At 71.1% G+C, this 57,671-nt stretch carries 39 protein-coding genes, 1 pseudogene and 3 riboswitches (2 of these 43 running past the window's edge); of the genes and pseudogenes, 15 read left to right on the top strand and 25 right to left on the bottom strand.

Going from position 1 to position 57,671, the window contains the following annotated elements; translation table 11 throughout:
* Both WJ16_RS08410 and WJ16_RS08405 read right to left on the bottom strand, forming a co-directional pair.
* A protein-coding gene (locus tag WJ16_RS08410; RefSeq protein ID WP_069256669.1) for a bifunctional cobalt-precorrin-7 (C(5))-methyltransferase/cobalt-precorrin-6B (C(15))-methyltransferase crosses the window boundary here: on the bottom strand, window positions 1-1,082 show its 5' portion. It extends 181 nt beyond the left edge of the window; only the first 1,082 of its 1,263 coding nucleotides appear in the window; it begins with the start codon at window positions 1,080-1,082; its stop codon lies beyond the left edge, outside the window.
* Window positions 1,083-1,205: 123 nt separating this feature from the next.
* Entirely contained in the window at window positions 1,206-1,505 is a 300-nt protein-coding gene (locus tag WJ16_RS08405; protein ID WP_157126744.1) for a hypothetical protein, read from the bottom strand.
* Window positions 1,506-1,646: 141 nt separating this feature from the next.
* A riboswitch (cobalamin riboswitch) is annotated at window positions 1,647-1,835 on the top strand.
* Window positions 1,836-1,903: 68 nt separating this feature from the next.
* Between WJ16_RS08405 and cobG the strand changes: the two genes are divergently transcribed.
* The 4 genes from cobG to cobJ are packed head-to-tail and all read left to right on the top strand — an operon-like array spanning window position 1,904 to window position 6,381.
* Complete coding sequence (cobG, locus tag WJ16_RS08400) at window positions 1,904-3,307, top strand: precorrin-3B synthase (RefSeq protein WP_069256667.1); 1,404 nt, start codon at window positions 1,904-1,906, stop codon at window positions 3,305-3,307.
* Window positions 3,300-3,926: a precorrin-8X methylmutase gene (locus WJ16_RS08395; protein ID WP_069256666.1), complete on the top strand. Its 627-nt coding sequence runs from the start codon at window positions 3,300-3,302 to the stop codon at window positions 3,924-3,926. The genes cobG and WJ16_RS08395 overlap by 8 nt, the downstream gene beginning before the upstream one ends.
* Window positions 3,923-4,657, top strand: coding sequence for a precorrin-2 C(20)-methyltransferase (locus WJ16_RS08390; RefSeq protein ID WP_069256665.1), 735 nt, complete (start codon window positions 3,923-3,925; stop codon window positions 4,655-4,657). Before WJ16_RS08395 ends, WJ16_RS08390 begins: the two co-directional genes overlap by 4 nt.
* Window positions 4,654-6,381, top strand: coding sequence for a precorrin-3B C(17)-methyltransferase (cobJ, locus tag WJ16_RS08385; protein ID WP_069256664.1), 1,728 nt, complete (start codon window positions 4,654-4,656; stop codon window positions 6,379-6,381). The genes WJ16_RS08390 and cobJ overlap by 4 nt, the downstream gene beginning before the upstream one ends.
* Window positions 6,382-6,387: 6 nt before the next feature.
* Here the strand turns inward: cobJ and WJ16_RS08380 are convergent, their stop codons facing one another.
* A complete protein-coding gene (locus tag WJ16_RS08380) occupies window positions 6,388-7,596 on the bottom strand; it encodes an MFS transporter (protein WP_069256663.1) in 1,209 nt (402 codons plus the stop codon).
* A gap of 94 nt (window positions 7,597-7,690) precedes the next feature.
* On the opposite strand from WJ16_RS08380, the gene WJ16_RS08375 reads away from it, so the two are divergent.
* Window positions 7,691-8,593, top strand: coding sequence for a LysR substrate-binding domain-containing protein (locus WJ16_RS08375; RefSeq protein ID WP_069256662.1), 903 nt, complete (start codon window positions 7,691-7,693; stop codon window positions 8,591-8,593).
* A 258-nt stretch (window positions 8,594-8,851) separates the two neighbouring features.
* Window positions 8,852-10,207 (top strand): chitinase, encoded by a 1,356-nt coding sequence (locus WJ16_RS08370; RefSeq protein WP_069256661.1) that lies wholly within the window; start codon window positions 8,852-8,854, stop codon window positions 10,205-10,207.
* Window positions 10,208-10,326: 119 nt separating this feature from the next.
* Here WJ16_RS08370 and WJ16_RS08365 read toward each other — a convergent pair whose 3' ends face one another.
* From WJ16_RS08365 to WJ16_RS08350, 4 genes are all read right to left on the bottom strand, one after another.
* Window positions 10,327-11,070, bottom strand: coding sequence for an IclR family transcriptional regulator (locus WJ16_RS08365; RefSeq protein WP_069256660.1), 744 nt, complete (start codon window positions 11,068-11,070; stop codon window positions 10,327-10,329).
* Window positions 11,071-11,130: 60 nt separating this feature from the next.
* A complete protein-coding gene (locus tag WJ16_RS08360; protein ID WP_069256659.1) occupies window positions 11,131-12,297 on the bottom strand; it encodes an acyl-CoA dehydrogenase family protein in 1,167 nt (388 codons plus the stop codon).
* A gap of 142 nt (window positions 12,298-12,439) precedes the next feature.
* Window positions 12,440-13,741 carry a CitMHS family transporter gene (locus tag WJ16_RS08355; protein WP_069256658.1) on the bottom strand — a complete coding sequence of 434 codons (1,302 nt, stop codon included), beginning with the start codon at window positions 13,739-13,741 and terminating at the stop codon, window positions 12,440-12,442.
* Window positions 13,742-13,865: 124 nt separating this feature from the next.
* Complete coding sequence (locus tag WJ16_RS08350) at window positions 13,866-15,038, bottom strand: CaiB/BaiF CoA transferase family protein (RefSeq protein ID WP_069256657.1); 1,173 nt, start codon at window positions 15,036-15,038, stop codon at window positions 13,866-13,868.
* A 279-nt stretch (window positions 15,039-15,317) separates the two neighbouring features.
* Between WJ16_RS08350 and WJ16_RS08345 the strand changes: the two genes are divergently transcribed.
* Together WJ16_RS08345 and WJ16_RS08340 are read left to right on the top strand one after the other, a co-directional pair.
* Window positions 15,318-15,566, top strand: a complete 249-nt coding sequence (locus WJ16_RS08345) for a hypothetical protein (RefSeq protein ID WP_069256656.1) — start codon at window positions 15,318-15,320, stop codon at window positions 15,564-15,566.
* Window positions 15,567-15,717: 151 nt separating this feature from the next.
* Window positions 15,718-16,140, top strand: a complete 423-nt coding sequence (locus WJ16_RS08340; protein WP_069256655.1) for an NUDIX hydrolase — start codon at window positions 15,718-15,720, stop codon at window positions 16,138-16,140.
* Between the two features lie 21 nt (window positions 16,141-16,161).
* On the opposite strand, the gene WJ16_RS08335 is transcribed toward WJ16_RS08340, so the two are convergent.
* The 7 genes from WJ16_RS08335 to cobW form a co-directional block, all read right to left on the bottom strand.
* Window positions 16,162-16,488 (bottom strand): low molecular weight protein tyrosine phosphatase family protein, encoded by a 327-nt coding sequence (locus tag WJ16_RS08335; RefSeq protein WP_069256654.1) that lies wholly within the window; start codon window positions 16,486-16,488, stop codon window positions 16,162-16,164.
* A 31-nt stretch (window positions 16,489-16,519) separates the two neighbouring features.
* A complete protein-coding gene (locus WJ16_RS08330) occupies window positions 16,520-17,092 on the bottom strand; it encodes a DUF1993 domain-containing protein (protein WP_069256653.1) in 573 nt (190 codons plus the stop codon).
* Window positions 17,093-17,236: 144 nt separating this feature from the next.
* Entirely contained in the window at window positions 17,237-17,689 is a 453-nt protein-coding gene (locus WJ16_RS08325) for a YaiI/YqxD family protein (RefSeq protein WP_011351963.1), read from the bottom strand.
* Window positions 17,690-17,759: 70 nt separating this feature from the next.
* Complete coding sequence (locus WJ16_RS08320; RefSeq protein ID WP_069256652.1) at window positions 17,760-18,368, bottom strand: vWA domain-containing protein; 609 nt, start codon at window positions 18,366-18,368, stop codon at window positions 17,760-17,762.
* 68 nt (window positions 18,369-18,436) lie between these two features.
* Entirely contained in the window at window positions 18,437-19,513 is a 1,077-nt protein-coding gene (locus tag WJ16_RS08315) for a magnesium chelatase ATPase subunit I (protein ID WP_069256651.1), read from the bottom strand.
* Window positions 19,510-23,319: a cobaltochelatase subunit CobN gene (cobN, locus tag WJ16_RS08310; RefSeq protein WP_069256650.1), complete on the bottom strand. Its 3,810-nt coding sequence runs from the start codon at window positions 23,317-23,319 to the stop codon at window positions 19,510-19,512. The genes WJ16_RS08315 and cobN overlap by 4 nt, the downstream gene beginning before the upstream one ends.
* A gap of 6 nt (window positions 23,320-23,325) precedes the next feature.
* The gene (cobW, locus tag WJ16_RS08305; RefSeq protein ID WP_069256649.1) at window positions 23,326-24,414 is read right to left on the bottom strand and encodes a cobalamin biosynthesis protein CobW; all 1,089 of its coding nucleotides are present in this window, start codon (window positions 24,412-24,414) and stop codon (window positions 23,326-23,328) included.
* Between the two features lie 320 nt (window positions 24,415-24,734).
* Window positions 24,735-24,999: riboswitch (cobalamin riboswitch) on the bottom strand.
* Window positions 25,000-25,112: 113 nt separating this feature from the next.
* Window positions 25,113-25,350, top strand: a riboswitch (cobalamin riboswitch).
* Window positions 25,351-25,520: 170 nt separating this feature from the next.
* Here cobW and cobA point away from each other — a divergent pair.
* Genes cobA through WJ16_RS08285 form a run of 4 tightly spaced genes read left to right on the top strand, consistent with a single transcriptional unit; the run spans window position 25,521 to window position 28,591 of the window.
* Entirely contained in the window at window positions 25,521-26,270 is a 750-nt protein-coding gene (cobA, locus tag WJ16_RS08300) for a uroporphyrinogen-III C-methyltransferase (RefSeq protein ID WP_069258005.1), read from the top strand.
* A complete protein-coding gene (locus WJ16_RS08295; RefSeq protein WP_069256648.1) occupies window positions 26,267-26,644 on the top strand; it encodes a cobalamin biosynthesis protein in 378 nt (125 codons plus the stop codon). The genes cobA and WJ16_RS08295 overlap by 4 nt, the downstream gene beginning before the upstream one ends.
* A 37-nt stretch (window positions 26,645-26,681) precedes the next feature.
* Window positions 26,682-27,284, top strand: a complete 603-nt coding sequence (gene cobO / locus WJ16_RS08290; protein ID WP_069256647.1) for a cob(I)yrinic acid a,c-diamide adenosyltransferase — start codon at window positions 26,682-26,684, stop codon at window positions 27,282-27,284.
* Between the two features lie 2 nt (window positions 27,285-27,286).
* Window positions 27,287-28,591: a cobyrinate a,c-diamide synthase gene (locus WJ16_RS08285; protein WP_069256646.1), complete on the top strand. Its 1,305-nt coding sequence runs from the start codon at window positions 27,287-27,289 to the stop codon at window positions 28,589-28,591.
* Between the two features lie 120 nt (window positions 28,592-28,711).
* Here WJ16_RS08285 and WJ16_RS08280 read toward each other — a convergent pair whose 3' ends face one another.
* Window positions 28,712-29,875, bottom strand: a complete 1,164-nt coding sequence (locus tag WJ16_RS08280; RefSeq protein WP_069256645.1) for a M20 aminoacylase family protein — start codon at window positions 29,873-29,875, stop codon at window positions 28,712-28,714.
* A 351-nt stretch (window positions 29,876-30,226) separates the two neighbouring features.
* Between WJ16_RS08280 and WJ16_RS08275 the strand changes: the two genes are divergently transcribed.
* Together WJ16_RS08275 and WJ16_RS08270 are read left to right on the top strand one after the other, a co-directional pair.
* Window positions 30,227-31,300: a type IV toxin-antitoxin system AbiEi family antitoxin gene (locus WJ16_RS08275; protein WP_069256644.1), complete on the top strand. Its 1,074-nt coding sequence runs from the start codon at window positions 30,227-30,229 to the stop codon at window positions 31,298-31,300.
* Window positions 31,269-32,172, top strand: a pseudogene (locus WJ16_RS08270) (nucleotidyl transferase AbiEii/AbiGii toxin family protein). Before WJ16_RS08275 ends, WJ16_RS08270 begins: the two are co-directional and overlap by 32 nt.
* A 48-nt stretch (window positions 32,173-32,220) precedes the next feature.
* Here the strand turns inward: WJ16_RS08270 and vapB are convergent.
* The 8 genes from vapB to WJ16_RS08230 all read right to left on the bottom strand — a co-directional run bounded on the left by vapB (window position 32,221) and on the right by WJ16_RS08230 (window position 54,045).
* Window positions 32,221-32,469, bottom strand: coding sequence for a type II toxin-antitoxin system VapB family antitoxin (vapB, locus tag WJ16_RS08265; RefSeq protein WP_069256643.1), 249 nt, complete (start codon window positions 32,467-32,469; stop codon window positions 32,221-32,223).
* Between the two features lie 250 nt (window positions 32,470-32,719).
* Entirely contained in the window at window positions 32,720-33,733 is a 1,014-nt protein-coding gene (locus tag WJ16_RS08260; protein ID WP_069256642.1) for a GNAT family N-acetyltransferase, read from the bottom strand.
* Entirely contained in the window at window positions 33,733-34,575 is an 843-nt protein-coding gene (locus WJ16_RS08255) for a formyltransferase family protein (protein WP_069256641.1), read from the bottom strand. The genes WJ16_RS08260 and WJ16_RS08255 overlap by 1 nt, the downstream gene beginning before the upstream one ends.
* A gap of 86 nt (window positions 34,576-34,661) precedes the next feature.
* Entirely contained in the window at window positions 34,662-36,887 is a 2,226-nt protein-coding gene (locus WJ16_RS08250) for a TonB-dependent siderophore receptor (protein WP_472297413.1), read from the bottom strand.
* Between the two features lie 46 nt (window positions 36,888-36,933).
* Window positions 36,934-38,310, bottom strand: a complete 1,377-nt coding sequence (locus WJ16_RS08245; protein ID WP_069256639.1) for a lysine N(6)-hydroxylase/L-ornithine N(5)-oxygenase family protein — start codon at window positions 38,308-38,310, stop codon at window positions 36,934-36,936.
* A gap of 32 nt (window positions 38,311-38,342) precedes the next feature.
* Window positions 38,343-39,377, bottom strand: coding sequence for a GNAT family N-acetyltransferase (locus WJ16_RS08240; protein ID WP_069256638.1), 1,035 nt, complete (start codon window positions 39,375-39,377; stop codon window positions 38,343-38,345).
* Complete coding sequence (locus WJ16_RS08235) at window positions 39,367-44,346, bottom strand: non-ribosomal peptide synthetase (RefSeq protein WP_069256637.1); 4,980 nt, start codon at window positions 44,344-44,346, stop codon at window positions 39,367-39,369. Before WJ16_RS08235 ends, WJ16_RS08240 begins: the two co-directional genes overlap by 11 nt.
* Before the next feature lie 9 nt (window positions 44,347-44,355).
* Window positions 44,356-54,045 (bottom strand): non-ribosomal peptide synthetase, encoded by a 9,690-nt coding sequence (locus WJ16_RS08230; RefSeq protein ID WP_069258004.1) that lies wholly within the window; start codon window positions 54,043-54,045, stop codon window positions 44,356-44,358.
* A gap of 271 nt (window positions 54,046-54,316) precedes the next feature.
* Here WJ16_RS08230 and WJ16_RS08225 point away from each other — a divergent pair, with 271 nt between their 5' ends.
* On the top strand, window positions 54,317-56,062 hold the full coding sequence (locus WJ16_RS08225; RefSeq protein WP_069256636.1) for a cyclic peptide export ABC transporter: 1,746 nt from the start codon (window positions 54,317-54,319) through the stop codon (window positions 56,060-56,062).
* 208 nt (window positions 56,063-56,270) lie between these two features.
* On the opposite strand, the gene WJ16_RS08220 is transcribed toward WJ16_RS08225, so the two are convergent.
* Window positions 56,271-57,293 carry an ABC transporter substrate-binding protein gene (locus WJ16_RS08220; protein WP_069256635.1) on the bottom strand — a complete coding sequence of 341 codons (1,023 nt, stop codon included), beginning with the start codon at window positions 57,291-57,293 and terminating at the stop codon, window positions 56,271-56,273.
* A protein-coding gene (fhuF, locus tag WJ16_RS08215) for a siderophore-iron reductase FhuF (RefSeq protein ID WP_069256634.1) crosses the window boundary here: on the bottom strand, window positions 57,290-57,671 show its final stretch. 419 nt of this gene lie beyond the right edge of the window; the window shows 382 of its 801 coding nt (coding positions 420-801); its start codon lies beyond the right edge, outside the window — the gene reads right to left on this strand; it ends in the stop codon at window positions 57,290-57,292. The genes WJ16_RS08220 and fhuF overlap by 4 nt, the downstream gene beginning before the upstream one ends.

Raw genomic sequence — 57,671 nt, 5'->3', positions numbered from 1 at the left:
CATGCGGCGAGCGCGATCTCGCCTTGCAGCGTGACCGCGTTCGCGACCAGCCGGCCGCCGGGTTTCAGCGACGCCCAGCAGGTGTCGAGCACGCCGGGTGCGGTCGCTCCGCCGCCGATGAAGACCGCATCGGGCGCGGCGAGCCCCGCGAGCGCATCGGGCGCGCGGCCGGCGACGAGTTGCAGGCCCGGCACGCCGAGCGCGTCGCGGTTGTGCTCGATGAAGCGCTGGCGCTCCGCGTGCGCTTCGATCGCGATCGCCTGGCACGACGGATGCGCGCGCATCCATTCGATGCCGATCGAGCCGCTGCCGGCGCCGACGTCCCACAGCAGTTCGCCGGGCGCGGGCGCGAGGCGGCCGAGCGTCATCGCACGCAGGTCGCGTTTGGTGAGCTGGCCGTCGTGACGGTACGCATCGTCGGGCAGGCCGGGCGTGAGCGCGCGGCGCGGTGCGTCGGGGCCGGCCCGGCAGTCGAGCGCGACGAGATTGAGCGCCGCCGTCTCGTCGATGCGCCAGTCCTGCGCGAGACCGTCGAGACGCCGCTCGAGCGGGCCGCCCAGGTGTTCGAATACGCTGATGCGCGTCGGCCCGAAGCCGCGTGCGACGAGTTCGGCCGCGACGGCGGCCGGCGTGCGGCCGTCGGCGCTCAGCACGAACAGGCGTCGGCCGGGCAGCAGGTGACGCGCGAGCGTCGCCAGCGGGCGGCCGACGAGCGAGACCGCGCCGACGTCCTGCAGCGCCCAGCCGAGACGCGCGGCCGCGAGCGACAGCGACGACGGCGCGGGCAGCACGCGCCATTCGTCGGGGGCCAGTGTGCGCGCGAGCGTGGCGCCGACGCCGAACAGCATCGGGTCGCCGCTCGCGAGCACGCACACGGGCGCCGCGCGCCGCGCGAGCACGCCGGCGAGGTCGAACGGCGACGGCCACGTTTCGCGTGCGGCCGGCAGCCGCGCGGGCAGCATGTCGAGATGCCGCTTCGCGCCGACGACGAGCGTCGCGTCGAGCAGCGCGCGGCGCGCGCTGCGGCCGAGCCCCGCGTAACCGTCGTCGCCGATGCCCACTATCGTCAGCCACGCCGTCATGCACCCTTCCCCATCGTTCGATTTCATCCAGTTTGTTGCGATGCGCGGCGATCGTGCCGCCGCGCGTTGATCCGTCGATTGCCGTCGGCGCGGCCCGTCCGGACGCGGAGCGTGGCAGCGAGGTCAGCCGAGCGGTATGCCCACGATATGAGTCAGCAAGATCGAATACACGCCGACGACCGATGCGACCAGCAGCCAGCCGAGCAGCAGCCATGCCAGCGGTTGTCCGCCGCCTCGCCTGAACAGCCAGGTTCCGCCCGCCACGATCGGCACGCCGAGGCTGGCAAGCGCGACATGCGTGGGCCACGCTGCGGACGGCGCAAACGGGATCAGCAGGCTTTCGAGCACCTCCGATGCAGCGATGCCCGACATGGCCAAAGCGATCCCCATGCCAAACAGCTCCGTCCTGCCGAGTTTCATCATCGCGGATATCGGCTCGCGCCGAGCGTACGTCGAGCCGACAATCGTACCATTCGCGCGACCGCGCGCAGCGCGCCACAGCCATGCTGCGACACGGTTGCAGCGCAATCGCCGATGTCGGAGCGGTGCCGAAATCGGGTATCCTACGGCCGTTCGTTCGCCGGTGCCCTTCGGGGCCGAAGAGGGAACACAGGGCGCGCCGCGCGCCGCTGTGGCTGCCCCCGCAACTGTAGACAGCGAGCCGATCCCCCTCACGCCACTGGTTCGACCGGGAAGGCCGGGAGCCGGCGCCGACCTGTCAGCCAGGAGACCTGCCGGCCAGAAAGTGCGTGCGTGCCAGTCGGCGTCGGGCGGGGTGTACCGGTGCGTTGGCCGCGGCGCGACACTGCCCCGGTATCCCGTTGAGTTCCGCCCCCGTTTCGATTCCTGCGTCGCCCGCCGCACGCCCGTCGGCCTGCCCGGGGCTCGTGCGCGTGGTCGCGGCCGCCGACGGCGGGCTGTGCCGGATCAAGCTGCCGGGCGGCCGGCTCGATGTACGCCAGGCGCGCGCGATCGCCGCCGCCGCGCGCGCATTCGGCTCCGGCGCGATCGACGCGACCAATCGCGCGAATCTCCAGTTGCGCGGTATCCGCGACGGCGCGGCCGACGCGCTCGCGCGCGCGCTCGTCGACGCAGGGCTCGGCCCGCGCATCGACGCCACCGGGCATCCAGCGGCCGATGCGGCCGCCGTCGCCCTGAGCGACGACGTCCGCAACGTGATGCTCAGCCCGCTCGCCGGCCACGATCCCGCCGCGCTCGTCGACAGCCGTGCGCTCGCCGCGCCGCTGTTCGACATGCTGGCGCGCGAGCCGCGCCGCGGCGAGCTGTCGCCGAAATTCTCGATCCAGCTCGACGGCGGCGAATCGGTCGCGGCGCTCGATCATCCGCACGACATCTGGCTGGCCGCGTGGCGTCGCGGCGACGGCGCGGTGCGCGTCGCGGCGGGGCTCGCCGGCTGCCCGCCGGTCGCGCGCGACGATCGACCCGCGTCGGTCGATGTCGCGCCCGATCAAGTCGTCGCGCTCGCGCGCGCGTGGCTGCTCGCGTTCGTCGATCTCGCGCCGGCGGACGTCACGCGCATGCGCGCGCTGCTCGCCACCCGCGGCGAGCGCGCGTTGTTCGAACGCGCGCAGCACCATCTGCCCTTCCCGCTCGCGGCCGATCCGGCGCTCGCCGGCTGGCGTCGCGCCCGCACCGACCCGGCGCTGCGTTTCGGCGCGCATCCTTCGCGCGATGCGGTGCGCTGCAACGTCGGCGCGCAATTCGTGCTCGGCCGGCTCGACGCAACGCAACTGGAACGGCTGGCCGCGCTGGCCGAAACCGACGGCGACGGCACGCTGTCGATGACGCCGTGGCAAGGCGTGTTTCTGCACGGCGTGCCGAACGAACGCGCTTCGGCCACGCTCGATGCGCTCGCGTCGCTCGGCCTCGTCTGCGTGCCGTCGGACCCGCTCGCGTCGCTCGTCGCGTGCGCCGGCAGCGCAGGCTGCGCGAAGGCGCGCGCCGACACGAAACACGATGCGCTCGCGCTCGCCGCGCGCCTCGGCCATGCGGCCGACGTCCACCTGAGCGGCTGCGAGCGCCACTGTGCGCTGCCGCATCCCGCGACGCACACGCTCGTCGCGATCGCGCCCGCGCACTACGACCTTTACCGGCGCGACGCGGCCGCGGGCCTCGGCGCCCCGCTCGCGCGCCATCTGACGATAGACCAGGCCGCGGCCCGACTGACGGGCGCACGGCACAGCCAGGACACCACCGATGCTTGACTACATTCGCGACGGGCAGGAAATCTACCGCCGGTCGTTCGCGACGATCCGCGCCGAGGCCGACCTGTCACGGGTTCCGCCCGACCTCGAAAAACTCGCGGTGCGCGTGATCCACGCGTGCGGGATGGTCGACGTCGTCGGCGACCTGCGCTTCTCCGTCGGCGCCGGCACCGCGGGCCGCACGGCGCTCGCGGCCGGCGCGCCGATCCTGTGCGACGCGCGGATGGTCGCCGAAGGCATCACGCGGGCGCGGCTGCCGGCCGGCAATCGCGTGATCTGCACGCTCGGCGAGCCCGAGGTGCCCGATCTCGCGCGGCATCTCGGCAATACGCGTTCGGCCGCCGCGCTCGAACTGTGGCGTCCGCACCTCGGCGGCAGCGTCGTCGTGATCGGCAATGCGCCGACCGCGCTGTTCCACCTGCTCGACATGATCGACGCCGGCGCGCCGCGCCCCGCGCTGATCCTCGGTTTCCCGGTCGGCTTCATCGGCGCGGCCGAATCGAAGGCGCTGCTCGACGCCGACAGCCGCGGCGTGCCGTACGTCGCGCTGCTCGGCCGGCGCGGCGGCAGCGCGATGGCGGCCGCGGCGGTCAATGCGCTCGCGACGGAGGTCGAATGACGACCGCACGTGGACGCCTGTTCGGGGTCGGCGTCGGCCCCGGCGATCCCGAACTGATGACGATCAAGGCGCTGCGCGTGCTGCAGGCCGCGCCCGTGGTCGCGTATTTCGTCGCGAAGGGCAAGAAAGGCAATGCGTACGGCATCGTCGAAGCGCACCTGCACGACACGCAAACGCAACTGCCGCTCGTCTACCCGGTGACGACCGAGGCGCTGCCGCCGCCGCTCTGCTACGAGACGGTGATCGCCGATTTCTACGATACGGCCGCCGAGATCGTCGCCGCCCACCTCGATGCGGGGCGCGACGTCGCGGTGATCTGCGAAGGCGACCCGTTCTTCTACGGCTCGTACATGTACCTGCACGACCGCCTCGCGCCGCGCTACGACACCGAGGTGATTCCCGGCGTGTGCGCGATGCTCGGCGGCACGGCCGTGCTCGGCCAGCCGCTCGTCTATCGCAACCAGAGCCTGTCGGTGCTGTCGGGCGTGCTGCCCGAGCATGAATTGCGCACGCGGCTCGCGCAGGCCGACGCGGCCGTCGTGATGAAGCTCGGCCGCAATTTCGACAAGGTGCGGCGCGTGCTCGACGAACTGGGCCTCGCGAAGCGCGCGCTATACGTCGAACGCGCGACGATGGCGAGCCAGCGCATCGTGCCGCTCGACGAAGTCGATCCGATGGCGTCGCCGTACTTCTCGCTGCTCGTCGTGCCGGGGGAAAAATGGCAAGGATGACGACGCCGCCCGCGATCGTGATTCTCGGCGCGGGCGCGCTGGACACCGCACGGCGCATCCAGGCGCGCTATCCGGGCGCGCGCGTGCACGGCCTCGCGTCGCGCGTCGAGGCCGACGTGCCGTTCGACGAACTCGGCGCGCACCTGCGCGAACTCTATGGCCGCGGTTTGCCGATCGTCGCGCTGTGCGCGGCCGGCATCGTGATCCGCTGCATCGCGGCCGCGCTCGCCGACAAGGGCGTCGAGCCGCCCGTGCTCGCGGTGGCGGAGGACGGGTCGGCGGTCGTGCCGCTGCTCGGCGGGCTGACGGGCGTCAACGCGATGGCGCGCGAAATCGCCGCATGCGTCGGCGTTGCGCCGGCGATCACGACGAGCGGCGAGCTGCGCTTCGGCGCGTGCGTGCTCAATCCGCCGGAAGGCTATGCGCTCGCCGATCTCGCACAGGGCAAGCGTTTCGTGTCCGATCTGCTCGCGGGCGCGTCGACGCGCATCGACGGCGCGGCGCCGTGGCTCGACGATGTCGCGCTGCCGCGCGACGATACCGCCGCGCATGCGATCCGCGTGAGCCCCGACGCATGGCGCGGCGCGCGCGACGAACTCGTGATTCATCCGCGCAGCGTGGTGATCGGCGTCGATGCGCACGCGCTTCACGCGGATGGCGCGCTTGCCGCACGTATCGATGCCGCACTCGATGCGCAAGGTCTCGCGCAGCTCGCGCTCGCGGCCATCGTCGCGCCCGCGTCGGCAATCGGCGACGCGGTGCTGGAGGACGCGGCGCAAACGCTCGACGTGCCGCTGCGTTTCGTCGATACCGATGTCGATGCTGACGGCAATGATGAAGCAACCGCCGATGCCGCCGCGCTGCTCGGCCGCGCGTTGCGGGTCGCGCACACGCTGCGCGCAACGACGAACGGCATCGCCTGCGCGGTCGCGTCGCACCCGGTCGATCCCGCCGCGCTCGGCCGCGCGCGCGGCCGCCTCACGGTGCTCGGGCTCGGCCCGGGCGCCGCCGCGTGGCTCACGCCGGCCGCGCGGGCCGCGCTCGCGCAAGCGACCGACATTCTCGGCTACACGACCTACGTGAACATGGCCGGCCCGTTCCGCGACGACCAGCACGTCCACGGCACCGACAATCGCGAGGAGATGCAGCGCGCGCGCCATGCGTTCGAACTCGCGGCCGAGGGCCGGCGCGTCGCGGTCGTGTCGTCGGGCGACCCGGGCGTGTTCGCGATGGCCGCGGCCGTGCTCGAAGCGCTCGACGAAGCGCGCGATCCGCGCTGGGCCGCGATCGACCTGCGCGTGGAACCCGGCATCTCGGCGTCGCTCGCAACGGCCGCGCAGGCCGGCGCGCCGCTCGGCCACGACTTCTGCGCGATCTCACTGTCGGACAACCTGAAGCCGTGGGATGTGATCGAGACGCGCCTGCGGCACGCGGCGCAGGCCGATCTGGTGATGGCGTTCTACAACCCGATCTCGCGCGCGCGGCCGTGGCAGCTCGATCGCGCGCTCGACGTCGTGCGCGCGCACCGCACGGCCGACACGGTGGTCGTGCTCGGCCGCGACATCGGCCGGCCGGGCGCGACGCTCGCGACGACGACGCTCGGCGCATTGCGCAGCGATCAGGTCGACATGCGCACGATGGTGATCGTCGGCTCGTCGACGACGCGCCGCTTCACGATCGGCGACGGCCGCGAATGGGTCTATACGCCGCGCTGGTATCGCTGAAGCCGGTCATCGCGTCGGCGTGACGCCGCGCGCGCCGGCAGGCGCGGTGCCGGCCGTGCCGCCGCCGCGCCAGAACCGGTACACGAGCACGCCGACGATGGCCTGGGCCGCGACCACGAACGCGACGCAGCCGGCCCATCCCCACCGGTGCCAGCCGGGCACCGGCAGGATCGAGCCGAGGCTGCCGCCGAAGTAATAGCAGGACAGGTAGATGCCGATCGCCGTCGAGCGCGCGCCCGACGCGGCCTGCGAAATGAACGTGTTGGCCGACGCCTGTTCGACGAACACGGCGGTCGAGCTGAGCGCGAGGCCGGCCAGGATCACCGGCACGTCGTCGGACAGCGTGAGCAGCGCCCCGCCGATCGCGAGCGCGGCCGCGGCGAGGCCCGGCGCGCGCGGGCCGCGATGCCGCGCGAGGCGCCCGGCCAGCGGCGTCACGACCACCGCCACCAGGAACACCGCATAGATCGCGCCGATCCCGACCGTGCCGAAGCCGAACGGCGCGCGGGCGAGGCGCAGGCCGACGAACGTGAACGTCGCGACCTGCGACGCGAGCACGCATGCGCCGATCGCGAACGACGCGAGCAGCGGGCCGCGCGTGACGATGTGCCACAACGGTCCGGCCCCGGCCTCTGCCGCGTGGTCCACGCGTCGCGCGATCGCGCCGGATGCCGGCAGGCTCGCGTAGATCGCGGCGCCCGTGACGACGCACAGCGCCGCGACGACGTCGAGCGCATGCCGCCAGCCCCACATCGACGTCATCAGGTTGGTCGCGAAGCGGCCGGCGAAACCGCCGAGCGTCGTGCCGGCGACGAACAGCGCGCTGATCTCGGCCGACGTGCCGCGATCGAAGCGCTCGGCGACGTACGCGATCGACAACGCGAAAACGAACGGCATCACGAGACCGGCCGCGAAGCGCGCGCCGAGAAACGACGCGAAGCTGCCCGCATGCGCGGACCACACGACCGGCAGCGCGACGGCCACCGCGGCCAGCGAGATCGCGACGCGCCGCTCGATGCGCGCGGCCAGCACGCCGACGAACGGCGCGATAATGGCGACGGCCGTCGTCGTGGCGCTCACGCCCTGCCCCGCGCGCTCCGCGCTGACGCCGAAGGTGGCCGCGAGTTCGTGCAGGATGCCCTGCGTCGAATACAGATTGAGAAACGCGGCGAAGCCGCAGAGAAAGAACGCGATGCGCGTGGTCCTGTCGTTCATCGGAGCTGCCCGGTCGTCGATGCCGACAGTCTGACGAGCGCGCCGTGTGCACGCCAATACCGTTTTCATCGCGATTGATACCGGAACGACAACAATGCTCGACCTGCGCCGCCTCCGCTATTTCGTGGTCGTCGCCGACGAACTGCACTTCGGCCGCGCGGCGTTGCGCCTGCGGGTCGCGCAGCCGCCGCTGACGCGCCATATCGCCGCGCTGGAAAGCGAGCTCGGCGTGCGGCTGTTCGAGCGCTCGACGCGCGCGGTGCGGCTGACGCCGGCAGGCACCGCGTTTCTCGAACACGCGCGCAACGTCGTGAGCGCGGCCGCCGAGGCCGAGGCGAGCGCGCGCAAGATCGCGCAAGGCGTCGCCGGGCGGATCGTGATCGGCTATGCGAGTTCGATCCCGATGTCCGACACGTTCCCGGACGTGATCCGCGTCGCGAGCCGCACGATGCCCGACGTCGAACTCGTGTTCCGCGAGGCGGCGACCGCCAGCCAGCGCCGGCAGATCGCGGACGGCACGATGGACATCGGCTTCGGCTGGGCGTGGGACGGTGCGCCTGGCGTGCCGGTGGCGTCGCTCGTCGTGTCGCGCGAACCGCTCGTCGCGGCCGTGCCGGCCGGAGACCCGCTCGCGGGCCGGGCGAGCGTCGACGTCGCGGAGCTTGCGAATACCACCTTCGTCACTTTTCCGCCGGGCTTCGGCTCGGCATTGACCGCGGCGCTGGACGACCTGTGCGCGCGCGCCGGCTTCGCGCCGCGCATCGGGGCGACCGCCGCGCAGATCACGACGCTCGTCTCGCTGGTGGCCGCCGAGCGCGGCATCGCGATCGTGCCGGGCTTCACGGCCACGCTGCAGCGTCCGGGTGTCGTGTACGTGCCGCTCGCCGGCACGCGCGCGGTCGAGCAGATCGTGTCGTGGAACGCGCCGTTCGCATCGGCATGCGTCGAGCGCTTCGTCGCGCTGGCGCGCACGCTGGCACAGCCGGCGCCGGCCTGAATCATCGCGAGCGATGCGCATCGGGCGGCGTCGGGCATCGCGCAATCGATCGGCAAAATCGCCCGTCACGCGTTGCGCAACCGTGTCGAATCGGCAAGATCGTTACGTATCGGGAATCAAATAACAAAAAGAACTCCTGACTATTCACTATTCGGCTCGAATCCTCCAAGATGAGCACGCCGTCGGCCGGGCACGCCCGGTCGCCCGACCGGCGGCGATACGCGGGCCAGCGTATCCCTCTTCCACTTGGAGAACACAATGAACAACAATGTGTTGCCGCGTTTCATCCCGCGCGCCCTCGCCGCGGGTTGTCTGCTCGCCGTGGCGAGCGTGTCCCAGGGCGCCGGCGTCTATGCGCCCTATGTCGACGTGACGCTTTATCCGACGCCGCTCGTCGACCAGATCGGCGTCCGGCAAGGCATCCAGCAGTTCACGCTCGCGTTCGTGGTCGCGGGCAGCGGCTGTACGCCGTCGTGGGGCGGCGTACAGCCGATCGGCAACGGCGCGAGCGGCGGCCTGCTGACCGCGCTGTCGACGTCGATCGCGAGCTATCGCGCGAAAGGCGGTGAAGTCGCCGTATCGTTCGGCGGCGCGAACGGCACGCCGCTGATGCAGGCGTGCTCGACGGTCCCCGCGCTCGCGAGCGCGTACCAGACCGTGATCGACACGTACGGCCTCACGCACGTCGACTTCGACATCGAGGGGGCGTCGCAGACGGACACGGCCGCGATCGCGCGCAACTTCCAGGCGGTCGCGCAGCTGCAGGCGAGCTATGCGGCGAAGGGCAAGCCGCTGCTCGTCACGCTGACGCTGCCGACGATGCCGACCGGGCTCACGCAGGACGGCCTGAACGTCGTCAACGCGGCGATCTCGAACCGGACCGTGTTCGACGCGGTGAACGTGATGGCGATGGACTACGGCCCCGCGAACATCGACATGGGCGCCGCGGCGATCAGCGCCGCGCAGGCGCTCTATTCTCAGCTCGATACGGCCTTCAAGTCGGCCGGTCAGCCGAAGACCGATGCGCAGCTCCGGCAGATGGTCGGCGTCACGCCGATGATCGGCGTGAACGACGTGCAAGGCGAAACCTTCACGCTCGCGAATGCGCAAAGCGTGCTGAACGCGGCGCTCGCCAACGGTTACGGCTTCTTCGGCAACTGGTCGGTCGGCCGCGACCAGGCGTGCCCGTCCGGCGGCGCCTATGCGTCGCCGACCTGCTCGGGCGTCGCGCAGCAGCCGTACGCGTTCGCGACGATCTTCAAGCAGCTCGGCGGCAAGTGGGGCGCGGGCGTCACGCAGGACCCGAACTACGGCGGCGGCTCGGACGGCGGCACGCCGCAGCCGGGTGCGCCCTGGGCGGCCGGCCAGGTCTATACGGCCGGCGCGACGGTCACCTACCAGGGCACGACGTATCAGGCGCAATGGTGGACGCAGGGCGACGTGCCCGGCCAGGCCGCCGTGTGGAAGCCGGTCGGCGGCGGCACGGCCACGTGGTCGGCGACCACCGCGTATTCCGGCGGCACCTGCGTGATGTACCAGGGCGCGAAATACTGCGCGAAATGGTGGACGCAGGGCGACAACCCGAGTGCGGGCGGTGTGTGGGTGAAGTCGTGATGCGGCACGGCCGTCGTTAGGCCCGCGCATCGGGGGCCGTTCACGGCGCTCGCTTGCCGAACGCCGGCGGACGGCCCCGTCGCGCGGCGGGCGCGGCCCGCTCGCCGTCAGCCACCGGCTCAGCCGCGCGCGTGCTCGGCCAGCAGCCGCGCCTTCGCGTCGACCAGCAGCGCCGCATGCGTATCGCGATGCTGGCGGATGCGCTCGGTCGGTCCGACCACCGACAACCCGTACCAGTCGCCGTCGAGCGTCAGCGCGACCGCGATCGCCGACAGCTCGGGCGCGCTCTCGCCGAAGTTCTCGGCCCAGCCGAGATCGCGAAACCGCGCGGTCTGTGCGACGAGCGCGGGAAGATCTGCCACCGTCGCGCCGGTGAGGCGCTCGAACGGCAACTGCGCGCCGAGCGCCTGCTGCGCGTCGCCCGCCAGTTCCGCGAAGATCGCCTTGCCGATCGAGTTCGCGTGCAGCGGGCGCAGTTCGCCCGGCGCGCGCGTATAGCGGATCGCCTGCTCCGATTCGACGACGTCGAGGTACGTGACCGACACGCCCTGGATCTTGCCGAGCACGGCCGTCTCGCGGCTCGCGTCGCGCAACGCGACGAGATGCGGATGGACGATGTCGACGACCGGGTCGGTCGCGTCGATCGCCGCGGCGATCGTTTGCAGGCGGCGCGTCGGGTAATAGCCGCCGCGCTTGCGCACTTCATACAGGTAGCCGCGGCTCACGAGCGTGCGCGCCATCGCGAGGCAACTCGACGCCGGCACATTGAGCAGGCGCGCGAGTTCGGTCAGCGGCAGCGGCCGCCGTTCGGCGGCGAACAGCTCGAACAGGTCGAGCGTGCGGGCAACGAGTTTGACGTCCATGACGAGCGCTTGAATCGGAACGGGAAACCGCGCACCGGGCCGGCGGCCGGGTCGATACGGTCAGTACGACTTCGGCAGCCCGAGCACCTTCTCCGCGATGTAGCAGAGGATCAGTTGCGGGCTCACGGGCGCGAGCCTCGGAATCATACACTCGCGCAGATAGCGCTCGACATGGTATTCCTTCGCATAGCCCATTCCGCCGTGCGTCGCGACCGCCGTCTGGCACGCGTGGAACGCGGCTTCCGCGCCGAGGTATTTCGCGGCGTTGGCCTCCGCGCCGCACGGCTGCCCCGCGTCGTAGCGGGTGGCCGCCTTCATCACCATCAGCCACGCGGCCTCGAGCTGCATCCACGCGAGCGCGAGCGGATGCTGGATCGACTGGTTCTGCCCGATCGGCCGGCCGAACACGACGCGCTCGCCCGCATACTGCGTCGCGCGGCGCAGCGCGGCCTGCCCGAGCCCGATCGCTTCCGCGGCGATCAGGATCCGTTCGGGATTCAGCCCGTGCAGCAGATAGCGAAAGCCGTCGCCTTCGTTACCGATCAGGTCGTCGCGCGACACGCGCAGGTTGTCGATGAACAGCATGTTCGAATCGACCGCCTTGCGGCCCATCTTCTCGATCTCGCGCACTTCGACGCGGGTGCGGTCGAGGTCGGTATAGAACAGGCTCAACCCGTCGGTCGGCTTCGCGACCTGGTCGAGCGGCGTCGTGCGCGCGATGATCAGCATCTTGTTCGCGACCTGCGCGGTCGAGATCCAGATCTTGCGCCCGCTCAGCACGTAGTGGCCGCCGTCGCGGCGCGCCTGCGTGGTCAGATGCGTGGTGTCGAGGCCCGCGTCGGGCTCCGTCACCGCGAAACACGCCTTGTCGCGCCCGGCGATCAGCGGCGGCAGGAAGCGCGCCTTCTGCGCGTCGTTGCCGAACACCTGCACCGGGTTCAGCCCGAAGATGTTCATATGGACGGCCGACGCGCCGGACAGGCCGGCGCCCGATGCGCTGATCGTGCGCATCATCAGCGCGGCCTCGGTCATTCCGAGCCCGGCGCCGCCGTGGGCCGGGTCCATCGCGATGCCGAGCCAGCCGGCCTCGGCGAGCGCCGCGTGGAAATCGGCCGGAAACCCGCCCGCGCGATCGCGTTCGAGCCAGTAGTCGTCGCCGAAGCGCGCGCAGATTTTCTCGATCGCGCTTTCGATCGCGCGCTGGTCATCGGTCAGGTCGAACTGCATGGATTGCTCTCCTGGAAAAACGCGAGCGGTCGCGCCGCTCTCAAGACAATGTCGGGCGGCGACAGGACGCTCGCCGCGAACGCCGTGCCGGTGCGAAACGATGTGCCCGGCACATCGAAACGAAGCGGTAGGTCGGCGGCGCTCACAACGGAAACACCCCGACGATCACCGCGGCGAACACCATCAGCACCGTCGCGGCGAACAGGAACGGAATCGTGAATTTCTGGTGCTCGGCCAGTTCGACGCCGGTCAGGCCGACGATCAGGAACGTCGCGGGTGTGAGCGGGCTCACCGGGAAGCCGGTCGTCATCTGGCCGAGCAGCGCGGCCTGCGCCATCTGGATCGGCGGCACGCCCAGCAGCTTCGCGCTTTCCGCGAGCACCGGCAGCACGCCGAAGTAGAACGAATCGGGGTCGAACAGCAGACTGAGCGGCATCGACAGCAGCCCGAGCACGAACGGCATGTGGCGCGCGTGCTCGACGGGCACGTGTGCGACGACCACTTCCGCCATCGCCTTCAGCATCCCGGTGCCGGACATGATGCCGGTGAACGCGCCGGCCGCGAGCAGCACGCTCGCCATCATCAGCGCGGCCTTCGCGTGCGCGTCGATCCGCTCGCGCTGGGCCTGCACATCCGGGTAATTGATCCCGAGCGCGGCGACCGTGCCGAGCATGAACATCACCATCGGGTCGACGATGCCCGACACGAGCGTGACGAGCACGACGAGCGTCAGCGCGACGTTGATCCGGAAGCGCTCCGGCCGGCGCAACGCGCGCTCGGCATCGGTCAGCGCGCGCGGCGCAATCGCGAGCGACGCCGCGCCGGCACGATCGAGCCCGAGCCGCTTCGCCTCGCGCGCGCCGAGCACGTACGCGGTGCCGAACACGAACACGAGGCCGACGATCTGCACCGGAATCATCGGCATGAAGATCGCGGAACCGGGAATGTGCAGCGCCGCCGACGCGCGCAGCATCGGCCCGACCCACGGCAGGAAGTTGACGCCGGCTGCCATCGACGCGACGCACGCGAGGATGCGGCGATCCATCCCGAGCCGCGTATAGAGCGGCATCATCGCGGGCAGCGTGACGAGAAACGTGACGGCGCCCGAGCCGTCGAGATGGATCAGCAGCGCGAGCAGCGCCGAGCCCATCACGATGCGCGGCGGATGACAGCCGATCACGCGCAGCACGCCCGCGATGATCGGGTCGAGCATCCCCGCATCGGTGAGGATTCCGAAAAAAAGAATCGCAAAAACGAACATCCCGGCGATCGGGCCGATGTTCTGTACGCCGTGCACGATGAACTTGCCGGTCTGCAATCCGAAACCGGCCGCGAGCGAGGCGGCCACCGGCACGACGATCAGCGCGACGAGCGGCGACAGCCGCTTCGTGATGATCAGGCCGAACAGCGCGACGATGGCGATCGCGCCGATCCATGCAAGCATGATGCGTCTCCTCTTGCGCCGGTGCGGCCGTGGGCGGCCCGGCGTGATGTTCGAATGGTCGTGCGGTATGCACGGCCGTGCGGCGGCGTCGGGCGCGCGGCACGGCCGGCGCCCGCGCTGGCGGTCAGCGCCGGTGCGGTTCGGTGTCGCGCTCGCCGCCGACCGCGTCGGCGAACACCTGCGCCGCGTGTTCGTTCAGCGCGGGCGGCGGCCGCCGGTACGTGGCCGGCGTGCGGCCGAGCTTGATCGGCGACGCGATCCCGCGATGCCGGCCCAGTTCCACCTTCATCCGCCGATGCGCGACATGCGGATGGTCGAGCGCCGCGTCGAGCCCGAGCACCGGCGCGCACGGCACGCCGCGACGCATCAGCTGCTCGGCGAGCGCGGCGCCGTCGTGGCCGGCCAGCGCCGTTTCGAGCCGTGCGCGCAGCGCGGCGCGGTTCGCGCTGCGCGCGCGGTTGTCGGCGAAGCGCGGATCGTCGAGCCAGTCGCGCGTGCCGAGCACGTCGCACAGCGCCGCGAACTGCCCGTTGTTGCCGACCGCGAGAAAGATGTCGACGCCCGCGGTCGGAAAGCTGTCGTACGGCGTGATGTTCGGATGCGCATTGCCGGTACGCACCGGCGCGCGACCCGAATGAAAGAAGTTCGGCGTATGCGGATGCAGGATCGACAGCGCGCAGTCGAACAGCGTCGATTCGACGAACTGGCCGCGGCCGCTCACGTCGCGCTCGCGCAACGCCATCAGCACGCCGAGCGCCGCGTTCAGCCCGGTGACGAGGTCGACGATCGGCACGCCGACCCGCAGCGGTGCGCCGCCGGCTTCGCCATTGACGCTCATCAGCCCCGCGAGCGCCTGCACGGCCGCGTCGTAACCGGGCAGCCCGCCGAGCGGGCCGTCCGCGCCGAAACCCGACACGCGGCAGTGGACGAGGCGCGGAAAGCGCGCATGCAGCGCGTCGAAGCCGAGCCCCCAGCGCTCCATCGTGCCGATCTTGAAGTTCTCGACGATCGCGTCCGCGTGTTCGAGCAGGCCGAGCAGCCGCTCCCGGTCGGCCGCCTGCGTCAGATCGAGCGCGATGCCGAGCTTGTTGCGGTTCACGCCGAGGAAGTACGACGCGGTATCGCCGTCGAACGGCGGCCCCCACGTGCGGGTTTCGTCGCCGGACGGCGGCTCGATCTTGATCACCTGCGCACCGTGGTCGGCCAGGATCTGCGTCGCGTACGGGCCGCCCAGCACCCGCGACAGATCGATGATGCGCAATCCCGCCAGCGCGCCCTGCTGCTCGTGTTCCGCCATGCGTCCCGCTCCTGGTTCCGGTTGATCGGACTGCCGGCTCCGGCGGCCGCGTGCTCCGCGGCGCGATCGTCCGGATTCGACGAATAATTCTTGTGCATGAATTTATATTCACACTCGGGAATTTCGTTGTCAACCCCGGCCGCACCCTGATCAGCCGGCGCGGACAATGCGGCCGTGCGCAAGTGGGGGCGACACCGAATACCGGCTGGTTGCGGTCGCGCCCCGCGTTTCGCTAAGCTGGCGGGCAATCTTCATCTCAAAAAATCGGGCGGATCATTCATGAAACGGATGTTGCTGGCAGTTTTCATCCTCGCGTCGACGCTGGGCACCGGACACGCACAAACGCAGACGTTCCATTTCGGCGAAGGACAGACGCAGATGCCCGGCGCAGCCGCGCCGACCGCACGGCCTGCCCCCGCGCGCCGGCACGCGACGCCGCCGGCGCGCCACCACCGGCGTGCCGTTCACAAGCGCCGCCAGCCGCGGCACGCGAAGCCGGCGCGCAGCGGGATCTATACGCACGCGTGACCCGGCGCCCGGCCCGCGACGCGGTTGCACGGAACTGTCACGAACGGCCGGTATGATCGCTGCGGCTGCCTGCACACCGTCGCGGCCCGCCGCCCGGCAGCGCGCCGCCGACGTGCATTTTCTCCACGATTGAGCACCTGTTTTGCCGAACATGAGTACCGGGCCGGACATTCTCGACGTCATCAAGGAACGCGCCACGATCGTGTGCCGTCAGCGCAGCAGCGTGCTGCTGGTCGCCCGCACCGCGTCGCGCTGGTCGCTGCCGGGCGGCACGATCCGGCGCGGCGAGACACCGCTCGATGCCGCGCTGCGGGAGCTTGCCGAGGAAACGCGGCTGGAGGGGCTCGCGCTCGACTACGCGGTGCAGTTCGGCGGGCTGACGAAGCTCCATCACGTGTTCGTGGCCGACGTGCCGGCGCACCTGACGCCGCGCGCGAGCAACGAGATCGCCCGCTGCAAGTGGTTCGCCGTCGACCGGCTCGACACGCTGCGTGCGAGCGTGCCGACGCGCAAGATCATCGAGTTGCTGCGGCTCGACTGCTTTTCGGCGATCGCGAACGGCCGGCTGCGCTGAGCCCGCTATCGCCCGCAACGGTCACGCGTGCAGATACGGGCCGACCTTGCGCTCGAGCAGCGTGACGAGTTCGGGCTGCATGTAGGTGTAACGGTCGGGAATGTCGAGGCACACGATCTTCTTGTGCCGCAGCTGCGCGCCGAACTGCGCCGCCAGCCGCGCCTTGTGCGCACGCTCCATCACGAACACGACGTCGGCCCAGTCGAGCTGCTCGGCGGACACGCGTGTATCCGCATCGGGGGCGAGGCCCGCCGAGTCGGCTTCGACGTCCGGCCACGCGGCGAATACCGCTTCGGCGGTCGGGCTGCGCAGCCGGTTGCGACTGCAGATGAAGAGCGCGCGCGTCATGTCGTTTCGACGTGGCCCGACACGGGCCTGCTCACCCTTGCGGAATCGTGCCCGGCCGGACGTACGCGAGCATGTGCGGCACGTAGTCGGCCTTGCCGAGTTCGACGCCGTGGTGGCGCAGGATCGCGTAAGCGGCGATCGCGTGGAAGTAGAACTGCGGCAGCGCCCAGTCGCGCGCGTACTGTTCGCCCGTCATGTCGAACGCGATCCCGTTCGGCAATTCGAGCGCGATCGGCAGCGCGACGCCGCCGTCGAGCGCATCCGGCGCGAGTTCGCCGAGAAAGGCGAGCGTGCCGGCGATGATCGCCTGCGCGTCGGCGAGCGTGCCGGGCTGCGCATCGGCATTCCATCCGGCCTCGCGCAACGCCAGCAGCGCGGCCGGTAACGGTTCGCCACGCAAACGGTGGACGGGCTCCATCGCCTGGAAGCACGAGAAGCGCACCTGTGCCGCGAGCGGATACATGTCGGGCGCGAGCTTCAGCGTCATCGCCGTGTCGGGCGTGTCGCCCGCGGCCTGCCGGTGCGCGGCCGCCTTGTCGAGCCACGCGGTCTGCGCGCGCAGCATCTGGGTGAAGGTCGGAACGAGAAGTTGGGTCGGTGACACGCGTGCGCTCCTGTGTTGTGGTTTGCGCCACGATAGCAGCGTCGGTACGAACCTGCATCCTCGCCGGGGCCATGCGCGCGATTCGATGCGGATCAGGCCGCGCGTGTCGCGAGATGCGCGGCGCGCGTCCGCGTCAACGCATCGTCAAGGCTTGCCGTGCCGAGCCAGAAACCGGTCGAGCTGCGACGCAAACGCCTTGCCGTCGCGCGCGCTGAACGGCGCCGGCCCGCCCGTGTCGATGCCCGCGCTGCGCAGCTGATCCATCATCGCGCGCGTCGACAGGCGTTCCTCGATGTTCTCGCGGCTGAACCAGTTGCCGCGCGGGTCGAGCGCATGCGCGCCCTTGTCGAGCACGGCGGCGGCCAGCGGAATGTCGGCGGTGATCACGAGGTCGCCCGCTTCCACCAGCTCGACGATGCGCGCGTCGGCCACGTCGAAGCCGGCCGGCACCTGCACCGCCTTGATGAACGGCGACGGCGGCGTACGCAGAAACTGGTTCGCGACCAGCGTCACGCAGATTTCGGCACGACGCGCGGCGCGAAACAGCATGTCCTTGATGACGGCGGGACACGCGTCGGCATCGACCAGTACTTGCATGGCGGGTTTTTCCAGTGGGTTGAAGCAGAAGCAGCAGAAGCCGCGATCATAGCGCACCGCCGGCCGGCGATCAGCCGGCGCGACCCGTGCACAGCGCGTCGGCCGTCACCCACTGCGCGCCCCACGCCGCGGCCAGCCGCGCGCCCTGCCCGATCCGCACGGCCGCGTCGTCGAAGTCGACGAACACGACGTGATCGGCCGCCGCGGGTTTCGCAGGCGTCTCGCGCGTGCGTCCGTCGGACAGCACCCACAGCCAGCGCTGCGCGCCGGGTTCGCGCCGTGCCGCGCGCGCGAGCAATTGCGCGGCGGCCGCGATGCCGTCCGCGAGCGGCGTGCCGCCGCCGCCTTCGACCGGTTCGAGCCAGCGCGCATTCCACCAGCGCGGCACGGCCGGGCCGAAGCGCCGCACAGCGCCGTTGCCGCCGAAGCAGATCAGCGCGGTTTCGACCCGGTCGCGCGCAGCCTGGTCGAAATACGCGACGATCAGCCCCTTCGCCAATGCGAGCCGCTCGTGCGACAGCATCGATGCCGAACAGTCGAGCACGAAGCAATGCAGCGCGTGCGGCGCGCCCGCGCGTTTCCGCAAGCGCAGATGATCGCGCTGCAGCGGGCCGCCGCGTTTCGCGGCGAGCGTCGCGGGCCACGCCACGGCCGTGCCCGCGCGTGCCGTCCCCGGCACGTGCGCGGCGGCGCCTGCTTGCCATCGAGGACCGCGAACGGCGTTCGCGGCGGCGCGGGCTCGATGGCTCAGCGTTTTTTTAGCGGCAGCGGCATCACGCCTTTCACGTCGCGTAGCCCGGCCGGCTCGGGCGGCAGGTAGCCCCAGTCGCCTTGCGGTGGCGTGGCATCGTTCTGCGCCGCGCCCGATGGCTCGCCGGGGCGCTCGCGCGCATCGGGCGAAGCGTGGCCGCCGCGTTCGTCGTCGGGTTGCGGCGCGCCGGACGACGGCGGCATGCCCGCATGGCGCCGGTGCCGCAGCACCGCGTCGGCCACCCGCTCCACGTGCGACACCGCCACTGCGTCGGCCTGTTCCAGCGCGGCCAGTGCGCGCGCCGCGCGCAGCATCACGAGATCGGCGCGCAACCCGTCGACGGCCGCGTCGATGCACAGCGCGCTGACGCGCGCATGAACCGCATCGTCGAAATCGAGCGCCGCGAGCCGTGCGCGCGCTGCGTGAATCCGGTCGCCGAGTGCGCGCTGCGCGGCGGCATGACGCGCGCGAAACGCATCCGGATCGAGATCGAACGCGAGCCGCGCCTTCACGATCCGCTCACGCTGCGCGGCGTCGAAGCAGTTCTCCAGTTCGATCATCAAGCCGAAGCGGTCGAGCAGTTGCGGCCGCAGTTCGCCTTCCTCGGGATTCATCGTCCCGATCAGCACGAAGCGCGCGTCGTGCGCATGCGACACGCCATCGCGCTCGACGATGTTCACGCCGCTCGCGGCGACGTCGAGCAGCGTATCGACGAGCCCGTCGGCGAGCAGGTTCACCTCGTCGACATACAGCACGCCGAGATGCGCGCGCGCCAGGAGGCCCGGCTGGAAGCGCACGCCGTTTTCGGCGAGCGCGTGCGCGAGATCGAGCGTACCCGTCACCTGTTCGTCGCTCGCCGACAGCGGCAGCGTGACGAACTGCCCTTCCGGCAGCAGCTCCGCGAGGCCGCGCGCGGCGGTCGACTTCGCGGTGCCGCGCGGCCCGCTCACGAGCACGCCGCCGAGCGACGGGTCGATCGCGGCGAGCAGCAGCGCCTGCTGCAGCGCGTCCTGCGCGACGAGCGCCGCAAACGGAAAAACCGCGCGGGCGCGGTGCGTCGTCGGACCGGTCATCGCCGTCCTCCTTCCTGGAATTGTTCGCTCGCGAACCAGACCGCTTCGATCCGTTCGCGATAGTCGCCCGGCTGCTGCCACAGGCCGCGCTGCATCGCCTCGACGAAGCGTTCGCAGATGCCGTGCAGCGCCTTCGGGTTGTACCGTTCGAGGAACGCGCGGGTCGCATCGTCGAACAGGTAGGCGTCGGCGACGAGCGCGTACTGGTGGTCGGACAGCACGCGCGCGGTCGCGTCGTAGCCGTACAGATAATCGACGGTCGCGGCCATTTCGGCCGCGCCCTTGTAACCGTGGCGCTTCACGCCGTCGAGCCATTTCGGGTTGATCACGCGCGAGCGGATCACCCGCGCGATTTCCTCGCGCAGCGTGCGCATCTTCGGCGCGGCCGGGTTCGCGTGGTCGCCGTGGTAGAGGCTCGGCTGCTGCCCGGACAGATGCCGCACGGCCGCGGTCATCCCGCCCTGGAACTGGTAGTAGTCGTTCGAATCGAGGATGTCGTGCTCGCGGCTGTCCTGGTTCTGCACGACGACGTCGATCGTCGCGAGCCGCTCGCCGAACACGTCGGCCGCCGCGTCGCCCGCGCTGTTCTGCGCATACGCGTGGCCGCCCCACTGGCGATATGCGTCGGCGAGGTCGGCGTCGGTCTGCCAGCGGCGCTGGTCGATCAGGTCCTGCAAGCCCGCGCCGTAGCTGCCCGGCCGCGCGCCGAACACGCGCCAGCCGGCGCGGCGCCGCGCCTCGTCCGGCGCGACGCCCTGCGCGATCCATTTTGCGCGTTCGCGCTCGATGCGCGCGCGGATCGGGTTCAGTGCCTCGGGCTCGTCGAGTGCGGCCACCGCCTGCACGGCCGCATCGAACAGGTGCATCAGGTTCGGGAACGCGTCGCGGAAGAAGCCCGACACACGCAGCGTCACGTCGATGCGAGGCCGGTCGAAGATCTCGATCGGCAGGATCTCGAAGTCGGTCACCCGGTGGCTGCCGTGCGCCCATTTCGGCCGCACGCCGAGCAGCGCGAACGCCTGCGCGATGTCGTCGCCGCCGGTACGCATCGTCGCCGTGCCCCAGACGGACAGCCCGATCGCGCGCGGATAGTCGCCGTGATCCTGCTGGTGGCGCTCGATCAGTTGCTGCGCGGATTTCAGGCCGAGCGACCACGCGGCCTGCGTCGGCACCGCGCGGGTGTCGACCGAGTAGAAGTTGCGGCCGGTCGGCAGCACGTCGGGGCGGCCGCGCGACGGCGAGCCGCTCGGCCCCGGCGGCACGAAGCGGCCGTCGAGCCCGCGCAGCAGCTGGCGCATTTCCTCGCCGCCGCACGCGTCGAGCGCGGGCAGCAGCGTCGCGCGCACGCGTTCGATCACGGCGAGCGTGTGCTGCCATTCGCCGGGAGGCGTCGCGTCGGCGCCCGTGTCGCCATCGTCCGCCGCGCACAGCGCGTCGAGCCATTGCTGCGCGAGCCGTTCGAGCCGCTCGCGCGTATCGCCCGCATGGCGCCACGGCGACGCGTCGAGCGCCTGCAGGATCGCCGGGCGCGGGCCGACCCACGGCGCGGCCCAGTCGGCCGCGAGCGGATCGAAGTCGTCGCCGAGCGCGAGATCGCGCGCGAGCGCACCGATCAACCCTGCGCGGCCGCCCTTGCCGTCGCCCACCGGAAAGCGCGCGAGCGCGAGCAGCGTGTCGCGGCGCTGCCGATCGGCCGGCGACAGGCCGAACACGTGCAGCCCGTCGCGGATCTGCGCTTCCTTCAGTTCGCACAGCCATGCGTCCACGCGCGTGAGCAGCGCATCTTCGTCGCCCGTATCGAGCGGCGGCGACACGCTCAGTTCGTCATGCAGACGATGCTCGGCGATCGTCGCGAGGATCGTCTTGCGCAGCAGCTTCGCGCGCCGCGCATCGACCATCAGCGCTTCGTAGTATTCGTCGACCTGCCGTTCGAGATCCTGCAGCGGGCCGTAGTTTTCCGCGCGCGTGAGCGGCGGCATCAGGTGATCGACGATCACGGCCTGCGCGCGGCGCTTCGCCTGGCTGCCCTCGCCCGGATCGTTGACGATGAACGGATACAGGTGCGGCAACGGCCCGAGCGTCAGGTCGGGCCAGCACGCGTCGGACAGTGCGACGCTCTTGCCCGGCAGCCATTCGAGGTTGCCGTGCTTGCCGAGATGGATGACCGCGTCGATGCGGTACGCATCGCGCAGCCAGAAATAAAACGCGAGATACGCGTGCGGCGGCACGAGATCCGCATCGTGGTAGCTCGCGTAGTCGTTCTCGCCGCGCGAGCGCGACGGCTGGATGCCGACGAACACGTTGCCCGCGCGCCAGCCGGCGATCGTGAAGCGGCCTTGCCGCAGCGTCGGGTCGGCTTCGGGCGGACCCCAGCGTGCGTTCAGCGCATCGCGCACCGCCGCCGGCAGCCGCGCGAAACGCGCGACGTAGTCGGCCAGCAGGTAGCTCTGGAACGCGGGGCGCAATGTGTGCACGGCCGGGTCGTTGGTCACGCCTTCGGTGAGGCGCGCGATCAACGCGTCGCCGTCGGGCGGCAGGTCGGCCACCGCGTAGCCCGCGTCGCGCAGCGCCGCGAGCACGCGCAGCGCGGACGCCGGCGTGTCGAGGCCGACGCCGTTGCCGATCCGCCCTTCGCTTTGCGGATAGTTCGCGAGGATCAGCGCGATGCGCTTGTCGGCGTTGTCGAGCGTGCGCAGCCGGCACCAGCCGCGCGCGAGCGCCGCGACGAACGCGATCCGCTCGGCGTCCGGCTGGTAGCGCACGACGTCGACTTCGGTATGCGGGCAGCGACACGCGAGCCCCTTGAAGCTCACCGCGCGCGTGACGATGCGGCCGTCGACCTCGGGCAGCGCGATGTGCATCGCGATGTCGCGCGCATGCAGCCCCTGGTTGTCGGCGACCCACGCGTCGCGATTGCCGCCGGACAGGATCACCTGCAGCACCGGCGCGTCGCCCGCGAGCACGTCGTGTTCGGGGCTGTCGATCGCGCCGGCCGCGAACGCGGTCGTATTCAGCACGAGCGCGACCTCGTGCGTGTCGCAAAGCTGCGTGATGACTTCGCGGCTCACCGCGTCCTTCAGCGACGTGACCGCGATCGGCAGCGGATTGAGCCCCTGCTCGACGAGCGCATCGGCCAGCGCGTCGAACACGGCCGTGTTCGCGGCCTGCCAGTGCGCGCGATAGAACAGGATCGCGACGACGGGCGCACCGGGCGTCCAGCGCGGCCGCCAGTCGTCGACGCTCGCGCGGTCGCGCGCCGGGTGATACAGCGCCGCGGCCGGCAGCGGGCGCGGCAGTTCGGGGGCGTCGCCGAACCCGAGCGTGTGGAACGCAATGCTGCGCAGCAGCGCGTCGGCGTTGTGCACGCCGCCTTCGCGCAGATAGCGCCACCACAGCCGGCACAGGTCGGGCGCGACGGTACTCTTCGCGACGAGGTTCGGGTCTTCCTGCAGGTCGCCCGAGAACATCGCGAGCTGCTGCCCGCGCTTCGACGCGAGCGACACGGCCTGCTCGATCCCGTACGGCCAGTACGCCTCGCCGCCGAGATGGTCGATCACGACCGCCTTCGCGTGCCGCAGCACGTCGTCGACATAGAAATCGACCGACGCCGGCTGCCGCAGGAACGTGACGTTCGCGAGCCGCACGCTCGGGAAACCGGCCGGCAGCCGCGGCACGACGCTCGCGAGCAGCGACAGCGTCGTGTCGGCCGAACTCAGGATCACGATGTCGGCCGGTTGCTGATCGATCCGGACGACGCCCTGCGTATCGTCGACGAAGCCGCCCGGCGTGGTGCGCAGGAGATGCATCGTCCGTTACGCCTGTTGCGGCTCGGCCGCGCAAGCGGCGTCGAACGCACGCTGCAGCGCGGCCGCGTCGAGATCCTCGCCGATCAGCACGAAGCGGCTCGCGCGCGTTTCGCCGTCCTGCCAGCGACGGTCGAAATAGCTGTCGAAGCGGCGGCCGACACCCTGGATCACGAGCCGCATCGGCGCATCGGGCAGCGCCGCGAAGCCTTTCGCGCGGTAGATCGTGTGCGCTTCGACCACGCGCTGCAGCGCGGCGATCGTCGCTTCGCGCGTGCCGGCGTCGCCGGACACGACCACCGAGTCGAAATCGTCGTGATGGTGGTCGTGATCGCCGTCGTCGGCCGAGCCGTGATGATCGTGACGCAGGTGGATCGTTTCTTCCGATGCCGATTCGAGCCCGAGCAGCATCGCGAGATCGAGTTCGCCGCGCGTCGCGCGCACGATCTTCACCTGCGGCGGGATCTCGTCGCGGATCGCGGTTTCGATCTGCGCGAATTGCGCGTCGCCGACGAGATCGGCCTTGTTCACGATCACGAGATCGGCGGACGACAGTTGATCGGCGAACAGTTCGTGCAGCGGCGATTCGTGATCGAGGTTCGGGTCGGCGCGTCGCTGCGCGTCGACGGCCTGCGGGTTTTCCGCGAACTGGCCGCTCGCGGCCGCCGGCCCGTCGACGACGGTCACCACCGCGTCGACCGTGAAGCTGTTGCGGATCGTCGGCCAGTTGAACGCCTGCACGAGCGGCTTCGGCAGCGCGAGGCCCGACGTCTCGATCAGCACGTGGTCGATGTCCGCGCGGCGCTCGACGAGCGCCTCCATCACCGGATAGAACTCTTCCTGCACGGTGCAGCACAGGCAGCCGTTCGCGAGTTCGTACAGCTGGCCCGACGCTTCGCCCTGCGCGCCGTCGGCATCCTCGCAGCCGATGCCGCAGCCCTTGAGGATTTCGCCGTCGATGCCGAGTTCGCCGAATTCGTTGACGATCACCGCGATGCGGCGGCCTTCGGCGTGCTGCAGGATGTGGCGCATCAGCGTCGTCTTGCCGCTGCCGAGAAAGCCCGTGACGATCGTGACGGGAAGCTTGCGTAGGGTCATGGTAGGTCCTGTGTCGGAAATGGATCAGCGCGGGATCGTCGCGTCGAGGGCGGCGTGGCAGTTCGGCTGGCGGATCGCGCGCATGCCGCCGCGCGGACAGCCGCGGCACGGGCGGAACGACGAATCGGACATGGTGCTTCCTTGCGAACGGTCGACATCGTGAATGCCAACACGGCTGCCGCCGGCCCGGCTCGCGCTGCCTGCCGTTCGCCGCGCCGGCCGGCGCGCGCTCGCGCGGCGGCAGATCGGCGGAGGCAGCGTGCAACGCGCGGGCGTCGGGCCTGCTGCGGCCGTGGACGATGCGCCGCCTCCCCGCGGCGCTGTACCCCAATGTTCGGGCCGGTATCCGGGCTGACGAACACGCCGCTTCGCCTTCCCGGATGCGCGCGGCATCCAGTGGCGGTCGTCCGCATGCATCGGCATGCGGCGAAGCGGCGTTGCGTGGCGCTTGCGCGCGACGCGTTCGCTTACCGTTGCGGGGGCAGCACAGGTTGGCTCGACTGCGGCGCAGGCAGGCTCCCTGTTTCCCGTTTAACTGCGCGCACCGGAGCGGCGCGCGCGAGCACCAAAACGCGTGCGAGTGTAGGCGGCGGTGCGGGGAGCGTCAAGGCGAACGGGGCCGCCGGGCCGCATCCGGCACGGCCGTCGCGCCGCGTCGCAGGCCACGCGCGGCGGTTCGCGCGGGCGGATCGCTGTGCTATCGTATGCGCCGCGTTCGGTGCTCGCAGGCGCATTCCGCGCCCGCAGTTAAACGGGAAACAGGAGGCGGCTCCCCGCCCGGCCTGTGCTGTCCCCGCAACGGTACGCCGCCCGCGCGACGCGCTTCCCCGCGCACGCGCCCGTGCCGCCCACGATGCCACTGCCCTTCAGCCGGGTGGGAAGGCCGCGGCCTGGCAAGCGGCCAGCCCGGATACCGGCCGACGCAAGGGGCGAGCCCGACGCTCGCCGAACGCCCGATCCGCGGGGAACGGATGGGGTGCGCCTTCCGCCCGCGTTCGCGCGGGCTTCGCTCGATCCGTGATGCGTGACTTCCTAGCTGGCCGCCGCCGTGCCGCCCGCCTGCCCTTTTCCACTGTTTCGACACGGTGCGCGCCGTGCCGCGCCCGATGAGCCGCGCGTGGCTCGTCGGCGCCGGCCCCGGCGACGCCGACCTGCTGACGCTCAAGGCCGTGCACGCGATCGGCGCGGCGGACGTGCTGCTCGTCGACGATCTCGTGAATCCCGACGTGCTGCGCCATGCGCGTGCCGATGCGAACATCGAGTACGTCGGCAAGCGCGGCGGTCATGCGTCGACGCCGCAGGAGGCGATCGTCGCCGCGATGCTCGCGCACCTGCGCGCGGGCCGCAGCGTCGCGCGGCTCAAGGGCGGCGATCCGTTCGTGTTCGGCCGCGGCGGCGAGGAGCTCGCGGCGCTCGGCGCGGCGGGATTCCCGGTCGAGGTCGTGAACGGCGTCACCGCGGGCATTGCCGCGCCGGCCGCACTCGGCATTCCGGTCACGCAGCGCGGCGACGCGCAGGGCGTGATCTTTGTCACGGGCCACGGCGCGGGCGCCGACGAGCCCGACTGGCGCGCGCTCGCGGCCACCCGCATGACGATCGTCATCTACATGGGCATCCGCCGGCTCGACACGATCGCAGCGGCGCTGCGTGCTGGCGGCCTGCCCGGCGACACGCCGTGCGCGGCGATCGAGCATGCGACGCGCCCCGAACAGCGTCACGTACTCGCGACGCTCGATACGCTCGTCGCGCGCATCGGCGCGGCCGGCATCGGCTCACCGGCCATCGTCGTGATCGGCCGCGTCGCGGCGCTCGCCGACGATCCCGCAGTACGCGCCGCGCTCGGCGGCAACGCATGATGCGCGTCGCGCTGGGCGTCGGTTTCCGCGCGGGCGTGACGGCCGCGCAGCTCGATGCCGCGATCCGTGCGGCGCTGGTGCGGTATCCGGCCGCCGAACCGGCGCTCGTCGCCACGCTCGCCGACAAGGCGCGCGCCCGCGCACTGCGCACGCTGTGCGCGCGACGCGGCTGGCCGCTCGTCGCATTCGACGCGGCGCAACTCGCAAGCCGCCCCGAACTGGCCGCGAGCGGCCCGTCGGATGCCGCGCTCGCGCGCTTCGGCGTCGCGGGCGTGGCCGAGCCGTGCGCGCAGCTCGCGGCGCCGCGCGGCCGGCTGCTGGGCCCACGATCCATCCGGGACGGCGTGACGGTCGCGCTCGCCGGCCCGCTGTGAACCCTTTGTTCCGCTTTCTTTCGACAGGACGAATCCGATGAAAACCGACGCCGAATCCCATCAACGGATGACCGAACGCCGCCGCGCGGGCCACGAGAAGAAGCAGGCCGCCGCCGTCAACGAAAAGGGCCTGCTGATCGTCAACACCGGCAACGGCAAGGGCAAGAGCACCGCCGCGTTCGGCATGGCCGTACGCGTGCTCGGTCACGGCATGCGGCTCGGTGTCGTGCAGTTCATCAAGGGCGCGCTGCACACGTCCGAGCGCGACTTCCTCGGCGCGGTGGCCGAATGCGATTTCGTGACGATGGGCGATGGCTATACGTGGAACACGCAGAACCGCGACGCCGACATCGCGACCGCGCGCAAAGGCTGGGACGAGGCGCGCCGGATGATCGAAAGCGGCGACTACCGGATGGTGATCCTCGACGAGCTGAACACGGTGCTGAAGTACGAATACCTGCCGCTCGACGAAGTGCTCGCGACGCTCGCCGCGCGGCCCGCTTCGGTGCACGTCGTCGTGACCGGCCGGCATGCGCCCGATGCGCTGATCGACGCGGCCGACCTCGTCACCGAAATGCGGCTCGTCAAGCATCCGTACAAGGAACAAGGCGTGAAGGCGCAGCGCGGCGTGGAGTTCTGAGCATGCCGGACTGCCCCGCGCTGTTCGTCAGCGCGCCCGCGTCGGGCCAGGGCAAGACGTCGGTGACGGCCGGCCTCGCGCGGCTGCACCGCCGGCTCGGCCGCCGCGTGCGCGTGTTCAAGACCGGGCCCGATTTTCTCGATCCGATGCTGCTCGAACGCGCGAGCGGCGCGCCCGTGCATGCGCTCGACCTCGGGATGGTCGGCGAGCCCGGCTGCCGTGCACTGCTGGCCGACGCCGCGCGCGACGCGGACCTGATCCTGATCGAAGGCGTGATGGGGCTGTTCGACGGGACGCCGAGCAGTGCCGACCTCGCGGCCGCGTTCGGCGTGCCGGTCGTCGCCGTGATTGCCGCGAAGGGGATGGCGCAGACGTTCGCGGCGATCGCATTCGGGCTCGCGCGATTCCGGCCGGGGCTGCCGTTTCACGGCGTGCTCGCGAACCGGGTCGGCTCGGCCCGGCATGCGGAACTGCTGCAACAGGCGCTGCCCGCCGACCTGCGCTGGCTTGGGCACATGCCGGCCGACGCGGGCATCGCACTGCCCGAGCGGCATCTCGGCCTGCACCAACCGGCCGACATCGACGATCTCGATGCACGGCTCGAGCGGGCGGCCGACGTGCTCGCGCACACGGCGCTCGCCGCATTGCCGCCGGCCGTCGCGTTCGCGGAACCGGACGCCGCGGCGCCGCTGCCGCGCGCGCTCGCCGGCCAGCGGATCGCAGTGGCGCACGATGCGGCGTTCTCGTTCATCTATCCGGCCAATCTTGCGTTGCTGGACACACTCGGCGCGCAGTTGCGGTTTTTCTCGCCGCTCGCCGACGAACCCGTGCCGGACGATTGCGACGCGCTGTTCCTGCCGGGCGGCTATCCCGAGCTGCATGCGGCGACGCTCGCGGCGAATGCAGCGACGGCGCGAACGATTCGCGCACACGCGGCGGCCGGCCGGGCGATCGTCGCGGAATGCGGGGGGATGGTGTATCTGTGCGAATCGCTGACCGATGTGGACGGCGTGACCACGCCGATGGTGGGTGTACTGCCGGGTCATGCGACGATGCAGCGAAGGTTCGCTGCGCTCGGCATGCAGCAGCTCGACACGCGCACCGGGCCGATGCGCGGCCATACGTTCCACTATTCGCGGCTCGCGACGACGCTGGAGCCGGTCGCGTTCGCCGCGCGCCCCGACGGTGGAGCGGACAGCGGCGAAGCCGTCTATCGCCACGACGCGATCGTCGCGACGTACATGCACATGTACTGGCCGTCGAATCCGCAGGCGGTCGTGGCGCTGTTCAGTGGGGACGCGTTCTAGATTCGGGACGGCTCAGGTCATGCCGGGATTGCCTGCCCAGTCGCAACGATCCCGTGCGTGCTTGCTTCTGCGGCAAGCTTGTCGATGTCCCGCCTCGCGCCGTATGCGGTGTTTCCCCGGTCAAACCAGGAACGTCTGCGCGAGCTTCACCCAGTACGACGCGCCGGTGGGCAGCACCGCGTCGTTGAAGTCGTAGCCGGGGTTGTGCACCATGCAGCCGCCCTCCCCGTCGCCGTTACCGATGATCAGGTAGCAGCCCGGCCGCTTCTCGAGCAGGAACGCGAAATCCTCGCTGCCGGTGAGCGGCACCATCTCGTCGATCAGGTTGGCGTCGCCCACCCACTCGCGCGCGACGCCGCGCGCGAACGCGGTCATGTCCGCATCGTTGACGAGCACCGGGTAGCGGCGCTGGTAGTCGATCGTCGCGCTCGCGCCGAACACGGCCGCCTGCGCATGCACGACCTCCTTGATGCGCGTCTCGAGCAGGTCGCGCACCTCGGGCTTCAGCGCGCGCACCGACAGGCGCATCTGCGCGCGATCGGGAATCACGTTCGGCGCGTCGCCCGAGTGGATCGCGCCGACCGTGACGATCGCCATGTCGAGCGGCGACACGTTGCGCGACACGATCGTCTGCAGCGCAATGACGATCTGCGCGCAGACGACCACCGAATCGACCGCCTTGTGCGGCACCGCGCCGTGACCGCCGCGGCCCTGCACGTCGACGATCACCGTATCCGACGATGCCATGAACGGCCCCGGCAGGAAACCGAACTTGCCCGTCGGGAAGCCGGGCATGTTGTGCATCGCGAAGATCGCGTCGCACGGGAACAGGTCGAACAGCCCTTCGTCGAGCATCCTCTTCGCGCCGCCGAGCCCTTCCTCGGCCGGCTGGAAAATCAGGTTCAGCGTGCCCGAGAAGCGGCGCTCGCGCGCGAGGTGCTTCGCGGCCGCGAGCAGCATCGCCGTGTGGCCGTCATGGCCGCATGCGTGCATCTTGCCGGCGATCCGGCTCTCGTACGGCAGGCCCGTCGTTTCGTGGATCGGCAGTGCGTCCATGTCGGCGCGCAGGCCGAGGCGCCGCGTGCCGTCGCCGACCCTCAACTGCGCGACGACGCCTGTGCCGCCAAGCCCGCGATGCACCGTGTAGCCCCACGACTGCAATTGCTCCGCGACGAGGTCGCTCGTCGCGAATTCCTCGAAGCCGAGCTCGGGGTGGGCATGGATGCGGTGCCGGATCTCGATCATTTCGTCGGCGAGGCCTGCGGGAATCACGCTGTGCGTCACGGTGTCGTCTCCTGATGTGCGGGGGTACTGCCGGGATGTGCAGGCAAGGATAGTCGGTTCAACGGCAACCGGGCAGACGGAAAGTCGTCACGGTAGCAACTCGTAGTTGCCATATTGGGAACGGTGTGCGCCCCGCGCAAGCTGGCTGTCCGGACGACTGCCGCGCCAGGGCCGGACACGCGAAACTGTACGCTACCTGTCGAATTCTTCTGTACGAGGACTGCCGTGACTATCGCTCGACATCCGGAAATAGTTACTGATAATCAAAGGTTTGCGAATATTTGTTCACTTTTTGACGCTCGTACATTTTTTGTGTACGATGGAAAAAAGGTGAACAACCGATTGCCTTCGATGCCCGCGAACCCTCCCCTCTCCCTGTCGGAACAGCAGGTGCTCGACGAAGCCTGCGCCGCGTTCGAACGCGCGACCCGGCGCTTTCGCGCGCGGCCCGTACGCGTGCCGGCCGCCGGCCGCGCGCGCGCCGACGCGATGATCCGCTTCGACGTTGCCGGGCACGCGTTCGAGATGCCGGCCGCCGTCAGCCTGCGCGTCGAATCGCTGGCGGGCGCGCTCGCGACACTGCGCCGCAGCGGCGCGGATACCGCGACGTCCGGGGAGCGGCCGCTGATGCTCGTCGCGCCGTACCTCTCGGCCGAACTGGCCGCCGGCCTGACCGATCAGGGCATCCCGTATCTCGATACCGCCGGCAACGCGTGCCTGATTCAGCCGGAGGCGACCGTGATGATCGCGGGCCGGCCGAAACCCGCACGCGCACCACGCCGGCAGGCATCGCGCGCCACGACGCCCAAGGGGCTGGCCGTGATGTTCGCGCTCGCGACGCAGCCGGGCCTCGTCGCCCAACCGTACCGTGCGATCGCGGCCGCATCGGACGTCGCACTCGGCACGATCAATCTCGCGATGGACGATCTGATCGCGCGCGGCCTCGTCGGGCAGCGCCGCAACGGCGAACGCCTGATTCCAGACTGGCCGCGTTTCGTGCAGGAATGGGTCGCGCTCTACCCGAGCCGCTTGCGCGCGAAACTGCCGAGCCGGCGATTTGCCGCGCTCTCGCCCGACTGGTGGCGCGGCTTCGATTTCGCCGCATTCGATGCGCGGCTCGGCGGCGAGCCTGCGGCCGACCTGCTGACACACGATCTGAAGCCGGCCGCGATCACCGTCTATATGCACGGCACCGCATCGAACAAGCTGCTGCTACAAGGCCGCCTGCGCGCTGACGAGCACGGCGACGTCGAGCTCGTCGAAGCGTTCTGGCCGCCGCCGGCGGCGCTCGCGTGGCGCGAGCAGCACGTACCGGTCGTGCCGCCGCTCTTGATCTACGCGGATCTCGTCGCGTCCGGCGACAGTCGCAATCTCGCCATCGCCGAGCGCATCCATGACCGATACCTCGCCCACCCGCCCGCTTGAGGTCGACGCACGCCGGCCGCTGGCGCCCGCCGCGATCGCGCTGCTGCAGAGCGTGTGCTCGACCTGCGCACGCCTCGACGCGGCGTTCGTGGTCGCCGGCGCAACCGCGCGCGACATCCTGATGTGGCACGTTCACGGCATCCAGCCGGTGCGCGCGACGCGCGATGTCGACATTGCGGTGTGCGCGGTAAGTTGGCCGTTTCACGCGCGACTCATCGACGCGCTCGTCGCAACCGGACAGTTCAGCCGCGCCGAAACAGCAGCAGAAACTGCTGTTCGACAGCGGCACACACGGTTTTCGCACGGAGCTGGATCTCGTGCCGTTCGGGCCGCTCGAAACGCCGCCCGGCGAGATCGCGTGGCCGCCCGGCGGTGAATTCGTGCTGAACGTGCTCGGTTTTCAGGAAGCGGTGGACACCGCGCAGCCGGTGTCGATCGACGCGCACACCGTGGTGCCGGTGGCCAGCCTGCCTGCGCTCGCGCTGCTGAAGCTGCTCGCGTGGAAGGATCGGCGCGCGCGCCAGAACAGCGACGCGTACGACCTGCTGTTCCTGCTCACGCATTTCCACGACGCCGGTAATCGCGAGCGCATCTGGGATGTCGCACCGGACCTGCTCGAAATGCACGCGTTCCAGCCGGCACTCGCCGCTGCCGCGCTGCTCGCGCGCGACGCGCAACGGATTGCGTTGCCGCATACGCGGGACGCGATCCGCGCGCTGCTGTCGGACGAAGCGACTTATGCCGCGCTCGGCCAGGATCTGCTGGCACGCGCGTTCGCACTGTTGCCCGGCGAATTCAGCGATGACGCAGACCGGTATCTCGACGCATTCCGCACCGCCTTTCTCGCAGATCGCCCCGCACCGCGCACGTGACGCGTCGCGGCAGCACAGCCGCGCGACCGTGCGGACGGCATGCCGCGCTCAGGCCGCCCAGTCTTCGAGCGGCAACCCGGCGACGCGGCCGAACTCGACCACAGCCGGGCGTTCGGCGAGAAAGGCGGCGTCGGCCAGCGGTTCGCTCGCGAACGACAGCCACGTGGGCCGCACCGGCAGCAGCAGCGTGTCGCCCTCGCGGCGGATCTCGAGTTCCGTCACCCCTTCGCACTCCATGTCCTTCGGGATGCGGATTGCCTGGTTACGGGCATTCTTGAAAATGGAAACGGTGCGCATGAGCCACTCCACGGGAGTACGATGCACCCAGTCTGGACATATGCGGGCATATGTCAATATGGGCGTACGTAACCCGAAGGTCGCGCCCCATGCTGCGGAAGATATTTTCGCCATGGTTGCGGGCCTGCCGTCGATGAGGAGAACGATCCATTCTTCACGACGCAGGCCGCGCGATTCATACGCCGGACGGCTTATGCCGGCACGTCAGGGCGCGACGCGCACCGTCGCGCCGCCCCGCGCATCCGCCCCGTCACGGCAACCGGAAAGTGTCGAAGAATGTGTCGCGCTCGATCACGGTGAGCGCCGCGCGCTTGTGCGGGAAATCGAATTCCTTCAGCGTGTAGAACCCGAGCCGGTGCATGTACGCGATGTGCCGCACGTGATCGACGCGCGGCTCGCCGACGAGCCGCTGCGTGCGCGGCTCGTCGACGAACATGTAGTGCAGCACCCCGCTCCACCATGCATGCAGCTTGCCGGCACTCTGGAAGCGCGAGTCGCCGATCAGCAGGTGCAGCCCGCGGTCGTAGTCGTGCGCATCGTAGAACGGCGCGAGACGGTCTTCCTTCGCCCAGTAGAACTCGAAATAGCCGAACGGCGTGTCGTCGAAATAGCCGATCATCGGATGCATGTGCGGATCGGCGAGCCGCTCGGCGAGATACGTCGCGTGCTCGTCGCGCGTGCCGCGCTGGTCCCAGAAATGCGCGACGCGATCGAGGTTCATCCAGCCGCTGAACAGGTCCGCGTGCGCGCCGATGTCGACGGTGCGCAGGCTGAACGTCATCCCGACCTGCGGCATGTAGCGCGCGTAGATCTCGCCGGCCGGCGACGGCGGGCGCACCGGGTGCCGGTGGCCGTTCGTGATCGCATGGCGCAGCGGCATCCCGCCCGATGCGGGCGCCTTCAGCCAGGGCCGCGGGTTCTGCCAGAACGTCGCGCGCGACACGGTGGCGCGCAGCGTGTCGCCGGCCGCCTGCGCACCGTCGATCACACCTTCGCGCACCGCGCGCGCGACGTACGACGCGACAGCGGCCGCATCGGCGCCGCCGAGCGGCACCGTGATCGTCGCCGCGTCGTAGCGCGTGTCGGTGTTGAAGAGCGCGACGAACGCGTCGAGCAGGAGGTCCGGCGAGTCGTCGGGCCGCCACGCGTCGAGCGTGCGCTCGGCGATCGCCAGCGGCGCGGGGGTGGCGCCGTCGAGCGCGACGGCCACGTGCCCTTCGACCGCGTCCGCTGCGCCGGCCGGTTTCGTCAGCGTGTCTTCCATCACAGTGCTCCCGCGTCGTGGCGGTCGGCGAGGACGTGCAGCCCGCGCTCGAGTGCCGGAAACAGGCTGCGCTGGAAGTTGTTCCAGCGCAGTTCGAGAATCGTGTCGTCCGGCGCGATCGGCGTGTCGAGCACGTCGCAGATCACTTCGCCGGAATCGATGCCGTTGTCGACGTAGTGGAACGACGCCCCGGTCATCGTCACGGGTTCGACGCGCGACGTCGTGCCGCTCGCCCAGTCGACCCGTTCGCCGCGCGCGCCGTGCAGCGCGTCGAGCGTCGCCCATGCGCCGCGCCGCTGGTACGGTGAATCGTCGGCGGTGATGCCCGGGTGGATGTTGGCGATGCGCCGGTGAAAGCGCGCACCGGGCCGCACGAGTTCGTCGAGGATCACGAGCAGCCCGTCGAGCACGACGACGTCGGCGTCGAGTTCGAGCAGGCGCTCGAGCAGGCGGCGCTCGAACGCCTGCTTGCCGGCCACGCGCTGCTCGCGTGCGTCGCGCGGCAGCCGCCGGTACGTCGACGCAATCGTGCAGAACAGTTCGTCGACCGGCCGGCCCCGCACGGTCAACCCGTCCGGCAGGATCCACGGGCGGCCCGGCGTGCGTGCGAAGCCGTAGTCGGCGACTTTCGCGCGGTCGGCCGGCGAGCCTTCGTCGTCGTCGACGATCACGCCCTGCAGCGTGTAGCGCTCGCCTAGCGGCGAGTCGTTCAGGCGTTCGACGAGGAATTCGAGCGGCGCCTTCATGTAGCGCGTGCCGCCCCGATAGGCGACCGGCTGCCCGGCACGATCGGCCGCGCCGTTGCGCAGCGACTGGATGTAGACGAGATTTTTCTTCGGCATGGATGCGTGGTGAAAAAGCGGACGAAGGCGCGGCGACCCGCCCGCGCCGGCCGCGAAGGCCGGCCGGCGGGCCGCGGCGCGCAGCGTCACCAGTTGTATTTCGCGGTGGCGATCACGGTACGGTCGGTACCGAACACACAGACGTTCGCCGACTGGCAACCGCTGATGTAGTGGCGGTTGAACAGGTTCGTGCCGTTCACGGCGAAGCGCCAGTTGCGCGTGTCGTAATGCACGCCCGCGTCGAACAGCGTGACGCTCGATACCGTCAGCGAGTTGTCGGCCGCACCGGCCGACGCGCTCTGGTAGCGAATGCCGCCGCCGAGGCCGAAGCCCGTGAGCGGCCCCGTGTGCCACGTCCAGTCGGTCCACAGCGACGCCATCTGGCGCGGCCGCGGAATGTCGACCGGCCAGTTGTTCAGCGACACGTCGTTGGCCTTCACGTTCTTCACGTCCTGATACACGTACGACGCGATCACCGACAGGTTGCGCGTGACCTTGCCGGTCGCGCTCAGCTCGATCCCGCGCGAACGCACCTCGCCCGCCTGCACCGACTTCGTGCCGGTCGGGTCCTGGTCCGGCAGCGCGTTCGTGAGCACGTTGGTCTGGTTGATCTGGTAGATCGCCGCGTTCAGCATCAGGTTCTTGCCGGGCGGCTGCCAGCGCAGGCCGGCCTCGATCTGCTTGCCGCGCGTCGGCTGCGGCAGCCCGCCGCCGAGCAGGTTCACGCCGATCAGCGGGTTGAACGACGTCGCGTAGCTGACGTACGGCGACAGCCCGTAATCGCCCTGGTACGTGAGGCCGACGCGGCCGGTGAACGCCGTGACGTCCGCCTTCGTCGACGTGCCGCCGGCGCGATCGTCCATCCGCATGTTGACCCAGTCCTCGCGGCCGCCGAGCGTCAGCGTCCAGCGGTTCCACTTGATCTGGTCCTGCGCGTACAGGCCGAACGTGTTCATCGTCGTGTACGTATTGGTGCGGAACGTCGAATCGGGCGTGAACACCGCCGTCGTGACGGGCTGGTAGACCGGGTTGTAGATGTTCAGCGGCGGCGCGGCGGCGAGCCATTCGCTGTCGGTCGCGGTCTGGCGGTTGTACTGGAAGCCGAGCAGCAGCGTGTGCTGGAGCGGGCCCGTCGCGAAGCGGCCTTCGAGGTTGTTGTCGATGTCGAAGCGGCTGTAGTTCATCTGGAACACGCCGGCCCAGCGCGACACGTCGGTCGTGCTGCCGTCGACGAAGCCGTTGCCGAACACCGAGCCGTTGTCGAGCGACAGGTGCATCAGGCGCGTGTTCTGGCGGAACGTCCACGCCGGCGTCAGGTTCCGCTCGAACTGGTAGCCGACCGACCACTGCTTCTTGCGGTAGTAGTTGAAGTTTGGGTCGCCCTCGTAGATGTCCTTGTTGATCTGGCCGTTCGGGTTCGGCAGCACGGTGCCGACCGCGGGCAGGAAGTTCGACGAGATGTCGCCCCAGTCCTGCAGATAGGTGGCCGACAGCGTCAGCGACGTATCCGCGTCCGGGCGCCAGCGGAACGACGGCGCGAGCGCGACGCGCTGGTCGTTGTTCGGGCCGGTCAGCGCATTGCCGTCGCGCGCGACGCCGACGAACCGGTACGCGTACTTGCCGTCCGGGTCGAGCTTGTCGCCGACGTCGATCATGAACTGCTTGCGCGCGTAATTGCCGATCTGCACGCCCGCTTCGCGCACGCGCTCGCCGTCGGCGAGCTTGGTCTGCACGTCGATGATCGCGCCGGGGTCGCCCGCGCCGTACAGCACCGAGGTCGGCCCGCGCAGCACGCTGATGCTGTCGATCATGTACGGATCGACGCGCCAGCTCGCGAGGTTGATCGTGTTGGGCACCTGCAGCCCGTTCACGTACGCGGTCGGCGTGAAGCCGCGCAGCGCCGCGTACCAGTCCGAACGGTTGTCCGACCCGTACGACGAGAAGCCCGGCACGTAGCGCAGCGCCGCGTTCACGTCGGTCGCGCCGGTCATCTCGATCTGCTGCGCGGTGACGACGTTGATCGTCTGCGGGATCTCGTTGATCGACGTATTGGTCTTCGTACCGGTCCGGCTGCGCTTCGCGACGAGCCCGACCGTGCCGTCGCCGTCCGAGGCCGCGTTGACGTTGATCGTCGGCAGCGTGCCGGTCGACGTACCGGCCGCCGCACCGTTCTGCGCACTGCTGGCCGGCGCCGCGGCGCCTGCGTTCACGGCGGGCGCCGTCTGGGCGTATGCATGCCCCGCCGCCGCACCGAACGCCACGCTTGCCGCGGCTGCGATCGCACGCAAACGCGTGCCTGTTGCCCACTCCATCTTTCTCTGCTCCACTTTTTTCATGCGGTCCCCGACCGCGCCTTTGTCAAAGAGCGAAAGCCATCCGGCCCGCGCTCACCCCGTTGTCCTGTCGTTTTTCCTGTGTTGCCCGGGCCGCGCCTTCGTCATGGGCGGGCGCGATCCCGCTTTCGAGCGACGCGCAGATCTCGTCCGCCCGGCGCGCCAGTACCGACAGCAGCGTGTCGGACAAGCCGTGGCTGTCTTCGCAGCAGCCTTGCAGGTAGATGCGCGGCGTGAAGTGCTCGGGCGTCGCGAGCAGGTAGTCGCGCGCGACGTCGCCGCGCACGAGCGCATCGCCCAGGTGCGGCGCGAGCCCGTCGAGCAGCGCCGAATGCGTGTCGCGGCGGTAGCCGGTCGCCAGCACGAGCGCGTCGAAGCGCTCGACGCGCGTGTCGCCGTTCAGCCGGTCGCGCAGCGTCAGTTCGACGCGGCCGTCGGCGGTACGCACCGCGGCCTCGATCGCACTGTTCGCGAGCAGCGCGTGACGTGCGGTGCCGTCGACGCGCTGCAGGTACAGCATTTCGTAGATCTGTTCGATCAGCGGCCGGTCGACCACCGCGTAGTTCGTGTCGCGGTAGCGCTCGAGCAGCGCGCGGCGCGCGTCGTGCGGCTGCGCATAGACGACGTCGGTGAACTCGGGGCTGAAGATCTCGTTGACGAACGGGCTGTCGTCCGCCGGCTTCAGTGCGCCCGCGCGCATCACGAGGCTCGCGTCGACGTGCGGGAAGCGGCGCGCGAGATCGATGAACACCTCGGCCGCGCTCTGCCCCGCGCCGATCACCGCGACGCGGCGGCGCTCGCCGTCGGGCGACGCGACGAGCCGGTCGATGTCGGTCAGGTACGACGACGAGTGGATCACGCGGTCGCGGCCGAGCGCGGCGAACGCGTCCGGAATCGCAGGCGTGCCGCCGACGCCGACCGACAGCGCGCGCGTGACGCGCTGGCGCTCGCGGCCGGTCGCGTCGCGCGACAGCACGCGCAGCGCGTCGATCTTCGCGCCGTCGCCGCGCACGGGTTCGATCCCGAGCACGGTCTCGCTGTAGTGGACGCGATCGTCGAACGCTTCGGCCACCCAGCTCAGGTAGTCGTGGAATTCGACGCGGGTCGGATAGAAGTTCTTCAGGTTGACGAATTCGTTCAGCCGGCCGCGTTCGAACAGGTAGTTGATGAACGTGTAGCGGCTCTTCGGATCGCGCATCGTGACGAGATCCTTCAGAAACGAGATCTGCATCCGGCAATCGTCGAGCAGCATCCCGCGATGCCAGCCGAATTCAGGCTGGCGTTCGACGAAGCAATGGGCGAACGCCCGCGTGCCGCTGCGCTCCGCGAGGCGCACGGCCAGCGCCAGATTCGACGGCCCGAAGCCGACGCCGATCAGGTCGAATACGGTTTCTCTCTGCATGTCTCAGCTCCCTTGTCGATGAATCCGGCCCGTCAGACGTGACGGCCGGAGAAGAACGTCTCGCGCAGCGTGCACATCCACAGCGGCTGCGCGTCGGCCAGCGCGAGACGGCGCCGGCGCGCGAAGCCGTGCCGCGCGAGATGGTCGGCAACCCGTGCATGGCCGGCCGGAACGGCACAGCCGACCGCTTCGGTGCGCGGGTCGTCGAGAAACAGGTAATGCACGACGGACGGCAGCCAGCCCGCCACGCGATGCGGGCCGCGCCAGCGAGGCTCGCCGACCAGCATCCGCAGCCCGCGGTCGTAGTCGCGCGCCGCGACGTGCGGCCCGAGCGCGTCTTCCTTCAGCCAGAACGCCTCGAAATACGCGAACGGTTCGCCGTCGAAGCAGCCGACGAGCGGCGTCACGTGCGGATCGGCATCGGGTGCGGCGCCTTGCGGGCCCTGCGCGCCGGGCTGTGCACCCGGCCAGCCGTCGCGCACGCGCGGCGCGTCGAACCAGCGTGCGAGCCGAGCGGCGTCCTCGGCCGGCTGCCAGCCGCGCAGCGTGAAGCGCACGCCGAGCGCCGGCAGGTCGCGTGCATAGACGTCGCCGCGCGGCGCGGGCGGACGGCGCGGATGACGGCGGCCGTCGGTGAGCATCGGCAGCGTCGCGCACGGCAGATGCGGGCCGACGCGCCACAGATCGGCCTGCTGCGCCCAGCCTTCGCGCATGCAGCGGCCGCCCTCCGCCAGCACGCCGCTCGCGCGCAGCGCATCGAGCGCGACCGCCGGCCACGCGGCCGGGTCGAGCCGGATCGCCGCGTGGCGCGCGCTGTCCGAAAACGCCGCGGCCAGCGCGGCGAGCAGCGCACGCCGCTGGTCGGCCGGCGCCGCGCGATGGTTGTATGCGACGACGCGCAGCGCGCCGTCGTCGCCGAGTTGCGCGCGCAGCAGCTGCGCGCCGATGCTGTCACCCTGCGCGACGCGGATCTCCGCGCCGTCGCGCACCGCGAACAGGCCGTCCGCGAACGCGAGGCGGTAGGTATCGAGCATCGTGAATCCGTCCGGACGCACTTCAGCCAGCATGGCGCGCCTCCTGTCCCGTTTCCGTGTGGGCATCGAGCCGCGCGCCGAGTGCCGCGAGCGTCGGCGCCGCGAACAGGTCGGCCACCGTCAGCGCGTGACCGGCGCGGTTCGCCGCATCGACGAAGCGCACGACGTCGAACGAGGTCGCGCCGGCTTCGAACAGGTTCGCGTCGGGGCCGGGCGCGGCCGTCGCGAACGTGTCGGACCACAGCGCCGCGAGCACGGCGGCCGCATGCGGCGCACGCGATGGCGTTTCAGCGGGTGCGTGGCCTTGCGCGTTCGCGCGCGGCGACGCGTGCGCGATCGCAGCCTTGTCGGGTGCGCCGAGCGCCGCTTCCGGCGCGCCGGCAAAGCGCGCGACCTCGTCGTGATAGACATCGACGAGCGTGTCGACGAAGCCGCGCTCGAGCAGTTCGTCCGCATACGAGAACGCGGCGCTCACGCGGCCGTCCGGATGCTCGACGACGTCCAGCTCCAGCGTGAACACGACGCGGTGGCGCACGTCGTCGAACGCGGCCAGCGACAGGCCGGCCCAGTCGCGGGCGGCGGCGCCGGTCGGGCGCAGGTAGTTGAACATCACCTGGAACAGCGGATTGGCCTGCGCGGCGCGCGGCGCGCGCAGCGCCGCGACGACGTCCGCGAACGGCACGTCGGCGTGCGCATAGGCCGCGAGCGCCGTGTCGCGCACGTGCGCGAGCACGTCCGCGCGACGCGCGGCCGGGTCGATCCGCGTGCGCACGACGACCGAATTGATGAAGAGGCCGAGCGCATCGCGGGCCGCGTCGCCCGTCAGCTCGCGCGTCGACGCGAGCACGCCGACCGGCTGGTCGGCCGCCCCCGTCGTGCGGAACAGCGCGGTGTTGAGCGCCGCGTGCAGCAGCATCGGCAGCGTTGCGTGCGCGGCCGACGCCGTGTCGCGTGCCGCACGGACCAGCGTGCCGTCGAATTCGAACGCGATGCGCGCCGCGCGCCATTGCGGGACGGCCGGCGCATCGGCGCGCAGCGGCAGCACGCGCGCCGGCAGGTCGGCCAGCGCGTCGCGCCAGTACGCGACGCGGGCCGAATGGCACGGCGCGGGCAGCACGATCGGCCGGACGGCTGCGTCGGCCGGTGCGGCGCCGCCCTGCACGCGAGCGACGTAGCGCGCCCGAACCGCGTCGAGCCACAGCTCGATCGATTCGCCGTCCGACACGATGTGATGGATCGTCACCGACAGCACGTGATCGTCAGCGCCGAGCCGCAGCACGCGCGCACGCCACAGCGGCGCATCGGCCGCGAGGTCGAACGGCGCGAGCGCGTCTTCGTCGGTCAGCGCCGCCGCCCGTGCGAGCGCATCGGCATGCGCCGACAGGTCGATCACCGGCAGGTCGACAGCTACGTTCGCGTCGATCCGCTGGCCCGGCAGTGCGCCGTCACGCGCGACGAGCCGCGCGCGCAGCGCCGGATGCACGGCCGCGACCTCCGAAAACGCGGCACGCAGCGCGTCGACGTCGAGCGGGCCGCGCACGCGCAGCGCGACCGGAATGTTGTACGCGGCGCTGTCCGGCTGCGCGCGCCACAGGAACCACAGGCCGAGCTGCGCGGGCGACAGCGGCCACACGCCGTGTGCGTCCGGTCTGGCCACCGCGACGCCGGGCGCCGCGGCACCGGCATGCGCGGCGCGCGGTGCATCGGCCACCTGCTGCGCGTACTGCGCGAGCACCGGCGCTTCGAACAGCGCACGCACCGGCACGTCGCGGCCGAGCCGTTCGGACACGCGCGTCGCGACGCGCACGGCGGCGAGCGAATGGCCGCCGAGATCGAAGAAGTGATCGCCGCGGCCCACCCGTTCGAGATTCAGCACGTCGCACCAGATCGACGCGAGCGCGGCTTCGTCGTCGTGCGGCGCTTCGTACGTGCGTTCGACCCGCACCGGCGCCGGCAGCCGCGCACGGTCGACCTTGCTGTTCGCGTTGCGCGGCAGCGCGTCGAGCACGATCAGTTGCGCGGGCACCATGTAATCGGGCAGCGTGCGGCGCAGGTGCGCGTCGAGCGTCGCGGCTTCGACGGGTTGCGCGGCCGCCTGCGCATCGGCCGTCAGCTCGACGTACGCGACGAGCTGCGCGGTCGCGCCCTGCCCGTGCACGACCGCGCACGCTTCGCGCACCGCGTCGTGCGCGGCGAGCTGGGCCTCGATCTCGCCGAGTTCGATGCGCAGCCCACGCAGTTTCACCTGATGGTCGACGCGGCCGATGAAGTCGAACACGCCGTCCGCGCGGCGCCGCACGAGGTCGCCCGTGCGGTACAGCCGCGCGCCCGGCGCGCCGTACGGATCGGGCACGAAGCGCTCGGCCGTCAGCGCCGGACGGTCGAGATAGCCGCGCGCGACGCCGATCCCCTCGCCGCCCAGGTACAGCTCGCCGATCACGCCGACCGGCAGCGGATGCAGCCGCGCGTCGAGCACGTGCGCGGTGCGCGCGCCGACCAGCGTGCCGATCGGCAGGTACGCGGCGTCGCCGAGCTTCGCGAGGTCGTCGCCGGGCCGGAACATCCACAGCGTCGGCGTGATGACCGTTTCGGTCGGGCCGTAGCCGTTCACCACGCGCACGTTCGGCAGCGCGCGGCGCAGCATCGCGAATGCCTCGCGCGACGTCGCCTCGCCGCCGACGGTCAGCGAACGCAGCGTCGGCGGCGCGCCGTGCGCGAGCGCCCATTCGGCGAGCTGCGCCGCGCAGCCGGGCGGCACGTAGGTCATCGTCACGCCGTCGCGGACCATCATCGCGCAGGTCTGCGCCGGCGGCCACAGCACGTCGGCCGTCACCGATACGGCGGCGCCCGACATGTACTGCGAAAACCAGCCCTCGTGCGCGCCATCGAAGTTGACCGACTGGAACAGCAGGAACACGTCGTTCTCGCCCGCGCCGTAGCGCTCGGCGATCGCCGCGCAGTGCAGCGCGAACGACGCATGGTCGACGATCACGCCCTTCGGCTTGCCGGTCGAGCCGGACGTGTAGATCGCATAGGCCGCGTGGCCCGGCAGCACGTCGGGCAGCGCGACCTCGACGGCCGGGTCGAGCGCATCGATTGCGTCGGCGCGCCACACGCGCAGCGCCGGCAGGTCGGGCAGCGACGCGGCGCTCGCGCCGTCGGTCAGCACGTGCGCGATGTTCGCGTCGCCGACGATCTGCGCGAGCCGTTCGCGCGGGTGCGCGGGATCGAGCGGCACGAATGCGGCGCCCGACTTCAGCACCGCGATCAGCGCGACGAGCAGGTCGACCGAGCGCTGCAGCGCGACGCCCACGCGCATCTCGGGCCGCACGCCGGCCGCCACCAGATGACGCGCGAGGCGCGCCGCACGCGCGTCGACTTCGCCGCGCGTGAACGCGCGATCGATGTCGGCCACGCCGCGTGCGTCGGGCCGTGCCTGCGCGTGCGCCGCGATGCGGGCATGCACAGGCACGAACGGTTCGGCGTCGGTCGCGCCGGCCGGCGCGTTCCACGCGAAGAGCTGCGCGCGCTCGTGCGCGGGCAGCCAGTCGAGATCGCCGACCGGCAGCTCGGGGCGTGCGAGTGCATCGCCGAGCAGCGTGACGAAGCGCGCGGCGAGCCGCGTGATCGCGTCCGCGTCGAACAGGTCGAGCGCGTAGATGAAGGCCGCGTCGAACGTGCCGTCCGGCGTCGCTTCGACGGACAGCGTCAGGTCGAATTTCGCGGACGGTGTGCCCGACGGCAGCAACGCGGCCGCCGCCGCGCCGAGCGCCGGCAGCGCGCGGCGCTCGCCGTACGCGGCCATCACCTGGAACAGCGGATGGTGGCTCGCGCTGCGCGGCACGCCGAGTGCGTCGACCACCTGCTCGAACGGCACGTCCTGGTGCATCTGTGCATCGACGAGCGCGCGCTGCGTACGCGCGACCAGCGACGAGAAATCGCCGTGCGCGGGCACGTCGACGTCGATCGCCAGCGTGTTGACGAAGAAGCCGATCAGGCCGGCGACTTCCGCGCGCTCGCGGTTCGCGGCCGGCACGCCGACGCAGATCCGTGCATCGCCGGTCGCGCGCGCCAGCAGCGCATCGAGCGCGGCCAGCAGCACCGCGAACGGCGTGGCGCCCGATGCGGCCGCGAAGGCGCGCAGTTGCGCACCGATGCGCGCGTCGAGCGAAAACACGTGACGTGCGCCGCGCGCACTGCGGCGTGCGGGCCGCGCGGCCGCGCCCGGCAGCGTCAGCACACCGCGCTGCGGATCGAGCCGCTCGCGCCAGAACGCGAGCTGGCGGTCGCGCTCGCCGGCGTCGAGCCAGCGGCGCTGCCACAGCGCGTAGTCGGCGTACTGGATCGGCAGCGGCGCGAGCGGCACCGGCCGATCGGACGCATACGCGCGATAGAACGCCGCGAGTTCCTCGAGCATCACGCCCGACGACCAGCCGTCCGACACGATGTGGTGCACGGTCAGCGCGAGCCAGTGATGCGTCGCATCGAAGCGCACCAGGTGAGCCCGCACGAGCGGCGCGACGCCGAGATCGAACGGTTCGGCTTCGTCGGCCGTCGCGACGGCTTGCGCGCGCGCCGCGCGCTGCGCGTCCGGCAGCGCTTCGAGGTCGGTTTCACGCCACGGGCAGCGCAACGGTGCGTGGATGGTCTGCGCGACGCCGTCCGGTGCTTCGTCGAAGGTCGTGCGCAGCGCTTCGTGGCGCGCGATCAGCGCGTCGCACGCGAGACGCAGCGCATGCGCGTCGAGCGGGCCCGTCAGCGCGAGGCGCTCGGTGATGTGATATGCATCCGGCGCATCGATCAGCCGTGCATGCAGCCACAGCCGCGTCTGCGCGAACGACGCCGGTACGCGGTCGCTGCGCGGCGTGCGCGGCGGGATCGGCAGCACGCGAAAGTCGATGCCGGCCGCGCCGAGCTTGTCGATGAAGACCGCGCGCTGCGCGTCGGGCAGTTGCGCGAAACGCGTCGCGAGCGCGAGCCAGTCGGGTTGAACCTTCGTCATCCGTCGTCCTTATTGGGTTTCCAGTTCGCCGAGCAGCGCGTCGATCGCGCTCGCCGCATCGGTCGCGCCGCGTGCCGCGCAGGCCGCGTCGATCGCCTGCGCGCAGCGCGCCAGCGTGCGCGTGTCGAACAGCGTGCGCAGCGGCAGCGCGAGCCCCCAGTGCAGGTTCGCCTGCGCGTGGGCCTGCGTCGCGAGCAGCGAATGGCCGCCGAGCAGGAAGAAATCGCCGTCGCGGCCGATCGCGTCCACGTGCAGCACGCGCTGCCAGATGTCGGCGAGGGCGCGCTCCGTGTCGGTCGCGAGTTCGACTTCGGCGGCCGCTTCGCGCACCGGCGCGGGCAGCGCATGGCGGTCGCATTTGCCGTTCGGCGTGACGGGCAACGCATCGAGTTCGATCAGCTGCGACGGCACCATGTAGGCCGGCAACTGCGCGCGCAGCGCGTCGAGCAGCGCCGTACGGTCGAGCGGGCCCGCGTCGCCGCGGGCGACGTAGCCGATCAGTTGCTCGTCGCGCACGATCACGACCGCATCGTTCACGCCGGGCGCCGCGCGCAGCAGCGCCTCGATCTCGCCCGGCTCGATGCGCTGGCCGCGCAGCTTCACCTGCGTGTCGACGCGGCCGAGGTAGTCGAGCGCACCGTCGGCGCGCCGGCGCGCGAGGTCGCCGGTGCGGTACATGCGCGCGCCCGGCACGAACGGATCGGGCACGAAACGCTCGGCGGTCAACGCCGGACGGCCGAGATAGCCGCGCGCGAGGCCCGCGCCCGCGAGATACAGTTCGCCGGTCGCGCCGGCCGGCACCGGCTGCCATGCGGCGTCGAGCACGTGCAGTCGCAGGTTCGCGATCGGATGGCCGATCGGCACGGCGACCGCGTTCGCGTCGTCGGGGCCGCAGGTCCAGTGCGACACGTCGATCGCGGCCTCGGTCGGCCCGTACAGATTCACGAGCGTCGCGTTCGGCAGCAGCCGCGCCACCTTCGCGACGAGTTCGGGCGCGAGCGCTTCGCCGCTCGCGACGATCAGGCGCACGCTGTCGCATTGCGCCGCGGCCGAGAAATCGTCGAGATATGCGGCGAACGCGGCTAGCATCGACGGCACGAAATGCAGCACCGTCACGCCGTGCGCATGGATCGCGGCCGCGAGACGCGCCGGATCGCGATGGTCGCCGGGCGCGGCGATCGCGAGCTTCGCGCCGATCGCGAGCGGCCACACGAATTCCCACACCGACACGTCGAAGCCGAACGGCGTTTTGTGCAGCACGACGTCGTCGCGCGTCAGCCGGTACGCGTGCTGCATCCACGCGATGCGGTTCGCGAGCGCACCGTGCGTGTTGCCGGCGCCTTTCGGCTTGCCGGTCGAACCGGACGTGTAGATCAGGTACGCGAGCCGGGCGTCGTCGATCGCGGCGGCGGCGGCGTCGTTGGTTTCATCGGCTTCATCGGCGAGCAGGTCCGCCACCGTCAGCAACTGCGTCGTCGAATCGTCGCCGAGCGCGGCCTCGACCTGCGCGCGCAGATGGGCCTGAGTGATCGCGACAGCCGGGCGCGCATCGCGCAGCAGGTACGCGATGCGCTCGGCGGGATAGTCGGGATCGACCGGCAGGTAAGCCGCACCGGCCTTCAGCACGCCGACGAGCGCCATCACCATGTCGAACGAGCGCTCGACGCACAGCGCGACCGGCGTGTCGGGCTGCACGCCGCGGCGGCGCAGCGCGGCCGCGATGCGCGACGTGCTGACGTCGAGCTCGCGATAGGTCGCGCGGTGTACACCGCCGTGGACATCCGCGTATTCGAGCGCGATCGCGTCGGGCGTCGCCTGTGCCGCATCGGCGAATTGAAGGTGCAGCGGCTGCCGTTGCGACGCCGGCCATGCACGCGCCGTGTCCTGCGCGAGCGCGAGTGCGTTACGGGTTGCGTCGTCGGCGATCGACAGCGTGCCGAGCCGCGCATCCGGCGTGCGGGCCAGCGCGTCGAGCGCACACGCGAACGCGCGGTGCCAGGTTTCGACCTGGCGCGCATCGATGCGCGCGGTGTCGTAGCCGTAGTCGATCGTCAGTTCGGCGCCGCTCTCGATCACGAGCGTCAGCGCGAAATCGGTCGATTCGATGCTGCGCACGCCGCTCAACGCCAGCGCGCGCGGATCGGCGTCGTGTGCCGTGTCGTCGACCGGGTAGTTCTCGAACACGACCAGCGTGTCGAACAACGCGCCGCCCGCGCCGCGCGCCCAGCGCTGGATGTCGGCAAGCGGCGTGTGCGCATGCTCGGCGGCCGCCGCGTTTTCGCGTTGCAGCGTCTGCAGCCAGTCGGCCGCGCGTTGCTGCGGCGCCGGCGCGGTGATCACCGGCAGCGTGTTGATGAAGAGGCCCAGCACCGAGTCGACGTCCGCGAGCGCGTCGGGACGGCCTGCTACGGTCGCGCCGAATGCGACGGCCGACTGGTGCGTCATCCGCTGCAGCGCGAGCGCCCATGCGCCCTGCACCAGCGTGTTGACGGTCAGCTTCAACGCGCGCGCCGTCTGGGCGACCCGCATGATCGTGTCGGCGTCGAGCGTCGCGCGCCACGTGAGCATGTCGGCCTCCGCGCGGTCGGCCGTCCGCTCCGCGATCAGCGTCGGCGCGTCGAGTCGCGCGAGGCGCGCGGTCCAGAAACGTTCGTCGGCTTCGCGATCGCGCGTGCCGAGCCAGGCGATGAAGTCGCGATAGCGCAGCGCCGGGCGGCTCGCGAACGGCGACACGGCGTCCGGGTCGCGATAGTCGCGCAGCACGTCGGCGAGCAGGCGCGCGGTGCTCCAGCCGTCGAGCAGCACGTGGTGACGCGTCCAGACGACGCGCCATGCGTCGTCGGTCACGCGGATCAGCGTGAGCCGCATCAGCGGCGGCTCGCGCCAGTCGAAACCACGCGCGCGGTCGGCGGCGAGCCACGCGTCGAAATCGGCGTCGAGCGTGTCGCCGCGCGTGCGCCAGTCGAGCCGTTCGACCGGCATCCGGGCGTGGCGATGCACGCACTGCAGCGGCGCGGCTTCGTCCGGCACCACGCTCGTGCGCAGGATGTCGTGGCGCGCGATCGACGCGTCGAACGCGGCGGCGAGCCGGTCGACGTCGAGCGCGGCCGCGGTCGCGGTCGCGACGAGCTGGTTCACGTAGCTGGCATGGCCGGGGGCGAACAGCGCATGGAACAGGATGCCCTGCTGCATCGGCGACAGCGGATACACGTCGTCGATCGTGCGCCAGTCGAGCGGCGCGCGTTCGATCGCGGCCTGCGTGAGACCGGCGGCCTGCGCGAGCGGGAAATCGCCGGGCGTCGCGCCGCCGCCGCGATGCGCGACACGCGACGCGCAGGCGTCGACGAGCTCGCGCAGCGCCGCCGCGAAGCGTTCGGCGAACGCGTCGACCGTCGCACGCTCGAATTGCGGTGCGCCGTAGACCCAGTGCACTTTCAGCGTGCGCGCGCCGTCGCGATCCGTATCGAGGTACGCGTGGATCGCGAGCGTATTGCCGAGCGGCCCTTGCGGGTCGCGCTCGACGCCGGTGCCGCCGAAACGCGGCACGAGCGTCGCGTCGCGCGGTGCGTCGAACTGGCCGAGATAATTGAACGTGACGCGCGGACGCGGCACGGCGGCCAGCGCCGCGCGCGTCGCCGCATCGCCGTAGTGCGCGAGCACGCCGAAGCCGAGCCCCTTGTGCGGCACCGCGCGCAATGCGTCCTTGACCGCGCACAGCGTGTCGCGCGCGGTGGCCGCGACCGGCAGCGTCACCGGGTAATGGCTCGTCAGCCAGCCGATCGTGCGGCTCGCGTCGGCATCGTCGAACAGCGCCTCGCGGCCGTGCCCTTCCAGCTCGACCCGGCACGCCGCGGCCCCGCTCGTGCCGGCCAGCGCCAGCGCGAGTGCCGCGGCCAGCAGTTCGATCGTCTGCGTGCGATAGGCCGCATGCGCATCGGTCAGCGCCGCGCGGGTCAATGCCGCGTCGATCGTCTGCACGACGACGGCCGCATCGGCGTTCGTCGCCGTTGCATCGGAGTGATCGGGCACGACGTCGTCGCCCTGCGCCATGCCGGCCCAGTACGCACGCTCGGCCGCGAACGGCGAGGCCGGATCCGTCGCCGCACGCGCGAGCCGCGCCGCCCATGCGTCGGCGCGCATGCCCGGCTGCGACAGCCGCGCCGGCGTACGTTCGCACGCGGCGCGGTACGCCGTGTCCAGGTCGTCGAGCAGGATGCGCCACGACACGCCGTCGACGATCGCATGGTGAATCGCGACATAGAGTTGCGTCGAGCCGTCCGGCAGGCGCGCCGCGCATGCGCATGCGAGCGGCCCGCGGCCGAGGTCGAGACGGCGCTGCAGCGCGTCGAAGCGCGCGAGCGCGTCGGCTTCGTCGCTCGCGGCGACTTCGACGAACGGCAGCGCGTCGTACGGCTTCGCGGCCTCGCTGGCGTGCCACGTGCCGTCCGCGCCGCGCGCGAAGCGCTGACGGAATGCGTCGTGATGCGTGAGCAACGTGTCGAAGGCACGCGCGAATGCGTCGGCGTCGAACGGCCCGCGTACGTCGAACGCGACCGACTGGTTCCAGTGCCCCGGATGCGGGATGTCCAGCGCGAAGAAGCGCTGCTGCGCGGGTGTCAGGACCTGTGCCGTCACCGGCGCGGCGGCCGTAGCCGCCACCGCGGGCTGCGCGACGGCCGCCGCCACGTCTTCGGTCTTCGCGATGCGCGCGAGTTCGGCGACCGTCGGCCCGTCGAACAGCTGCTTCGGCGTGAAGCGCACGCCGCGCTTGCGCGCGCGGGCGATCACCTGGAGCACGAGGATCGAATCGCCGCCGAGCTCGAAGAAGTTGTCGTCGCGGCCGACCTGCGGCGCCTTCAGCACGGCCTGCCAGACTTCGGCGAGCACCGTTTCGACCGCGCCCTGCGGCGCATTCCCGCCCGCACTCGCAACCGGCGCGGCCGCCAGGTCACGCAGCGCGGCGCGATCGATCTTGCCGTTGGCGGTCACCGGCAGGCGCGCGAGCGCGACGAACTGCGCGGGCACCATGTAGTCGGGCAGCTTCGCGGCAAGCGCCGCACGCAGCGCGGCCTCGTCGAAGTGCGCGCCGTCGCGCATCACGACGAACGTCGCGAGCCGCACGCGGCCGTCGTGTTCGATCGCGAGCGTTTCGGCCTGCGCGACCGGGCCGGCCGCCCGCACCGCCGCGCTCACCTCGCCCGGCTCGACGCGGTAGCCGCGAATCTTCACCTGATCGTCGATCCGGCCGAGGAACGCGAGGCGGCCGTCCGCGCGCAACCGCACGCGGTCGCCGGTGCGATACAGCCGCGCGCCGCGCGCGAACGGATCGGGGACGAAACGCTCGGCGGTCTGCGCCGGGCGCCCGAGATAGCCGCGCGCGACGCCGGGCCCGCCCAGATACAGCTCGCCCGTGGCGCCGGCCGGCACGCATGCGCCGAACGCGTCGAGCACCAGCGCGCGCGCATTCGGCAGCGGCAGGCCGAGCGGCACGCCGCTCGCGGGGTCGCGCGCGTCGGCGGCAATCGACGCCGTGTCGCACGCGATCGCGCCCACCGTCGCTTCGGTCGGCCCGTAGTGGTTGATCACGCGGCAGGCCGGCGCCAGGGCGGCCACGCGCGCGACGAGCGCCCACGTGAGCGTTTCGCCGCCCGTGACGAGCGCATGGCGCGGCAGCACGTCGGCCGGCACCCGTGCGTCGAGCAGCGCCTGCAGGTGGCTCGGCACGATCTTCAGCACGCCGACGTCGCGGCGGCGCATTTCGTCCGCGAACAGGTCGGGATCGAACGCGCACGCGGCCGGCAGCAGGTGCAGCGTGCGGCCCGCGCACAGTGCGCCGAACAACGTCGTGTGGCCGAGGTCGGCCGCCACCGTCGACACCATCGCGAATGATGCGTCCGGTGCGAAAGCGAGTTCGTCGAGCATCCCCTGCACGTAGTCGGCCAGCGCGCCGTGCGACACGACGACGCCCTTCGGCGTGCCGGTCGAGCCCGACGTGTAGATCAGGTACGCACCCTGTTCCGGGTGCGGGGCGACGCGCACGCCGGCCGCATGCGCGAGCGTCGCGTCCTGCGCGAGCGCGTCGACGTCGAGCGGCTGGGCGTCGATGCCGGCCGGCCACGCGGCCGGTTCCGCGACGAGCGCCCAGCGCGCGCCGCAATCGGCCGCCGCGGCGGCGAGTCGCGCAGCCGGTTGCGCGGGATCGAGCAGTACGGCGAGCGCACCGGCCTTCAGCGCACCGAGCAGGCCGATGACGAAGCGCGCCGAACGTTCGATGCAGACGATGACGGCCGCTTCGGCCGCCACGCCGCGCTGGCTCAGCGCGCGGGCGACGCGGTTCGACGCATCGTCGAGTTCGACGAACGTGAGCGACACCGACGCATCGGCGAGCGCGACGCGATGCGGGTAGGCGGCCGCCTGCCGAGCGAACGCGGCCACGATGTCCGCGGGTTCGACGCGCAGCGCCCGGCCGTCGCGCGGCTGGCGCGATGCCGCCGATGCGTCGCACGGCAGCGCGGCCGTCGGGCGTTGCGGATCGTGCGCGGCCGCGCCGACGAGCGCCGCATAGCTGTCGAGCCATGCGCGCGCGGTGTCCGCATCGATGCAGTCGGTCGCGTAGGCGGCGACCAGTTCGATGCCGTTCGCATCGTCGGTGAAATCCACCGCGAAATCGAAGCGCGCGGCGAGATCGGGCCCCGGCGTCGCGACGGCCGTCGCACCCGGCAGCACGCTGTCGTGCCGCGCGTCGAACTGCTGCGCGAACTTCACGCGCAGCCATTCGTCGCCGCGCCGCACCGGCGGCTTCACCGCATCGACGACGCGCTCGAACGGCACGTCCTGATGCGCGACCGCGTCGAGCGCCGCGGTGCGCGCCGCATCGACGAGCGCGCGGAACGGCCGCGTCGGCGCCACCTGCACGCGCAGCGCGACCGTATTCAGGAACAGCCCGAGCAGCGCGCGCGTTTCGGGGTGCTGGCGATGCGCGACCGGCACCGCAACCACGACGTCCGTTGCGCCGGTCACGCGCGACAGCCACGCGTCGAGCGCAGCCAGCAGCACCGTGAAAGTGGTGGCGTGCGCATCGCGCGCGAGTTGCCGCACGTCGGCCGCGACCGCATCGGGCAGCCGCACCGATACGCGCGCGCCTTGCAGCGTGCGCACCGGCGGCGGCTCGCGGTCGACCGGCAGCGCAAGCGGGCCCGGCACGTCGCGCAACGCGCCGCGCCAGTAGTCAAGCTGACGCGCGCCCTCGCCGCCGGCCAGCATGTCGCGTTGCCAGTCCGCATAGTCGGCGTACTGGATCGGCAGCGCGGGCAGCGACGGTTCGCGGCCTTCCGCATACGCGCGATAGGCAGCCGACAGTTCGTCGAATGCGCAGCGCGAGCTCCAGCCGTCGGTGATCGCGTGATGTGCGGTCAGCAGCAGACGGTGACGGTCGTCGGCGAGCGCGACCAGCGTCGCGCGCAGCAACGGGCCGCGCGCGAGGTCGAACGGCTCGGCCGCATCGCGCTCGGCCAGACGCGCGGCTTGCGCGTCGCGGGCGGCGGGCGGCTGGTCGCGCAGGTCGACGTCGGCGATCGACACCGGCAGATGCGCGTGGATTCGCTGCATCACGACGCCGTCGTCGTTGTCGACGAGCGTCGTGCGCCATGCGTCGTGGCGCACGATCACGTGATCGAGCGCGCGCTGCAGCGCCACGCGATCGAGCGTGCCGTCGATCGTCCAGTGCGCGGCGATGTGATACGCGGCGCTCGCGTCACGCGTTTGCGCGAGCACCCAGAAACGTTGCTGCGCGAGCGATGCCGCGCGATCGACGTACGGCGCGGCCGAAGCGCCCGCTGCGCCCGTGCCGGCCGCCGGACGGCGCGCGGCGATCGCGACCAGCGGTTCGCCGGTTTCGCGTTCCGCACGGTCGACCGCGTCGGCCAGTTCGCAGAGCGCCGGATCGGCGAACAGCGTATCGAGCCGCAAGTTCACGCGCGACGCGGCACGGATCGCGGCCTGCAACTGCATCGCCGCAAGCGAATCCGCGCCCAGCGCGAAGAAACGATCGTCACGCGACGGCATCGCGTCGAGGCCGAGCAGCGTCCGCCACAGGTCGGCAAGCTGTCGTTCGGTCGGCGTACGCGGGGCGTCGCCGCGCCCTGGCGCTGTGTCGCGCGCGGCGGCGATCTGCTCGCGCAGCGCGGCGCGGTCGATCTTGCCGTTCAGCGTATACGGCAGCGCATCGCAGCGCACGAACCGGTGCGGCTGCCATGCGGCCGGCAGTTGCGCGGCCATGTGGGCCTTCAGCGCCGCATCGTCGGTCGCCGCGCGCAGCGCGACGCATGCGATCAGGCGCGTCGGCCCGTTGCCGGTTTCGGCGACCACGGCCGCATCGGCCACGGCCGGATGCGAGCGCAGGCACGCGGCGATTTCGGCGGGCTCCACGCGCACGCCGCGCACCTGGACCTGGTCGTCGAGGCGGCCGAGATAATCGAACGCGCCGTCGGCGCGCCGCCGCGCGAGGTCGCCGGTGCGGTACACGCGCGCGCCGGGTTCGCCGTCGGCATCGGGAACGAAACGTTCGGCCGTCAGTGCCGGGCGGCCGTGATACCCGCGCGCAACGCAGACGCCGCCGAGCAGCAGTTCGCCCACGCCGTCGGGGTCGGCGGCGTCCACCCGCGCGACGCGCGGGCCGATCACGCGGCCGATCGGCAACGACGCATACGCGTCGTCGGCGGCCAGCGCCGGCGTTTCGCCCGGCTCGACCGGCCACAGCATCGGCGAAATCACGGCCTCGGTCGGCCCGTAGCCGTTGATCAGGCGCACCGACGGGAAGGTACGGCGCACGAATTCGAACGCCTGCTGCGGCAGCGCTTCGCCGCCGAACGCGAGCACGCGCAGCGTCGGCGGCACGCCGTCGCGCGCGGCCACCGCCGCGAACTCGCGCAGGTACGCGGGCGGGAACGCGGCCACGTTGATCGCTTCGTTCTTCAGCAATGCATGCGCGGCATCCGGCGCGAACGGTTGCGGCGGCGCGACGACGATGCTCGCGCCGATCGCGAGCGGCGCGAGCCAGCATTCGTGCGCGGCGTCGAAGTTGACCGACGCGAAATGCAGCAGGCGATCGCCCGCCTCGATCGGCAGTGCGGCCGCGAGCGCGTGGCAATGCGCGGCGAGCGGGCCGTGCTCGACGACGACCGCCTTCGGCGTACCGGTCGAACCCGACGTATAGATCATGTACGCAGCCGAGCGCGGGTGGACGGTCGCCGCTTCGTCGTCGGTGGCGATCTCCTGCCCGTCCGTCGTTTCCGTTTCAGCTTCGTCCGCCGCGTCGAATGCGTGTTCGAATGGCTGACCGAGCGCCGCGCGCCCGGCCGCGTCGACGATCCCGTGCCGCAGTTGCGCATCCCGGACGACCCAGTCGAGGCGCGCGGCCGGATGGCGCGGATCGAGCGGCACGAACACGCCGCCCGCCTTCAGCACGGCCAGCAGCGCGACGAACAGTTCGCCCGAACGCTCGACGCACACGCCCACCCGCACCTCCGCGCCGACGCCGGCCGCGCGCAGTTGCCTGGCCAGCCGCGACGCCCGTGCGTCGAGCGCGCCGCGCGACAGGCGCAAGTCGTTCTGGAAAGGGACCGCGATCGCGGGTGCGTCGGGCACGAGGCGCGCCAGTTCGCGGATTCGGTGATGCAGCGCAGTCGGGAAACTCGTCATGTGCGTGAAGTCCTTCGGTCCGGCCGCTTCGGCCAAGTCTCGGGGCCGCTCGGGGCGGCTTCACTGGTGTGACGAACGGCGCGGCCGATTTTTTACCGTTTTGCGCGCAAAGTACGGGCTGACGTTTTTTTGAACGTACCGCTAAATATTTGCGCGGCCCGTTCGTCTATCAGGGAGGAAAGCCGGAACGGGGCCTGGCCGCGTCCGCCGCTTTCACGTCAGTTTTGCCGTTTCCGCGTTTTCGCTAGCCTTCCCTTTACCGACGTTGCCGATGACAGCCGCCCACGAGCCTTCTTCCCCGCCGTCCCTCGACGCTTCCCCCTCCCGCCCCGCGGCGCGCCTGATCCTCGCGCTGCTGCGCGAAAGCCGCGCGTCGCTCGCGCTGGCGCTCACTGCGTGCGTGCTGAACGGCGTCGCGAGCGTGCTGCTCGTCGCGACGCTGAACCGCGCGCTGTCGCAGCCGGGCACGGCCGACGCGGCGCTCGCGTGGCGCTTCGCGCTGTGCGCGGTGATCGCGCTCGTCACGCGGATCGTGTCGGGCACGCTGTTTGCCCGACTGTCCCAGGACACGATGGCGCGGCTGCGCGTGCATCTCGCGCGGCGCGTCGGCGCGGCCGAGCTGCGCGACATCGAACGGATCGGTGCGGCGCCCGTGCAGTCGGTGCTGACCGACGATGCGACCAACGTGTCGATGCTGTTCTTCGCGCTGCCGAACCTCGTGATGCACGGCTCGATCGTGTTCGGCTGCCTCGGCTACCTGGCGTGGCTGTCGTGGCCGGTGTGCGTGCTCGCGCTCGCCGCGATCGTCGCCGGCTCGCTCGGCTATCACACCGGCGACCGCCGCGCGATCGCGTCGCTCGAAGCGGCCGGCCACGCGCAGGACCGTCTGTTCGGCTATCTCGGCTCGCTGTTTTCCGGCGCGAAGGAACTGAAGCTGCACGACGAACGCGCCCGCCAGTTCGTCGACGGCCAGCTCGGCGCCGCGATCGGCGAAGTGCGCGACCACCGCCGCCGCGCATTCAGCGCGTACGCGGTCGGCGTCGGCTGGATCATCTTCCTGTTCTACGTGTTCCTCGGCATCGCGTCGTTCTGGCCGCAACTCGGCGTGCATGCCGATCCGGCCGCGGCCGCCGGCTACGTCGTCGTGTTCCTGTTCATGCTCGTGCCGCTCGACGGGCTGCTGAACAACCTGCCGACCGTCAACGCGGCGCGCGTGTCGCTCACGCGGATCGAAGGCGTGATGGCCGAATTCGGCGCGCTGCGCACGGTGCCGCCCGCCGCCGACGCACCCGACGTGCCGCCGGCCGGCGCCGTCACGCTGCGCGGCGTCACGCATGCGTACTTCCACGAACGCGACGAACGGATGTTCAGCATCGGGCCGATCGACCTGACGATCCGGCCGGGCGAGCTCGTGTTCATCGTCGGCGGCAACGGCAGCGGCAAGACGACGCTCGCCAAAGTGCTGACGGGGCTCTACGAACCGGAGGAAGGCACGATCGAGGTCGACGGCCGCACGATCGGCTGGCGCGAGCGCGCCGCGTACCGGCAGCGCTTCAGCGCGGTATTCAACGACTTCCACCTGTTCGACGCGCTGCTCGGGATCGTCGATCCCGACGATCCGTCCCGCGCGCAGGCCGATGCCCGCGCGAACGCGCTCGTCGCGAAGCTCGCGCTCGATCACAAGGTGAAGGTGGTCGACGGCGCGTTCTCGACCCGCGCGCTGTCGACCGGGCAGCGCAAGCGGCTCGCGCTCGTCGTCGCGTACCTGGAGGACCGGCCGTTCTACCTGTTCGACGAATGGGCGGCCGACCAGGATCCGTCGTTCAAGGCCGTGTTCTACGAGCAACTGCTGCCCGAGCTGCGCGCGCGCGGCAAGGCCGTGATCGTGATCACGCACGACGACCGCTACTTCGATCTCGCCGACCGGCTGCTGAAGCTCGACAACGGGCGCATCGTCAGCGACACGCAGCCTGCGCGGCTGCGTGCGCAGGCCGGTGTCGATGCGCTGAGCGCCTGAGCGACGGTCGATGAAAAAATCGCCGACGCGCTGCAAAGGCAGTGCGTCGGCGATGTTCGTTTCAGAAGTACGTGTTTCAGGGGCGTCGCGCGATCGCGGAAAAACGCGGGCGCTTCACCGCGAGTCAGACCGTCGGCACCACCCTGCCCGTCGAAGCCGAAACCGAAACCAAATTCGACGCGGCGTCATCCCGCCGACCGCCGCCCGCTCACCGCGCAGCCGGCAGCTTCAGCATCGTATCGGTCATCACGTCCGCCAGTTTCAGCGCCGACATCGGCCCGCCGAACCCCCAGATGTTGCGCTCGACGAGCGCGATCCGGTGTTCCTTCATCGCGGGCACGAAGCGCCACACCGGCGAATCGAGCTTCGCGGACAGCGGCACGTCCAGCCCCGACGCGGTCACGAAAAGCACGGCCAGCTCGCGCTGCCGGAGCAGATCGGCCGACGTCACGTACAGCGTGCCTTCGCGCGTCGGTTTCCGCGGCCACGGATCGAGCCCGAGCGCGCGCGCGAGGCCCGCCGACGTGCTGTTGCCCGTATAGGCCCAGTAGCGGTCCGGCAGGCCGAGATCCTGCAGCAGCGCGATGCGCTCGCCGTGGCGGCCGGCGGCCGCGAGCCGCGCCGCATTGCGCGCGATTCCCGCATCGAGTTGCGCTTCCACCGCCTGCGCACGCGCGTCGCGCCCCGTCACCGCACCGATCGTCCGGAAGATCCGGCGCATCCAGTCGAGCTGCGTGACCGGCACGCCGCCGTCCGACACGTTCGGGCTGAACTGGAACAGGATCGTCGGCGCGATCCGGTCGAGCGCCTCGAAGATCGGCGCGTGGCGGAAACCGACGCCGATGATCAGGTCCGGCTTGACCGCCGCAATCGCTTCGAGGCCCGGCTCCTGACGCGAACCGATGTCGGTCACGTTCGCGAGCAGGTCGCTGCGATAGCCGAGCCAGCCGGGATAGAACGCGGTATCGGCCATCCCGACCGGCACCAGGTCGAGCGCGATCACGCTTTCCGCGAACATGAAGTCGAGTGCGACCACGCGCTGCGGCCGCACCGGCATCGTCGCGCTCGCCTGCGACACGACGGGATTGCCGGCTGGCGACACCGCATCCGGCGCACGTACGCGCTGGACGGCGGCGGCAACGGCGCCGGAAGACGCGCAAAGCGCGCCGCAGCCCGCGGCGCCGAGCGCCGCGAGTATGCCGAGCGCGTGCCGGCGGCCGGCATGCGTCACCGGATCGCGTCCTGCCCGGCCAGCGCCGCGTCGTCCATCGTCAGTAGCAGGGGGCAGCTTCCACACAGTTGCGTTTCTCCAGGAATTTCATAGCGCAGGCAGCACACGCGGCGCGCGCGAAACGGCGTCGGCAGCAGCGCCGAGCGCGGCACGGCATCGCGCACCGGCACGCGCAGCGGATTCGGTTCGCCGTGCATGCAGGTCGAGCCGAACAGCCAGTGCGCATCGCGCACGGGATCGGCCGCGCACGGCAGCGAGCGATACGTGTCGAGCAGATAGTCGAGCAGGTTGCCCGCGTTGCTCCACAGCACGCGCGGCGTCACGCGGCCCATCGCCGCGAGCAGATCGATCACCGCGCCGAGATGCGCGATGAGTCCC

This window comes from Burkholderia metallica (assembly GCF_001718555.1).
In the GTDB taxonomy this organism is placed as follows: Bacteria; Pseudomonadota; Gammaproteobacteria; order Burkholderiales; family Burkholderiaceae; genus Burkholderia; species Burkholderia metallica.
The sequence above is the reverse complement of the archived record's forward strand: the minus strand, read 5'-3'. Positions and strand labels throughout refer to the sequence as shown.

What these genes read in the sequence shown, in the direction of transcription:
- WJ16_RS08405 (WP_157126744.1), bottom strand. Translation starts at nt 1,505, where the DNA reads ATGATGAAACTCGGCAGGACGGAGCTGTTTGGCATGGGGATCGCTTTG.
- WJ16_RS08395 (WP_069256666.1), top strand. Translation starts at nt 3,300, where the DNA reads ATGCTTGACTACATTCGCGACGGGCAGGAAATCTACCGCCGGTCGTTC.
- WJ16_RS08390 (WP_069256665.1), top strand. Translation starts at nt 3,923, where the DNA reads ATGACGACCGCACGTGGACGCCTGTTCGGGGTCGGCGTCGGCCCCGGC.
- cobJ (WP_069256664.1), top strand. Translation starts at nt 4,654, where the DNA reads ATGACGACGCCGCCCGCGATCGTGATTCTCGGCGCGGGCGCGCTGGAC.
- WJ16_RS08380 (WP_069256663.1), bottom strand. Translation starts at nt 7,596, where the DNA reads ATGAACGACAGGACCACGCGCATCGCGTTCTTTCTCTGCGGCTTCGCC.
- WJ16_RS08375 (WP_069256662.1), top strand. Translation starts at nt 7,691, where the DNA reads ATGCTCGACCTGCGCCGCCTCCGCTATTTCGTGGTCGTCGCCGACGAA.
- WJ16_RS08370 (WP_069256661.1), top strand. Translation starts at nt 8,852, where the DNA reads ATGAACAACAATGTGTTGCCGCGTTTCATCCCGCGCGCCCTCGCCGCG.
- WJ16_RS08365 (WP_069256660.1), bottom strand. Translation starts at nt 11,070, where the DNA reads ATGGACGTCAAACTCGTTGCCCGCACGCTCGACCTGTTCGAGCTGTTC.
- WJ16_RS08360 (WP_069256659.1), bottom strand. Translation starts at nt 12,297, where the DNA reads ATGCAGTTCGACCTGACCGATGACCAGCGCGCGATCGAAAGCGCGATC.
- WJ16_RS08355 (WP_069256658.1), bottom strand. Translation starts at nt 13,741, where the DNA reads ATGCTTGCATGGATCGGCGCGATCGCCATCGTCGCGCTGTTCGGCCTG.
- WJ16_RS08350 (WP_069256657.1), bottom strand. Translation starts at nt 15,038, where the DNA reads ATGGCGGAACACGAGCAGCAGGGCGCGCTGGCGGGATTGCGCATCATC.
- WJ16_RS08345 (WP_069256656.1), top strand. Translation starts at nt 15,318, where the DNA reads ATGAAACGGATGTTGCTGGCAGTTTTCATCCTCGCGTCGACGCTGGGC.
- WJ16_RS08340 (WP_069256655.1), top strand. Translation starts at nt 15,718, where the DNA reads ATGAGTACCGGGCCGGACATTCTCGACGTCATCAAGGAACGCGCCACG.
- WJ16_RS08335 (WP_069256654.1), bottom strand. Translation starts at nt 16,488, where the DNA reads ATGACGCGCGCGCTCTTCATCTGCAGTCGCAACCGGCTGCGCAGCCCG.
- WJ16_RS08325 (WP_011351963.1), bottom strand. Translation starts at nt 17,689, where the DNA reads ATGCAAGTACTGGTCGATGCCGACGCGTGTCCCGCCGTCATCAAGGAC.
- WJ16_RS08315 (WP_069256651.1), bottom strand. Translation starts at nt 19,513, where the DNA reads ATGACCGGTCCGACGACGCACCGCGCCCGCGCGGTTTTTCCGTTTGCG.
- cobN (WP_069256650.1), bottom strand. Translation starts at nt 23,319, where the DNA reads ATGCATCTCCTGCGCACCACGCCGGGCGGCTTCGTCGACGATACGCAG.
- cobW (WP_069256649.1), bottom strand. Translation starts at nt 24,414, where the DNA reads ATGACCCTACGCAAGCTTCCCGTCACGATCGTCACGGGCTTTCTCGGC.
- cobA (WP_069258005.1), top strand. Translation starts at nt 25,521, where the DNA reads ATGAGCCGCGCGTGGCTCGTCGGCGCCGGCCCCGGCGACGCCGACCTG.
- WJ16_RS08295 (WP_069256648.1), top strand. Translation starts at nt 26,267, where the DNA reads ATGATGCGCGTCGCGCTGGGCGTCGGTTTCCGCGCGGGCGTGACGGCC.
- cobO (WP_069256647.1), top strand. Translation starts at nt 26,682, where the DNA reads ATGAAAACCGACGCCGAATCCCATCAACGGATGACCGAACGCCGCCGC.
- WJ16_RS08285 (WP_069256646.1), top strand. Translation starts at nt 27,287, where the DNA reads ATGCCGGACTGCCCCGCGCTGTTCGTCAGCGCGCCCGCGTCGGGCCAG.
- WJ16_RS08275 (WP_069256644.1), top strand. Translation starts at nt 30,227, where the DNA reads ATGCCCGCGAACCCTCCCCTCTCCCTGTCGGAACAGCAGGTGCTCGAC.
- vapB (WP_069256643.1), bottom strand. Translation starts at nt 32,469, where the DNA reads ATGCGCACCGTTTCCATTTTCAAGAATGCCCGTAACCAGGCAATCCGC.
- WJ16_RS08260 (WP_069256642.1), bottom strand. Translation starts at nt 33,733, where the DNA reads ATGGAAGACACGCTGACGAAACCGGCCGGCGCAGCGGACGCGGTCGAA.
- WJ16_RS08255 (WP_069256641.1), bottom strand. Translation starts at nt 34,575, where the DNA reads ATGCCGAAGAAAAATCTCGTCTACATCCAGTCGCTGCGCAACGGCGCG.
- WJ16_RS08250 (WP_472297413.1), bottom strand. Translation starts at nt 36,887, where the DNA reads ATGGAGTGGGCAACAGGCACGCGTTTGCGTGCGATCGCAGCCGCGGCA.
- WJ16_RS08245 (WP_069256639.1), bottom strand. Translation starts at nt 38,310, where the DNA reads ATGCAGAGAGAAACCGTATTCGACCTGATCGGCGTCGGCTTCGGGCCG.
- WJ16_RS08240 (WP_069256638.1), bottom strand. Translation starts at nt 39,377, where the DNA reads ATGCTGGCTGAAGTGCGTCCGGACGGATTCACGATGCTCGATACCTAC.
- WJ16_RS08235 (WP_069256637.1), bottom strand. Translation starts at nt 44,346, where the DNA reads ATGACGAAGGTTCAACCCGACTGGCTCGCGCTCGCGACGCGTTTCGCG.
- WJ16_RS08230 (WP_069258004.1), bottom strand. Translation starts at nt 54,045, where the DNA reads ATGACGAGTTTCCCGACTGCGCTGCATCACCGAATCCGCGAACTGGCG.
- WJ16_RS08225 (WP_069256636.1), top strand. Translation starts at nt 54,317, where the DNA reads ATGACAGCCGCCCACGAGCCTTCTTCCCCGCCGTCCCTCGACGCTTCC.